The sequence below is a fragment of the Nonomuraea sp. NPDC051941 genome (assembly GCF_044593615.1).
Genome location: NZ_JBIUCF010000031.1, coordinates 1 through 55,968, shown reverse-complemented (window position 1 = coordinate 55,968; position 55,968 = coordinate 1). Strand labels below are relative to the sequence as shown.

The following is a 55,968-nucleotide window of genomic DNA, read 5'->3' as shown; positions in this document are numbered from 1 at the left end:
AGCAAGGCGCATCGCGTTCCCGCTCGCCGGCCTGATGGCCGTCGGGCTGGCCGCGGGCATGGTCGGCGGCACCCCGGCCAACGCCCAAGCACCCTCCGACGTCGTGTCCCAGAACTCCGCCACCCCCGCCGAGCAGGCGGTCCAGTTCTGGACCCCCGACCGCGTCAAGCTGGCCACCGACTACGACGCCGGCCTCGACCTGACCTCCAAGGGCGTCAAGGGCAGCAACGACGCACCTGACGGCCCTCCGGGATCCGTCCCGCCGATCGGCGAGGAGAAGACGAAGGCCAAGAAGAGCAAGCACGTCAATCTGCCCAACACGGTCGGCCGCGTGTTCTTCACGCTGCCCAAGGCCGACCCGCGCGACCCGAGAAGCTGGCGGTACTGCTCGGCCAGCTCGGTCCAGGGCAAGTACCGCAACCTCGTGGCGACCTCGGCCCACTGCGTCTACGACACCAGCAAGAACACCTTCTACGACAACTGGATCTTCATTCCGTCGTACTGGGACGGCAACAATGTCTGGGAGGGCAAAGCGCCCTACGGCATTTACGCCGCCAAGACGTTCAACGCGCACGACGACTTCGTGGTGAAGGAGGACTACGACTTCGACTACGCGTTCGTCAACGTCTACAACGGCATCAAGGTCAACTGGGAGAAGGCCGGCAACCGCTGGCAGTGGACGGTCAAGAACGTCGGCCGCCTCGGTGACAACGTCGGCGGCCAGGGCTTCACCTGGAACAGGAGCACGAAGCTGGACGTGTTCTCGTTCGGGTACCCGGCGGGCGAGCACCCCGACGGCGACAAGCCGTACACCGGCCGCACGATGAAGTACTGCTTCGGCAAGACCCGGCCGATGCCCGAGGCCAGGAAGTACAACCTGCAGGAGCACATCGGCTTCAAGTGCTCCTTCACCGCAGGCGCGAGCGGCGGGCCGTTCATCTACAACTACAAGAGCGCGTCGCGCAGCGGCTACCTGGTCGGCGTCAACAGCGTCGCGTGGGACACCGACGCCAACGACCGCTACGACTACATCTCGTCCCCGTACTTCAACACCGACACGTACAAGGTCTACAAGGCCGCGGCCAACCGCTGGACCGGCAACTTCCGCTGATCGAGGTGGCTTCCGAGGCCCCGGTTCCCCTGGGAACCGGGGTCTTCCACTGAGGCGTACATCACTGGAACGGGCACGGAATGAGTGGAATTCAACAAGTGCCTACACCCACTCTGACCTGCGGAAACACGCCTTACCAATGATCATTTAGAGATCTGTCTGACGGTGTCCTTATAGTGCACAGAGCACTCTTGATCAGGTAACGAATCTCTATCCTGGCTGCAATACCACCAGTACATCTGGAAAAATCCACCCTTACGACCCCAAGAAAGGTTAATTCATGATCCCCCGGGCCAGGCACTTGGTGGCGGCTGCGCTCAGCAGCGCGCTGCTGATGGCGCCTGCCTTCACGGGGATCGCGAACGCCGCGCTCGACAGCAGGGTCTTCGCCGTCTCGCTGGCCAAGACCGCGGTGGACGTCAAGCGGGTCGCCGACTACTGGACACCCGACCAGCTCAAGCAGGCCGACAGCTACAGCCCCGCGACACCCGGCACCCAGGCCGCCACCCCGGCGCCGTCGGTCTCCGCGCAGGCCTCCAACCCCGCCACGCAGGCCGCGACCACCGTCACGCGGGCCGTCGCCGCGCAGGCCGTGTCGCCCGTGCTGCCGCGCAAGGGCTCGGTCGCCAGGACCATGGGCAAGGTCTTCTTCCGGTTCGGGGAGAAGGAGTACTGGTGCTCCGCCAGTGCGGTCGCCGCCAGGAACCGCAGCGTCGTCGCGACGGCCGGGCACTGCGCGTACGACTCGCGGCAGGCCAAGGCGGCCGACTACTGGATCTTCGTCCCCAACCCCGGGCCCAACGGCGAGACGCCCGACGGCATCTACGTGGGCTCCTCGATCAGCATGCACGAGGACTGGTCGGGCAAGGGCGACTACGACTTCGACTACGCGTTCGTGACCGTGCACCGCGGCTTCAAGTGGGAGGCCAAGGACGGCCGCTACGTCATGAGGGACGTGGGCCGGCTCCAGGACAACGTGGGCGGCCAGGGCATCGAGCTGAACAAGAAGCCGACCACGTACACGGTGGCCGCGTTCGGCTACCCGGCGGGCGCGCAACCCGACGGCACCCGCCCGTTCGACGGCAAGCGCCTGGAGATGTGCAAGGAAGGCCCCACTCGCTGGACCTCCGCCGTCAGCCTCGACCTGCAGAAGGGCGTGCAGCTGCTCAACTGCGACTTCAGCCCGGGCGCGAGCGGCGGCCCATGGCTGATCGGCTTCAACAAGGACCGCTGGACCGGCTACCTCAACGGCGTCAACAGCCTGACCTGGAACAGGGATGCGAAGGGCTGGTACGACGCGGTGTCATCCCCGTACTTCGACACCACCGCCGGAGCGGTCTACCGACGCGCCGCCGCGCAGACCACTCCGGCAAATGTGACCTAAATCACTGCAACCGTCCGGTCACTGGTGGTGATCAGCGCATCCTTTGTCTCAGCAAGGTCACGACGCCCTGTTGGAGCGCTGACATGATCTACCCGAAATTCACATAGGCATAGTCAAACCGGTAAGTTCCGGGCTGTCCGTTTGCTGAGTTATGGAGGTGCACGAGGCGCCTCATGTCAGCGCAACCTGGAGTTACCTTGAAGCGAATCCTTCTGCCCGTCGGCGGTGCCGTCCTCGCGACCGGCCTGCTCGCCGTAGGTCTGACCGGTACGGCCCAGGCCGACGGCGACGTCTCCAACGACCCGATGGCCAACAACACCGCCGAGGCCGCCTCCGTCGCCTCCTTCTGGCTCGCCTCGAACGGGGCCGCGCTTCGCCAGGCGACCCAGTACACCTGGGACGCGAACGATGTCCGGAAGGTCGTCTCCAAGGGCGGCTACAGCCCCGACGGCAAGCCCGGCACCACGGCGCCGACCGGCGAGACGAAGTCGAGCGGCGCCAAGGCCCAGAACGTGAACATCCCCAAGACCATCGGCAAGGTCTTCTTCGTCGACGGCTCCGGCAAGTTCCGCTGGTGCTCGGCCACCTCCATCCAGTCGAACTACCGCAACCTGGTCTCCACGGCCGGCCACTGCGTCTACGACACGGACAGCAACAAGGCGCTCCTCGACAACTGGGTCTTCGTCCCCGGCTACTACCAGGGCAAGACCCCGTGGGGCATCTACGTGGGCAAGCAGGCCTTCACCCACTACGACTTCGACACGTACGAGGACTGGGACCGCGACTACGCGTTCGTCACCGTCTACAACGGCATCCAGTTCAACGGCGTGAAGCAGGTGGACCGCAAGGACTACCAGAGCTTCACCGGCCCGAAGCGCGCGTGGGGCGGCCACTACTACATCCTGCTGTCCAAGGACGCCGGTCGCCTCGGCGACAACGTCGGCGGCCAGGGCTTCTCCTGGAACCAGCCCACCGGCAAGCCGGTCCGCGCCTTCGGCTACCCGGCCGCTCCGCACCCGGACGGCAACAAGCCGTACAGCGGCGTCACGCCGAAGAACTGCTACGGCACGACCACCGCCAAGGCGGTCGGCGCCTCCTGGCTCAAGATCGAGGAGCACATCGGCCTCAAGTGCGCCGTGACCCCCGGTTACGACGGCGGCCCCTGGCTCCAGAACTACAGCAACGGCAAGCGCCTCGGTTACGTGAACGGTGTGACGAGCACCTTCGCCGACCAGGACGGTAACGACCGCGTCGACTACATCACCTCGCCCTACTTCGACGGCGAGACGGCCGCGGTGTACAACGCGGCCAAGAACGTGTGGTCCGGCAAGATCGTCGGCCCGAACGGCGAGCTGTACAAGTAAGCCCTTCCAGGGGATAGGCGAGGGTCTCGGTATTCCGAGGCCCTCGCCTCATCTTTTGTCGGGGTACTTCCGAAGACGAAGATCTTTTTTGGATCTGCTGACACAGAGTGTTTACCTTGTCACGATGAGCACATGCATCGTGGCGATCTGACGAACGCCGAATGGGAACGGCTGGCATCGCTGCTACCCCCCGGCGACACGCTTGGAGACCGGTGGGACGAGCACCGGATGATGATCAATGGGGTGCTCTTCCAAGCCAGGACCGGTCTGCGATGGCGTCATCTGCCCGGGCGGTTCGGCTGCTGGGTGACCATCTACCGGCACCACCGCCACTGGACGGCCGACGGCACCTGGCGACGACTGCTGAGAGCGATCGAGACCGCCCAGGACGACACGACCGCCGATGACGGCGCCGCACCGCCACCACGCCCCGTGCCGGCCCACCACCCGCGACACGAAGCCCTCGTCCGCGATCCGGTGCTGCTGAGCCTGCGCACCCACCTGGCGGCAGTCGTCCGGCAGAGGGACATCTAAGCCACACCTGGCGAACCGACCCGTTCGCCCTTCCTCCGACGGCCGAGGAGCACCCCGCCAGCTCCTCGCCCGCCATCACGCACACTGAGGCGCCCAAGGGCGCCCAGTCCAAATAGGCCAGGCGCGGGGGTGTCTCCCCTACGACCCCACGCCTGGCGCTCCACAGCCGTCCTCGCCGCCCCTCCTTCCGGCGAGGACGGCTTCTCTTTGGGCCCCAAAACCCGAACCTGAAGATCACCTGTGAGGATCGGAGCGACTTAGACGGATTAGGCACCAATCCGGTTCCTGTGATCTGGGTCACGTTTTGCTGGCTACGTTATGTGGTGGACCGCTAACGGCACTCGGGTCCCATCAGCCACAACCCGTCCATACCCAGCGAAAACGTAACTATCCAATCACCGCGCGCGAAGATCTCTGACAGATAACAGCACGGTAACGGCGGTAGGAGCGCCTACCGGATCGTCCAAACCGGGTTCCACCTGCGGAGATCACCACGCTATGTTCCTTGCTATCCCTTTACTGACGCATGGGACGCATGTTGCGACCCACGACAGAGCAAGGAGCAGTTCCCTTGAAGCGCATCCTCATCCCCGCCGGTGGCGCCATCCTGGCTACCGGCCTTCTGGCCGCCGGCCTGGCCGGCACCGCCCAGGCCGACAGCGACGTCGCATCTGACCCGATGGCGACGAGTGCGGCGAACGCCAAGGCCATTGCCCAGTTCTGGGCCGACAACAACGGCGCCGCCCTCCGGGCCGCCAAGGAGTCCAACGTCTGGGACAAGGGCGACATCTCCAAGCTGCAGAGCAAGGGTGGCTACAGCGCCGACACCAAGCCCGGCTCGACGGCTCCGATCGGCCAGGAAAAGAAGACGACCGTCAAGGTCCAGAACGTCAACATGCCGAAGACCATCGGCAAGGTGTTCTTCGTCAACAGCAAGGGCGAGAAGAAGTGGTGCTCCGCCACTTCGATCCAGTCCCAGTACCGCAACCTGGTCGCCACGGCCGGTCACTGCGTGTACGACACGGCCACCAACTCGGACGTCATGTCCAAGTGGGTCTTCGTCCCCGGTTACTACCAGGGCAAGTCCCCTTGGGGCATCTACGTGGGTAAGCAGGCCTTCACCCACTACGACTTCGACGTGTACGAGGACTGGGACCGCGACTACGCGTTCGTGACCGTGTACAACGGTGTGTCGCTCAGCGGCAAGACCAGCAAGGTCCTTCCGAGCGAGTACAAGGCGGCCGTCGCCAAGGGCGCCGTCGGGTACGTCAAGGAAACGACCATCACCAAGGAGGAGTTCGACGCCGGATTCGACAAGTACGGTGAGTCTGGTCCGTACAAGTCGAAGGTCGTCGACCCCAAGATCGAGACCGTCGCCAAGCCGAGCGACGTGACGAACTCCAACGTCGACGACTACATCAAGGGCGAGGGCCCCACCAAGGGCATCCAGCTCACGGGTGCTGAGGTCTCCAAGAGCGCCTACGACGCCGCCCCCAGCGGCTTCGACAACGGCGCCAAGTTCGAGCGCCTGAGCACCGAGGTGCCCATCAGCAAGGAGGCCTACGACTCCCTGGTGGCGGCCAAGGGTGACGGCAAGTTCCTCGGCACCCTGCGTGTCGAGAAGAACTCGGCCGGCACCGAGACCGCGTGGTTCAAGACGCAGTACTACATCAAGAAGTGGATCAAGTCCACCGCTCAGGTGAAGTACTGGGTCGAGGACTACTACCTCGTCGACATCGCCGCCAAGGACGCCGGTCGTCTCGGCGACAACGTCGGTGGCCAGGGCTTCGCGTGGAACCAGCCCACCGGCAAGTACGTCCGCGTGTTCGGCTACCCGGCCGCTCCGCACCCCGACGGCAACAAGAACTACACCGGCGTGACTCCGAAGTGGTGCTACGGCAAGACCACGAAGAAGCTGGTCGGTTCGGCCGCCAAGAAGATCGAGGAGCACGTGGCCCTCAAGTGCGCCTTCACCGAGGGTGCCGACGGTGGCCCGTGGCTGTACAAGTACAGCAACTCCAAGCGTCTCGGTTACCTGAACGGTGTCGTGAGCACCTTCAACGACCAGGACGGCAACGGTCGCGTGGACTACATCTCCTCGCCGTACTTCGACGGTGAGACCAACGTGGTCTACAAGTCCGCTGCGGCCTCGTGGTCCGGCAAGATTGTCTAAGGTGACGGATAGCGACCGGTCTTAGACCGTTCGTATACCTGTTACCTGAGAAGGGCCCGGCATCCTGCCGGGCCCTTCTGCGTTCCCGCCAAAAGTGAAGGGCCGTTGGACGCATGAGGCGCCCAGACGGTGCCATCAATCCAATGTGATCTGCATCACATAGCCTCTTCGACCGCGATCGAAGGGACACTCGGACCCCGCGAACCGCGCTGACAACTTCCTTATGTTGATCAGGGCAAATGGTCTCGAAGCGAGCTTTCCTCGACTCCTGCGCATCAGCCGTTTAAACATCACAGAACGGTCACGCCCGTCTTGTCGCCTCTTTTCCTGTCAAAGCGGCTACCCGCGAGCAAGATCCACACTGTATGTTCCTGGCTATCCCTTTACTGACGCATGGGACGCAAGAGGCGTTCCACGACAGCGCAAGGAGTTTCCATGAAGCGCATCCTCCTCCCGGCCGGTGGCGCCATTCTGGCCACTGGTCTGCTGGCTGCTGGTCTGGCTGGCACCGCCCAGGCTCAGGCCGACAACACCGTCGCTAGCGACCCGCTCGCCAAGACGGCGGCCCAGGCAGCCGAGACCCTGGACTTCTGGACCAAGTCCAACAACGCGGCCCTGAGGGGCGCCGTGGCGTTCACGCCCGACGCTCTCGAGGTCTCGAAGATCTCCTCCAAGGGTGGGTATACGAACGACACCAAGCCTGGGTCGACCGCCCCCATCGGCGAGGAGAAGAAGACCACCGTCAAGGTTCAGAACGTGAACCTGCCGAAGACCATCGGTAAGGTTTTCTTCGAGGGCCGCGACGGCAAGCTGTACTGGTGCTCCGGTACCTCGATCCAGTCGCAGTACCGCAACCTGGTCGCCACGGCCGGTCACTGCGTGTACGACCTGGCTGCGAACGACGAGGTCGTGTCCCGCTGGGTCTTCGTCCCCGGTTACTACCAGGGCAAGGCTCCTTGGGGCGTGTACGTGGGTAAGCAGGCCTTCACCCACTACGACTTCGACGTGTACGAGGACCTTGACCGGGACTACGCCTTCGTCACCGTCTACGACGGCATCGGCGGCGTGCTCAACAAGGAGACCAAGGTCACCGCGAGCGAGTACAAGGCTCACGTCGCCAAGGGTGGCAAGGGTTACGTCAAGGAGACCCCCATCACCGCGAAGGAGTTCGCGGAGGGGTACGACAAGTACGGCGAGGCTGGCCCGTACAAGTCCAAGCTCGCTGACCCCCAGGTCGAGACGGTTGCCAAGCCGGCCGACGCTGCGGCGAAGATCGAGGACTACATCGCCACCGGTCTCAACGGCATCAAGCTGACCGGCGTTGAGGTCACCGAGGCCGCCTACAAGGCTGCCCCGACGGGTCTCGACAACGGCGCGCAGTTCGAGCGCCTGAGCACCGAGGTTCCGATCAGCAAGGAAGCCTACGACGCGCTGGTTGCGGCCAAGGGCGACGGCAAGTTCCTCGGCACCCTGCGTGTCGAGAAGAACGCGGCCGGCACCGAGACCGCGTGGTTCAAGAAGCAGTTCTTCGTCAAGAAGTGGGTCAAGGCGACCGCTTCCGTGAAGTACTGGGTCGAGGACTACTACGTCGTCGAGCACGTGGTCAAGAGCGTTGGTCGCCTCGGCGACAACGTTGGCGGCCAGGGCTTCGCGTGGAACCAGCCGCGTGGCAAGTACGTCCGGACCTTCGGTTACCCGCAGGGCGCTCACCCCGACGGCAACAAGCCCTTCACCGGTGTCACGCCGAAGTGGTGCTACGGCAAGACCGCCACCAACTACGTCGTGGTGCCGAAGTACAAGGTCGAGGAGCAGGTCGGTCTGAAGTGCACCGTGACCGGTGGCTACGACGGCGGCCCGTGGCTGTACAAGTACAGCAACGCCAAGCGTCTCGGCTACGTCAACGGTGTCACCAGCCTCATCGCTGACACCGACGGCAACAACCGGTACGACACGATCACGTCGCCGTACTTCGACGGTGAGACCAACGTCGTCTACAAGGCCGCTGCGGCTGCGTGGAGCGGCAAGCTCATCCCGTAGTTCGCTGCGGATCGGAACGAAGACTTGTTCGTCGTTCTCTAGCAATACCGAAGGGCTCGGCATCCTGCCGGGCCCTTCGGCCTTTTTGCTGAGAAATCTGGCAACCACCCTTACCAGAGTGACTAAAGGGTCGATAGTGTCTTTACACCCTTTTTGACAACTGTGGAGCCTCCCGTGAAGCGCCTGCTCGTCCCCCTAGCCGCCGCCTGCCTGAGCGCCGCTGCCCTCGCCGTCCCAGCCACCGCCGCACCGAGCTGGGCCACCGACAATCTCCTGCCGAAGCCCGCCGACGCGTATGGTGCGGCCGACTTCTGGCTCGACTCCAACGGAGCCGCCCTGCGCAAGGCCACCCAGTACAACCTGGACGCCAAGAACGTCTCCAAGCTGGTGTCGAAGGGCAGTAACGGCGCCCCTGACGGCAAGCCGGGCATGACCGGCCCGACCACCACCCCCAAGGCGACGTTGTCCAAGAACATCAACCTGCCCAAGACCATCGGCAAGGTGTTCTTCCTCGACAAGTCCGGCAACTACCGCTGGTGCTCGGCGACGTCCATCCAGTCCAGGAACCGCAACCTGGTCGCCACCGCGGGCCACTGCGTCTTCGCGAACGGCAAGGACGACGTCTACGACAAGTGGATCTTCGTGCCCGGCTACTACCAGGGCAAGGCCCCCTGGGGTGTTTACGTGGGCGCCTACGCCTTCACGGCGTATGACCTCGACACGTACGACGACTACGACGGCGACTTCGCCTTCGTCGCGGTGCACAACGGCTTCACCCTGGCCGCCCGCAAGGAGGTCACCAGGAGCGAGTTCATCAAGTGGGGCGGTGACAAGTGGGTCGAGCACGAGGAGATCAAGAAGGACGAGTTCGACCTCAACTTCGCCAAGTACGGGCCCCTCGGGCCGTACTGGTCCAAGGACTTCGATCTCACGCCTGAGAAGGTCGGCCACGACTATCCCGGGGCGAAGACCCTCACGAAGGTTGAGGTCTCCAAGGCCACCTACGAAGCCGCTCCCAAGGACACCGCCTCCCGCGTGAACGGCGAGCAGTACGAGAAGGTCGAGCGGACTCCCATCTCCCTGGAAACCTACAAGAAGCTCGCGGCCGAGAAGTCCGACGGCAAGTTCCTCGGCTGGCTCGAGGTCGACAAGGACAAGAACGGCAACGAGATCGCCTGGTACGAGAGCCACTACTACCTCAAGCAGTGGGTCAAGACCGGCAAGACGATCCGCTACTTCCGTGACCACTACATCCTCGGGATCGCCAAGGACATGGGCCGGCTCGGTGACGTCGTCGGCGGGCAGGGTGTGGCCTGGAACCAGCCCCTCGGCCAGCCGGTGACCGTCTTCGGCTACCCCTCAGCCCCGCACCCCGACGGCGACCGCCCGTTCACCGGTGTGACGCCGAAGTGGTGCTCCGGCAAGACCGCCACCAAGAGCTACCAGGTCAACACGTTCAAGGTCGAGACGCACCAGCTGCTCAAGTGCTCCATGACCCCCGGCGCCGACGGCGGCCCCTGGCTCATGAAGTACGACAACAACAAGCGCACCGGCTACGTCAACGGCGTGACCAGCCTGTTCCACGACAACGACGGCAACGGCCGGGTCGACTACATCAGCTCGGCGATCTTCGACGGTGAGGTGGCCGACGTGTACAACAAGGCCAACTACGCGGAGACCAAGAAGATCGTCGGCCCGAACGGCGAGCTTCTCCAGTAGACGACAGCACGTAGACGGCGACACGAAGGACGGCCCGGGTGACAAGCACCCGGGCCGTTTTCGCGTCATACCGGCGTGAGCTCCCGCGTCCGTTCGCGCAGCGCCAGCACGGCCCGCTCGTTCTTGTACGGCTCCAGCCGCCGCCGCAGGTCGGCCGCGTACGACCGCGACCGGGTCGACTGCAGCTCCCCCGCCAGCGCGAAAGCGGTGCCCGCGACCGAGCACGCCTCCTCCAGCTCCCCGCACTGCAGCAGCCCGGCGGCCAGCAGCGACAGGTTGAACATCCGTCCGCGGACGTAGCGGGAGTCCATGTCGAGCGAGCGCCGGGCCTGTCGCACGGCCCGCTCCCCCTCCCCCAGGTCACGGAAGCAGTGGGCGAACTTCGCCGACAGGTAGGCCTCGTCGAAGTAGCTGAGCCAGACCGGCTCGTCGTCGGGCTTACGGGCGTCGAAGGCGGACTCCGCCTCGTGCAGGGAGACCCCGCAGGAGCGGGCGTCGCCCAGGCCGGCGTGGGCGTGGGCCTCCAGGACGTGCGCGGAGGCGAGGAGCGTGTGCACACCGGCGCGGCGGGCCGCCATCTGGGCGGAGCGGGCCAGGTCGAGGGCGTGGGAGGGCTGGCCCATGTAGATGGCCTGGTGGGCCATGCCGGCCAGGATCTCGCCGCCCAGGGTGTGGTCGTCGGCGCTCCTGGCCAGGCGGAGCGCCTGGATGAGGTAGCGCTGGGCGAGACCGTGCTGCTCCATGTCGTACGCCATCCAGCCGGCCAGGCGGGTCAGCTCGGCGGCCGCGGCGGCCAGGCGGCGGCCGGTGGACTCGCCGTACAGGCCGTCCTTGAGCAGTGGCGAGACGGCGGTGTCCAGATATTTGACCACGGACGAGCGGACCCGGCCGCTGCCGAAACGGTTGTCGAGCTCACCGAACGATCGGGTGACCTCATGGATGGCGGCGATGTCGGCGCGGCCCACCCGACGCCCGCCCGTGCCGCTCAGCTGTCCCCCGGGAGGGGACGTCAGCCAGCGGATGGCTCCCACGGAGCCCGCTCCTATCGCGAAGGTCGAGTCGATCAGGAACCTCCGCCTCTCCACGTCGGCCCGCCATAGCGCAGTCACGGTCGCGACCCCCTCCTGCCACGTGTGCGTGAACTCCTGACCGAGATCGAGGGGTGTGAGGATCGCCGGCATGCCCAGGTCCTCCGAGGTAACCGGTCGGCCCAGCCGCATCGCGAAGATCTCCGCGAGCAGGTAGGGCACCGGGTCACGTGGCCTCTGACCACCGATCCAGCGCAACACGGAGCTGTGGTCGTATTTGAGGCCCGGAGTGCCACGGGCGGCTCCCCAATCGTTCAGGCACCTGGCCAGTCCTTTGTGGGAGAAGCCCGCTTCCGCGATGAGCTGCTGAAGCAGTCGGTTCGGCTCGCGTTCCATCGCTCTCCTCGTCACAGGAGTTGGGCGCCCACACCTTACAGAGAGCTACTGTTATAGCACCTTGAGTAAAGGTTTCAGGGCGGTTCTCAAAGAGACCACCAACTCCACGACGAAACGGGGGCCTCCCTGATCCAAGGAGGCCCCCGTACGAAGAGGTCAGACGCGGGCGACGCCGTCCGCGCGGGCCTGGGCCGCGACCGCGGCGGTCACAGCGGGCGCGACGCGCTCGTCGAACGGGCTCGGGATGACGTACGTCGCCGAGAGGTCGTCGCCGACGACGCCGGCCAGCGCGTTGGCGGCGGCCACCTTCATGTTCTCGGTGATGGCGGACGCGCGCACGTCGAGGGCGCCCCTGAAGACGCCGGGGAAGGCCAGCACGTTGTTGATCTGGTTGGGGAAGTCGGAGCGGCCGGTGGCCACGACCTTGGCGTGCCGGGCGGCCACCTCGGGGTGGACCTCGGGGGTGGGGTTGGACAGGGCGAAGACGATGGCGTCGGGCGCCATGGAGGCGATGGCCGCCTCGGACACGGTCGACCCGGACAGCCCGACGAACACGTCGGCGCCCGCCAGCGCGTCCTCCGTCGAGCCGGTGTGGCCGGCGCGGTTGGTGTCGCGCGCGAGGGCCTCCTTGACGGGGTTGAGCCCCTCACGGCCCGCGTAGATCATGCCCTTGGAGTCGGCGACCGCGATGTCGCCGATGCCCGCCTCCAGGAGGATGCGGGAGACCGCGACGCCGGACGCGCCCGCGCCGGCCACGACGGCGCGCAGGTCGCCGAGCGAGCGCCCGGTCAGGCGGGCGGCGTTCTGGAGCGCGGCGAGCACCACGATGGCGGTGCCGTGCTGGTCGTCGTGGAAGACGGGGATGTCGAGCAGCCCCCGGAGCCGGTCCTCGACCTCGAAGCAGCGCGGGGCGCTGATGTCCTCGAGGTTGATGCCGCCGAACGACGGCGCGAGGCGCACGACGGTCTCGACGAGCGCGTCGACGTCGGTGCAGTCGAGGCAGATGGGGACGGCGTCGACGTTCGCGAACTGCTTGAACAGCAGCGCCTTGCCCTCCATGACCGGCATGGCGGCCGAGGGGCCGATGTCGCCCAGGCCGAGCACGGCGGTGCCGTCGGAGACGACGGCCACCACGTTGGAGACCCAGGTGTAGTCGTTGACCAGCGCGGGCGTCTCGGCGATGGCGGTGCAGACCCGGGCGACGCCGGGCGTGTAGGCGAGGGAGAGATCGTCCGCGTCGCGGACGGGAACGGTGGAGCGGACCTCGAGCTTGCCTCCGCGGTGCAGCGCGAAGGCCGGATCGAGATCGAGTTGCTCGACGGGAACGGAAGCAGAAGCGGGCGTGACAGCCACAGCGACCCCTGTAGTCATCGGGAGCGGAAGAAACCTTCGGCGGGCGAGCGCGAGCGGGCTGGCCTCGGTAGCTGCCAGGATCCCCTCGTCGGTCGTCTCAGAGGGGTACGGGGGTCACCCGTCTCCCTATCGTGCCACATGGTGAGATGGACTCGGTGTCAGTGCCGACGCCGTTCCGTTGACGCATCGTTAAATGTCTGATGGCTGACCGGTGCAAAACCCCATTTAAACTGCACAAAACGCAAGTTTCCTGGCTTTTCACATCGAGGAGGCCGTACATGGCCCTCAGCCCCAAGGGCCGCCGTGGCTATGCCGCCGGCGTGCTCGCGTTGACCGCCGCACTGGCGCTGACCGCGTGCGGGAGCGGCGGCAACAGCTCGAGCTCCGCCACGACCGGCGCGAGCGCCTCCGCAGCCGGCGGTGTTCAGCTGGTGCAGCCTGGCAAGCTCACAGTCTGTACGAACATCCCGTACGAGCCGTTCCAGTTCAAGGACGCGAGCGGCAAGATCGTCGGTTTCGACGTCGACATCGTCGACCTTGTCGCGAAGAAGCTGGGCGTGACCCAGGAGATCGTGGACATCGACTTCGCGGTGATCAAGAGCGGCGCCGCCATGGCGGCCAAGAAGTGCGACCTGGCCGCCGCCGGCATGACGATCACGCCGGAGCGCAAGGCGAACATCGACTTCTCCGACCCGTACTTCGACGCCACCCAGGCGCTGCTCGCCAAGAAGGGCACCGGGGCGACGTCGCTGGCCGACGTCAAGGCCAAGAACCTCAAGCTGGGCGCCCAGGCCAGCACCACGGGCCTCGACTACGTCAAGAAGCAGGGTTTCGACCCGACCGAGTACGCCGACTCCGCCAAGGAGCTGCTGGCCCTGCAGGCCGGCCAGGCCGACGTGATCGTCCAGGACCTCCCCGTGGTCCTCACCTGGCTCAAGAAGCCGGAGATCGCCGCGAAGTTCGAGCTGATCGGCAGCCTTAACACCGGCGAGCAGTACGGCCTCGGCCTGAAGAAGAACGCCGACCCGGTGCTGCTCAAGACGATCAATGAAGAGATCGCCAAGGCCAAGCAAGACGGCACCTACGAGAAGATCTACGTGAAGTGGTTCGGCAAGAAGCCCGGCGAGCTGGGCTGATCCATGGCCGACCAGCCGAAGACGGCTGAGCCCGCGCGCGCCGGGCTCAGCCCTCGGAAGAGACAACGCATCGTCCGCGGCGTCCAGTACGCCGTCCTGGTCGTCGCGGTCGTCGCGCTCGTCCTCTACGCGGACTGGACGAGCCTGGCGGAGAACTTCGCCAGGCCGGACATCGCGGAGAAGGCCTTCCCCGAGCTGTTCACGATCGCGTTGAAGAACACGATCATCTACTCGGTGGGCGGTTTCTTCTTCTCCTTCGTGTTCGGCCTCGTTCTCGCGCTCATGCGGCTGTCACAGGTCCGCCCCTACCGCTGGATCGCCGGCGTCTACATCGAGATCTTCCGCGGGCTCCCCGCGCTGCTGATCTTCCTGCTGATCCTCTTCCTCCCCATCGCGCTCCCCGGATTCGAGGTGCCCGGAGGCAAGTACGGCGAGGGCATCCTCGGACTCACCCTGGTCGGCTCGGCCTACCAGGCGGAGGTCTTCCGCGCCGGTCTGCAGGCCGTGCCCAAGGGGCAGACCGAGGCGGCCAGGTCGCTCGGCATGTCCGCGGGCCGGGCCCTGTTCACCGTGGTGATCCCGCAGGCGGTCCGCATCGTGATCCCGCCGACCACCAACCAGTTCATCGCGCTGCTCAAGGACTCGTCGCTGATCCTCTTCCTGGGGGTCTCCGGCGAGTACGTGGAGCTGGCCAAGTTCGGCAACGACCTGTCCTCCGAGCAGTCCAACGCCACGCCCATCATGGTCGCCGGCGTGACGTACCTCATCGTCACGATCCCGCTGGGCTACCTGGTGCGACGGCTGGAGGCACGAGCGGGGAGGGCGCGATGACGCACGCCGTCGAGATCAGGGACCTGCACAAGCACTTCGGCACCAACGAGGTGCTCAAGGGCATCGACTTCACCATCGATCCCGGGCAGGTGGTCTGCGTCATCGGCCCGTCCGGCTCGGGCAAGTCCACCCTGCTGCGCTGCGTGAACCTGCTGGAGGTGCCCACCAAGGGCAAGGTGTTCGTGGAGGGCGTCGAGCTCACCGACCCCGATGTGGACATCGACGCCGTACGCCGCCGCATCGGCATGGTCTTCCAGCAGTTCAACCTGTTCCCGCACATGACCGCGCTGCAGAACGTGATGATCGCCCAGCAGCGGGTGCTGAAGCGGGGCAAGAAGGAAGCCGAGGTCGTCGCCAGGGAGAACCTGGACAAGGTCGGCGTCGGCGCCAAGTGCGACGCCTACCCGGCGCAGCTCTCGGGCGGCCAGCAGCAGCGGGTGGCGATCGCCCGGGCGCTGGCCATGAACCCGGACCTGATGCTGTTCGACGAGCCCACCTCGGCGCTCGACCCCGAGCTGGTGGGAGACGTGCTCACCGTCATGCGGAAGCTGGCGGAGGAGGGCATGACCATGCTGGTGGTCACCCATGAGATGGGGTTCGCGCGGCAGGTGGCCGACCGGGTGGTGTTCATGGACGGCGGCGTGATCGTCGAGGACGGCGAGCCGGCGCAGGTGATCGGCGACCCGCAGCAGGAACGCACGCGCGCCTTCCTCCACCGGGTCCTGCACCCCGAGGAGTAGGCCCGGCAGGCACGGCGGGGCGCATCCGCCCGTACCACCGTACGGAGCGCCCCGCCCACCGGACCCAGCGCCCCATGTACGCCTCGAAGCTCCGCCCAGGGCCCTCTTTACCCGGCGGCGCGCACGGCCCCTGAAACGCCTTCTCAGCCGCGCCTGACCGCACTCCCCGCCGGAAGACCCGGCCCCGTTCGGCGTGGCCCGTGATGTAATACACCCGCATGGACCTCACCTCTTACGCCGAGTGGGCCGTCCGGCTGGTCAACGATCCCGACCCGCCGCCGGAGCTGAGGCCGCTGCGCGACGAGCTGGCCGCCGCCTTCGACGAGGCCGACGACGAACGGGCCGTGGCCGCGCGGCTCAACGCCCTGCTCGTGCGCTATCCCGTACGCCCCCAGCTCACCGACCACGACGGCGGGGGCTGGCACCTCCACCTGGCCGAGGACTCCGCCGCCTGCGCCGTGATGGGCCTGGCCGCGGTCGTGGCGGAGCTGGGCGCGGACCGGCTCGGCCGGTGCCAGGAGCCGCGCTGCGGCAAGGCGTTCCTCGACACCTCGTCCAACCGTTCGCGCCGCTACTGCTCCTCCCGCTGCGCCAGCCGCGCGAACGTCGCCGCCTTCCGCGCCCGCCGGCGCAACGGCTCCTAACGCCGCCGCAGGAGGGGCCAGTAACGCAGCACGACCCGTCCGACGATGTCGTGGACCGGCCCGAAGTCCCAGCTGTCACGCCGCCCGCTGGCCCGCTGGTTGTCGCTCTCCAGCCACCATCCGTCCTGTCCGTGCCACTGCGCCCGTTTCACGATGAGCTGCTCGGGATCACCGGGAAGTCTCGCCACCACGAGATCTCCCGGGTGCACGGTGGCGCCCCTGCGTACGAGGAGCCAGTCGCCGGGAACCAGCGCGGGGCGCATCGAATCGCCCTCGACACGCACTCTCATGGGCTGTGACCCCCTACTCCGCAGGCGTTGGGACCCGAGTAAGGTCGGTTGTGGACCAAGCTGATTCAGCATCAAGGAAGGACTTTCTGATGCTCGCACGACTGCTACGACCCAAGCATGTCGCTTCCGCACACTGCGACCTGCCCTGCGGGGTCTACGACCCCGCTCAGGCCCGCATCGAGGCCGAGTCGGTCAAGGCGATCATGGAAAAGTACGCGGCCAACGAGGACGCGGTCTTCCGCGCCCGCGCGCTGTCCATCAAGGAGGAGCGGGCCGAGCTGGTCAAGCACCACCTGTGGGTGCTCTGGACCGACTACTTCAAGCCGCCGCACCTGGAGCAGTACCCTCAGCTTCACCAGCTCTTCTGGGACGCCACCAAGCTCGCGGGCGCCGCCGGCGCCAAGGGCACGGTCGACGTCGCCAAGGCCGAGGACCTGCTGGGCAAGATCGACGAGATCTCCAAGATCTTCTGGGAGACCAAGGCCGCCTAAAACGGCACATAAGGCTCTGTACGGCAGCAGCCGTACAGAGCCTTTTCCGTTGATGGCGAGTCTGAATCGTCCAAGCACCTCCCAGGGGCGGTAAGTTGCAGTTGGCGTCGGAAACGCGAGGAGGAACGTGACCGAGGAAACCGAGACGCGCGCGGAGGGCGTGGCCGGCATCCGCGACGTGGTGAGCATCAGGCTCCCCGCCGCCAGTGCCTACCTGTCTGTGCTGCGTACGGCTACCGCCGGGCTGGCGGCGCGGCTGGACTTCACGCTCGACGAGATCGAGGATCTACGGATCGCGGTCGACGAGGCGTGCGCCATGCTGCTGAGCGAGGCGGTGCCCGGCACCGACCTCACCGCCGAGTTCGAGCTGACCGGGCATGAGATGCAGGTCAGGGTCGAAGTGGCCACGGTCGGAAGCTCCGCGCCCAAACGCGATGACTTCGCCTGGATGGTGCTGACCGCCTTGGCCGACGACGTCGACGCGGTGACCGACTCCCCAGATCGCATGGCTATCGTCCTGCGTAAGCGCCGAGGCGCAGCGAGGCCGGCGTGACGGAAAGGACTGGAGCCATGGCCACCAGCGAACACGCCGTGCCCGACCGGGTGCGTGCCCGCATGCTCTTCGCCGAGCTGGCCGAGCTGGGCCCCGAGGAGCCGCGCCGCCAGCGCATCAGAGACGAGCTGGTCGAGCTTCACCTTCCCCTGGTCGAATACCTGGCCCGCCGCTTTCGGAACAGGGGCGAGTGGCTCGACGACCTGACCCAGGTCGCCACCATCGGCCTGATCAAGTCCATCGACCGGTTCGACCTCAACCGCGGCGTGGAGTTCTCCACGTACGCCACGCCCACGATCGTCGGTGAGATCAAGCGCCATTTCCGCGACAAGGGCTGGGCTGTCCGCGTCCCGCGCCGGCTGCAGGAGCTGAAGCTCTCGCTGACCAAGGCGATAAGCGATCTCTCGCAGCGCGAGGGCCGCGCGCCGACGGTCGCCGAGCTGGCGTCCTACCTCAAGATGACCGAGGAGGAGGTGCTCGAGGGCCTCGAGTCGGCCAACGCCTACTCGACCGTGTCGCTCGACGCGCCCGACTCCGGCGACGACGACGCCCCCGCGGTGTCCGACTCGCTCGGCATCGTGGACGAGTCGCTCGAGGGCGTCGAATACCGCGAGTCGCTGAAACCGCTGCTCGAACGGCTGCCGCCGCGGGAGAAGCGCATCCTGTTGTTGCGCTTCTTCGGCAATATGACGCAGTCGCAGATCGCCACCGAGCTGGGCATCTCGCAGATGCACGTCTCGCGCCTGCTGGCCCGCACCCTCGCGCAGCTGCGCGAGGGTCTGACCGCCGAAGACTAGCCGTCTCCGTAGAGGGCGTGCGTGGTGGGCGGCGCCAGCAGCGTCGCCAACCCCGCCACCGCGATCACGATCAGCGGGATCCCGAGCTGGGGCTGGCCTGACTGGATGAGCGTGACGGAGATCGGCACCATGAAGATCTGCGTCAGGACGCCGGGCGACCGCCCCCACCGCTCCATCCTGAACAGCCCGCCCCACGCCACCCAGAGCAGCCCCGCTCCGACCAGCACGCCGAACGCCGACTCGGCGATGGCGGTGGTCAGGTTGTCCGGGGTGCTGACCAGGGTCTCCACGGCCACGTAGATGCCGAGGCCGAGCGCCACCAGGCCTTCCAGGGCGACGATGGCGGCGGCGATGACGAGGGTGACCGGACGACGATTCACGCCCGTACCCTACCCCTCGGGTCACCCGGTCCGAGAAATAGGACGTTCGGCCGATAACACCCACAAGTCCAGCGGATACGCTGGCGATATGCGCGCCATGCTCTTGGTGAATCCCAAGGCCACCACCACGAACGCCCGTACGCGTGACGTGCTGATCCGCGCGCTCGGCGCGGCCGTGGAGCTGGCGGTGGAGGAGACCCGCTACCGCGGGCACGCCGCGGCGCTGGCCGCCACCGCGCGGGCCAAGGGATACGACGTCGTGGCGGTGCTCGGCGGCGACGGGACGATCAACGAGACCGTGAACGGCCTGCTCAACCCGGTGAACGGCGGCGACGTCCCGCCCGGCAGCGAGGGCCGGCCCGCGCTCGTCGTCATCCCCGGGGGCAGCGCGAACGTGTTCGCCCGCGCTCTGGGGCTGCCGAACGACCCGGTGGAGTCCACGGGGGCGGTGCTGGAGGCGCTCAGGGACGGCCGCCGCAGGACCGTGGGTTTGGGGCAGGCCCTATGGGAAGGCCAGAGCCGCTACTTCACCTTCTGCTCGGGCATGGGATACGACGCAGAGGTTGTACGGGCCGTGGAAGGCCTCAGGGGAACGGGCCGTAAAGCCACGCCTACACGGTACGTGAACACCGCTCTACGGCACTATCTGGCCACGGACAAACGGCATCCAGCGATGACCCTGACCGGTCCGGGGATCCCGACGGCCCGCGGGCTGTTCATGGCGATCATCTCCAACACCTCTCCATGGACGTACGTCGGCACCAGGCCCGTGCACCCGACCCCGTGGGCGAGCTTCGAGACCGGGCTCGACCTTCTCGGGCTGCGCCGGATGGGACCGATGTCCATGGCGTCAGTGATCCGACAGATTCTCACGGAGAGTGACGCCCTTCCGGGCGGCCGGCACCTCGTACAGCTCCACGACGAGGCCGAGTTCACACTCACCGCGGAACGCCCCGTGGCCTTCCAGCTGGACGGGGACTACCTGGGCGAATACGAAACCGTAACATTCCGGTCTACACCGAACGCGTTACAAGTTTTGGTCTAGGTGGTTACATTCGGTCATTGTGTGACGCATCCGACAGCCATAACACCCAAAACTTCCCGTCAACCCTCTTGCGTGCACTCAGCGTGGCTGACAGTCTCAAGACTGACGTCGGAACGTAGGACCTTTAACAACCCCAAGGTTCTCCGAGTGTCAGCGAGCGATCCCGGTCCTCACAGGTCCGGGTCTTGTTCGCGCGAGTTAGTGAAACTCTTCACAAAGTAGTAGCCGCACGGAGCCGACCAGAGGCTCCATCTACTAAGGAGTGGACGCATGGACTGGCGCCACCGAGCTGCCTGCCGTGACGTGGACCCCGAGCTGTTCTTCCCGATCGGCAACACCGGCCCGGCACTCATGCAGATCGAAGAAGCCAAGCAGGTCTGCCGTTCCTGCTCGGCCGTCGAAGCCTGCCTGAAGTGGGCGCTGGAGTCCGGACAGGACGCCGGCGTCTGGGGCGGCCTCAGCGAGGACGAGCGTCGCGCTCTCAAGCGCCGCACCGCTCGCCACCGCGCCCGCCTCACCGCCTGACCCGCCACCGTCATCTGATTTCCACCACCATCTGACCCCGCGTCGCCCGAGCCCCGATCGGCTCGCGCGCCGCCGCACCCTCCTCGCCCCGATGCGTCGCCGCCGGCCGCCGCGCCACCCGCCGGACGCGCCAGCGCCCAAGCCGTCACCCCGGCCGACGCACCGCCGCCGTTCGACATGCCCGCACCCGACGCGCCGAGCCCTCGTACTCCCGTCGAACCCCGACGGACGCGTACGAACCGGGATCAGGCCGCCGGGAGCGGGATCGACAGCGTGACCTCCGTACCCCCTTCGAGCCGCGGCTCGATGGACAGCCGGCCGGAAAGCTCCCCTTCGACCAGCGTGCGGACGATCTGCAGCCCCAGGCTGGTGGAAGTGTCGAGGTCGAAGCCGGCCGGAAGCCCGCGGCCGTCGTCCCACACCGTGACGTTGAGCCGGTCGGGCTCGGGCTCGACCACGACTTCGAGCCGCTTGGGCCGCCCGTGCTGCATCGCGTTCTGCAACAGCTCGGTCAGCGCCATGGCCAGCGGCGTGGCGATGAGCGAAGGCAGCACGCCGAAGCCCCCGACGCGGCGCGGCGTGACGGCCACCTCCGCGGCCGACACCTCCCCCGCCATCGCGAACACCCGGTCGGCGATCTCGTCGAAGTCCACGAACTCCTCGGGCGCGTGGGACAGCGTCTCGTGCACGATCGCGATCGACCCGACCCGGCGCACCGCCTCCTCCAGCGCCTCCCGGCCCTCCGGCACCTGCAGCCGCCTGGCCTGCAGGCGGAGCAGCGCGGCCACGGTCTGCAGGTTGTTCTTCACCCGGTGGTGGATCTCGCGGATCGTGGCGTCCTTGGTCATCAGCTCGCGCTCGCGGCGCCGCAGCTCGGTCACGTCCCTGATGAGCACGAGCGCGCCGATGCGGCCGCCGCCGACGATCAGCGGAATGGCTCTGAGCTGCACGATCGTGCCGCCCGACTCGACCTCGGTCTCCTTGGCCGCGCGCCCGCTGGCCACGATCATGAGATCTTCGTTGATCGGCTCGTCGGAGTAGCAGAGCGTCGCGGTGACCCGGCCCAGCTCGGCCCCGACCAGGTCGGCGTGCAGGCCGAGCCGCCGGTAGGCGGACAGGGCGTTCGGCGAGGCGTACGTGACGCGCCCGGCCCGGTCGAGCCGCAGCAGGCCGTCGCCGACGCGCGGCGAGCGCACCAGGATCGGCTCCTCGCCCGAGAACGGGAAGCGGCCCTCGGCCACCATCTGCGCCAGGTCGGAGGCGCTCTGGAGGTAGGTCAGCTCCAGGCGCGACGGGGTGCGGGCGGAGGAGAGGTTCGTGGAGCGCTGGATCACCGCCAGGAACCGGCCCTCGCCTCCCTCGACGGTCCGCCGCACGGGGATGGTCTCCTCGCGCACCGGGACCCCCGTGGACCAGTCGGGATCGCCCTCGCGGCAGATGCGCCGCTCGTTCCAGGCGGTGTCGATGAGGTGGCGCTCTCCCTTGGCGGCGACGCTGCCGACGATGTCGTCGTGGTAGACGGTGGGGCCGGTGGTCGGTCGCATCTGCGCGATCGCGATCCAGCCGCTCTCCCCCAGCAGCGGCGCCCACAGGATGAGATCGGCGAACGACAGGTCGGCCAGCAGCTGCCAGTCGGAGACCAGCGAGTGCAGCCAGTCGAGATCCGCCTCGTCGAGGGCGGTGTGGCGGGCTACGAGGTCGCTGAGAGTCGGCACAGGTGCATCATGCGTGCTTTTCCCTGCAACAACCAAACCGGCTCCCTGGCTGAATGCGCGCCCGGATACGCGGGCAGGACTCCGCATGGCACGGCCGCACACCCGCTTGTTCGCACAGTGACGGCATATACGGCATCGTGCACCCAACTCGACATATCGGGAATCTCATATTGTGAGAACCGTCACACCATGAGAGCTGCTCGAACCGCAGACGGGACGAGTCGGAGGTGATCGGCACGGGCAGGTGGCTCCACCCCGACACGGATCACGGACCGGCCTCGGTTGCGATCGCGCTCGCCGCTGTGGATATCCTTCACAATCAGCCTGAGCTGCCCGGATCCGTGCGAGCCGGCTACCGTGCCCGCCCGGTGCCGGTCGGCCGCCACAGCCCGCGGTTGACCGCTCGGGCTGATGTGAGTTCCGATGATCTCGCGGTGATCAGACACGCCCTCACCGCCGTGGCAGAAGTGAAGGTGAGAGCGTGACAGACGACAGCCCCCGCGTGCCCAAGTACTACGACGTCAAACGCAGCCTGCTCGAGCTCACGAAGACCCTGCCCGCCGGCGCGGCACTGCCGCCGGAGCGCACGCTCGCCGTACGGTTCGAGACCTCCCGCACCACGGTCAGGCAGGCGCTGACCGAGCTCGTGGTCGAGGGCCGGCTGCTGCGGATCCAGGGCAAGGGCACCTTCGTGGCCCAGCCGAAGGTGGCGCAGGTGCTGCAGCTCACCTCGTACATCGGCGACCTGCGCACGGCGGGCCTGGAGCCGGACACCAAAATACTCGAGATCGGCTACATCACCGCCGACGAGGCCCTGGCCAGGCGCCTGGCCATCAACCCGGGCGGCCGCGTGCTGCGCATCCACCGCCTCCGGCTGGCCAACGGCGAGCCCGTCTCCATCGACACCACCCACCTGTCCGCGCGCCGCTTCCCCCGGCTGCGACGGGAGCTCGAGGTGCACGCGTCCCTGTACGAGACGCTGCACAACGCCTACAACGTCCGGCTCACGGACGCCGAGGAGATCATCGAGACCGTCCTGGCCACCCCGTACGACGCCAAGGCCCTCGGCGTCGACGTCGGACTCCCCATGCTCCTCCTCACCCGCCACGCCTTCGACGCCGACGGCAACCCCGTCGAGTGGGCCCAATCCCTCTACCGCGGCGACCGGTACAAGTTCGTCACCCGCCTGCGGCGCCCCTGACCACGCCGGTCCGGCCGTGATCAGCCGTGATCTCTTACGGTGATGCTCATAGGCTGGTGACATGAGCGTCATCGTCATCACCGGCACCGATACCGGCGTGGGCAAGACCGTCGTGACGGCGGCGCTGGCGGTGTTGGCCAGGCGGCGGGGGGCCTCCGTAGCCGTGGTGAAGGTCGCGCAGACCGGGGTCACATCCGGAGAGGCCGGGGACGTGGATCAGGTGATCCGGATGTCCGGGGTCGGCACGACCTTCGAGGTGCGGCGGTTCGCCGAGCCGCTGCCGCCCGCCGCCGCCGCCCGCGTCGCCGGGGTGCCCCCCGTGTCGCTGGCCGATGTGGGGCAGCTCGTACGGGAGCTCGCTGAGAGCAACCGAATGGTGGTCGTGGAGGGCACCGGGGGGTTGCTGGAGCGCTTCGACGAGGACGGCGGAACCATCGGGGACCTCGCCCGGGCCCTGAGCGCGCAGGTGCTCGTCGTGGTCCGGCCCGGACGGGGGGCGGTGAACCACACCGCGCTCACCCTGGAGGCGATGGCGAACCGAGGGCTCGAGCCGACGGGGATCGTCATCGGGCGCTGGCCCGGTGAGCCCGGGATCGTCGAGCGGAGCTGCGTGTGCGACCTGGAGATGCTGGCCGCGCGGCCGCTGGCCGGGGTGCTGCCCGAAGGGGCCGGGGGGAAGGGCGGGGAGGAGTTCGCCGAGGTGGCGCGGAGAGGGTTGGGTGCGATGTTGGGAGGATCGTTCGATCCTGCCGGATTCAAGGCGACGCTCTGAGGGTGGGGAAAACCCCACCATTCATCAGCACACCAGGGCTATTTCGCGTCTCACCCGCTGCTCAATACCGTTGAGCCATGAAAGTCCCCCGTCCGTGGTCGGCGCGGGCGTGGCTCGACACGGCCCACGTGATGATCGGTCTCCCGGTCGCAGTGCTGCTCGGCGGGCTGACGCTCGTCCTGGCCGTGTGGCCGCCCCTGCTGATGCGGAGCGTGCCGCGGTTCACGAGGGTGCAGCGGTCCAGGTTCGAGGCGTTCCTGGGCGCGCACATCCCGCCCGTACGCTCCCCGAGCAGCTGGCGCAGCCCGGCCACGTGGCGGCAGATCAGTTATCACCTGCTGTCGCCGTTCGTGGGGTTCGCGGCCGCGGTGCTGGTGGCGGTGGCGTGGGGAGGGGCGATCGTGGGGTTGCTGTCGTTCCTGCCGCAGAGGTTGCAGCCGCCGCCGATGGAGTTCGAGGAGTTCGACCTCAGGGACAACAGGGTCGTGGCGATCTACATAGTGATCGGGCTCGTGCTCCTGCTGCTCGCGCCGGTGCTGGCGCGCGGCATGGCGGCGCTGGACCTGTCGGTGGCGCGTACGCTGCTCGGGCCCAGCCGTTCGGAGCTCGGCCAGCGGATCGAGACGCTGACGGAGAGCCGGGCCGGGGTGATCGACGCGGCCGACGCCGAGCGCCGCCGGATCGAGCGCGACCTGCACGACGGCGCCCAGCAGCGGCTCGTCTCCCTCGCCATGAACCTCGGCCTGGCCAGGGCCACCCTGACCGACCTGCCCGAACCGGCCCGCGAGGCCATCGCGCAGGCGCACGAGGAGGCCAAGCAGGCGCTCAAGGAGCTGCGCGACTTCGTACGGGGCCTGCATCCGGCCGTCCTGAACGACCAGGGCCTGGACGCGGCGCTGTCCGGCGTGGCCGCCCGCGCGCCGTTCCCCGTGAAACTCCACGTCGACATCGAACGGCGTGCCACTCCGACCATCGAGGCGGTGGCGTTCTTCATCGTGTCCGAAGCACTGACCAACATCGCCAAGCACGCGGCGGCCACCAAGGCCGAGGTGAGCGTGCGGCGCGAGCGCGAGCGCCTGTACGTGCTCGTGTACGACGACGGCTGCGGCGGAGCCCGGCTGGACGGCGGTACGGGGCTGCGCGGCCTGGCCCAGCGGATCGACGCGGTGGACGGGTCGCTCCGGCTGTCCAGCCCGCTGGGCGGCCCTACGACGATCGAGGTGGACCTGCCGTGCGAGTAGTGCTCGCGGAGGATTCCGTGCTGCTGCGCGAGGGCCTGATCAGGCTCCTGGACGCCTCCGGCATGGAGGTGGTGGCGGCCGTGGACGAGGCCGAGGGGCTACTGCGGGCCGCCGCGGAGCACAAGCCCGAGCTGGTCATCACGGACGTCAGGATGCCGCCCACGCACACCGACGAGGGTCTGCGGGCCGCGCTCGTGCTGCGCCGCCAGCAGCCGGGCCTGGCCGTCCTGGTGCTCTCGCAGTACGTCGAGGAGCGCTACGCCGCCCAGCTCCTCGCCTCGGCCGCGACGGGCGGGGTCGGCTACCTGCTCAAGGACCGGGTGGCGGACGTGGCGGAGTTCATCGACGCGCTGCGCAGGGTGGCCGCCGGCGGCACCGCACTCGACCCCGAGGTGGTGGCCCAGCTCCTGCTGCGCGGCAACAGCGACCCGCTCGAACGGCTCACTCCCAGGGAGCACGAGGTGCTCCAGCTGATGGCCGAGGGCCGTTCCAACGCCGGCATCGGCCAGTCCCTGGTGCTCAGCGAAGGAGCGGTCGGCAAGCACATCGGCAACATCTTCAGCAAGCTCGACCTGTCGCCGGCCGAGGGCGACCACCGGCGCGTGCTCGCCGTCCTGCAGTTCCTCAAGATCAGGAGCCTGCCGTGAGAGCCGCGTGGCTGGCGGCGGGCGCGGTGGCGACCGCGTTCGCCCTGCTGCTCTCCATCGGAGGGCTCTGGCGCGGGGTCGCGCGGGCCAGGATGCCGGAGGAGAACACGCAGCGGTCCATCGCCTTCGAGCACAAGAACGTACGCATCAAGGCGGGCAAGGGCACCCAGGTCGACCTGACCATCCAGCCGGGCAGGGCGGGCGAGCTGCTCATCGCGAGGTCGCTGCGCTGGTCGAGGGACCGGCCGACCATCAACGAGGACTGGGACGTCCGTTCCAGCACCCTGCGGCTCGACGCCGTCTGCCCCGGTGAGGAGCAGCCGAACGGCCCCGTCTGCTGGGCCGATTACGTGATCTACGTGCCGCCGGAGACCGACGTCGAGGCCGGTACGGGCAACGGGCGGCTCAGCGTCACCGATCTGTTCGGCAAGGTGCGCCTGTCCTCCGTCGCCGGCGACGTCCTGGTCAACAACCTCTCCGGCACCATCTGGGCCAGGAGCGGCACCGGTAACGTCGATGCCACGGAGCTCGACGTCGAGGCGGCCGACGTGGAGATCGGCTCGGGGGACGTCAACCTGTCCTTCGTCAGCGCCCCCACGACCGTCAACGCGGTGGTGCGGACGGCGGGCAACGTCAGCCTGGACCTGCCGAAGACGGCTTACGACGTGACGGTGGAGGGGAACGACACCAATGTCGACGTCGCTCGGAACCCCACCTCACCGCGGAAGATCGTCGTGCGGGCGCCGAAGGGCAGGGTGTCCGTCTGCTGCGACTGAAGATCCTTAAGATCTGTTTACTCTGGTGACTGGTTGGTAAGTTCCCGGCATGGAGTCTGCGAAGCACGCCGGTGACGCCGCTGTCGCCGTTTCCAAGGCCTACGGCGTCGAGACCATGTTCACGCTGTCGGGAGGGCACGTCTTCCCCCTCTACGACGGCGCCGTGCACGAGGAGATGCGCATCCTCGACGTACGCCACGAGCAGAGCGCGGTCTTCGCCGCCGAGGCGACCGCCCGGCTGACCAGAAGACCGGGCCTGGCCGTGCTGACCGCGGGCCCCGGCATCACCAACGGCGTCAGCGGCGTCGCGACCGCCCACTTCAACGGCTCCCCCGTCGTCGTCATGGGCGGCCGGGCGCCCCAGTCGCGCTGGGGCAGCGGCGCCCTCCAGGAGCTGGACCACCCGCCGCTGCTCAAGCCGATCACGAAGCTGTCGTTCACCGCGACCGACGCCGAGTCCATCGGCCAGGACGTCGAGATGGCCTTCCGCACCGCGGTCGCACCCCACCGCGGCCCGGTCTTCCTCGACTTCTACATGGACCACCTGTTCTCCCCCTCGCCCACGCACGAGGTGCGAACGCAGACGCCGTCGCCGCTCGAACCCGACCCCGACGACCTGGCCGCCATCGCGCGGCTGCTGGCCGAGGCCGAGCGGCCCGTGCTGGTCTACGGGTCCGACGTGTGGATGGACCGGGCCGAGGAGGCCGCCCGCGACTTCGCCGAGACGTGGCGGCTGCCGGTCATCCCCAACGGCCAGGGCCGCGGCGTCCTGCCCTCGGGCCACGAGCTGCTGGTCACGCGGGCCCGCGGCCTGGCCCTCAAGCAGGCCGACCTGGTCATCGTGATCGGCACGCCGCTCGACTTCCGCCTGGGTTACGGCTGGTTCGGCAGCAAGGACGCGCTGGCCCGGGTCGTCCACATCGCCGACGCGCCCTCGCAGCTGGCCACGCACATGCAGCCGGCCGCGTCCGCCGCGGGCGATCTGTCCGTGGTGCTCTGGAGCCTCGGCACCGCCTGCGGCGACGCCGGGGTCAAACCCGACGCGTACGCCTCCTGGGTGTCGAAGCTGGCCGACACGGCCGCTGCGGCCATCGCGGGCGACGCCGAGCTGCTGGCCTCCGACTCCGACCCGATCCACCCCATGCGCGTGTACGGCGAGCTGGGCAAGGTCCTGGCCGACGACGCCGTGGTGATCGGCGACGGCGGCGACTTCGTCTCCTACGCGGGCAAGTACGTCGAGCCGAAGCAGCCGGGCAACTGGCTCGACCCCGGCCCGTACGGCTGCCTCGGCACCGGCCTGGGCTACTCCGTCGCCGCCCGCCTGGCCAGGCCGTCCTCGCAGGTGGTGCTGCTGCTGGGCGACGGCGCCGCCGGGTTCTCGCTCATGGACGTCGACACCCTCGTCCGCCACAAGCTGCCCGTCGTCATGATCTGCGGCAACAACGGCATCTGGGGCCTGGAGAAGCACCCCATGCAGCTCCTGTACGGCTACGACGTGGCCGCCGAGCTCCAGCCGCAGTGCCGCTACGACCAGGTCGTGACCGCGCTGGGCGGAGGCGGCGAGCTGGTCACCAAGCCGTCGGAGATCGGGCCGGCGCTGCGCAGGGCGTTCGACTCCGGCATCCCGTACATGGTGAACATCGCCACCGACCCGCAGGTCGCCTACCCCCGCAGCACCACGGGGGTGTGAGACCTACGACTTCGGCGTGGCGCTGGGCGAGGGGCTGCCGGTGCTGTCCTCCGGGCAGACGCCGTCGACGATGACCAGCGTGACCGGTTTGGTCACCTCCTGCACCGTCCCGGCCCCCGGCGCGGTCCGGACAACCTTGCCACAGCGCATGCCGTTGGAGGTGGAGGTCCGGTCATCGGGGATGATCTCCTCGAAGCCCGCCGCCTCGACCATCTCCTGCGCCTGCAGGAACGGCATCCCGACCACCTTGGGCACGCGTGCCTTCTTGACGTCCGACGTCGGGGTGCTCGTGGGCGTCTTGGTCGGCGTCTTGGTGACGCTCGGCGTGCTGGAGGGTGTCTTGGTCGGCGTCTTCGTCGGCGGCTTGGCGTCCTCGGTCTCCGCGGGCCTCGGCCTCTGGGTCGTCGGCTCGGGGTCCGGAGTCGGCTCCTCCACGTGGGTCTTCGGGGGCTTGGTCTTGGGGGGCTTGGGACTGCTCAGGTTGGCCACCGACGAGGCGGTGCTCGTCGGGGCGGGCCCGCTGGGGGTCATGCCCGTCAGCGCGACCGCGGTGGCGCCCGCGCCGAGCACTGCCGCGACGGCGATGCCCGCGATGAGCCCGGTCCTGCGCGGCGCCTTGGCCGCGCGGCGGCTGCCCGGGCGCCGGTCGGCCATGGTCGTCGTCTCTTCGGCGGGACGCGCCTGATGGGCGCCCGTCTGGTACGCCTCCACCGGCGGCGCCATGGTGGCCCCGGTGGCCGGCGCCGGCTGTTCGGGGATCTGGGCGGGCGCCTGCCCGCTCGCGATGGCCTTGGCCGCCTCGCTCATGGCCCTGGCGGTCGGGAAGCGCCTGGCCGGGTCCTTCGACAGCGCGACCTCGACCAGCGTGCGCACGGCCTGGGGGATGTCGGCGGGCAGCGGCGGCGGGGCCTCGCGGATGTGCTTGAGCGCGATCGTGACCGCGCTGTCGCCGTCGAACGGCCGCTGCCCCACCAGGCACTCGTACGCGACCACGCCGAGCGCGTAAATGTCGACCGCGGGCGTGACAGGAGCGCCCTCGGCCTGCTCGGGGGCGCAGTAGGCGGCCGTGCCGAGCACCATGCCGGCGTCGGTCAGCCGGTTGGCCAGGTCGGAGCGGGCGATGCCGAAGTCGGTCAGCACCAGCGTGCCGTCGCGCTGCACGAGCAGGTTGCCCGGCTTGACGTCGCGGTGCACGATCCCCTGATCATGCACGGCCTGCAGCGCCGACGCGGCCTGCGCGATCAGCTCCATGGCCGCCTGCGGCGGGATCCTGCCCAGCCTGGCCAGCAGCCGGTCGAGCGGCTCGCCGTCGACGAACTTCATGACCAGGTAGACGGTGTCGCCGCTGATGCCGTAGTCGTAGACGTCGACGACGCCGCTGTGGTTGATCGTGGCCATCGCCCGTGCTTCCCCCTGAAAGCGAGCGACGAACCCGGGGTCCTGCGTACGACCGGGAAGCAGCACCTTGACGGCGACGGTGCGGGCCAGGACGATGTCCTCTCCGCGCCACACCTCGCCCATGCCGCCGGCGCCGATGCGGGTGTCCAGCCGATACCGCCCCGCCAGCGTCGTTCCTTGGGCCACCATGACTCCCCCGTTACCCCCCTACACCAGTAACCTCTTGCACCCCGCGGCTCTCCAACAAAGCGAACTTTCGTCGCGGACAGGTCACACAGTGGTCACGGAACTCAGAGAGTGTACGACCCACCTGTTTCACATGCCACTCAAATGTCTTAAGCCGTACCACACCCTATCCTGGGGCCTTATGCCCGCACTTGTCCGCGTTTCCGGGAAGTCAGCTGACCCGTTGGACAGGTGCGACCGCCGTAGGCTGACCCCATGACGCTCGCTCCGGGTCTGCGCGCCCAGTTGCTCATCATGGTCGAGGTGGAGGACACCGCGAAGAAGGTCGGCAGCGGGGACGTGCCGGTGCTCGCCACGCCGCGGCTGCTCGCGCTGGCCGAAGCGGCGACCGTACAGGCCCTGGACAAGCACCTCGCGCCGGGCGAGACGTCGGTCGGCACCAGGGTCGAGCTCGAACACCTGGCCGCCAGCCCGCTGGGCACGCACGTGCAGATCGGCGTCGAGCTCACCGAGGTCGACGGGCGGCGGCTGGTCTTCGCCTTCGAGGCCCACGACAAACACGCCGTCGTGGGCCGCGGCACCATCGAACGCATCGTCGTCGACCGCGCCAAGTTCCTGGCTAGAACACGGCGACCTACTATTGGATGACGGCGATCAGGTCGCCTTCCTGGATCACGTCGCCCTCGGCCACCTTGAGCTGCGCCACGACGCCCTCTTCCTCGGCGAGCACCGGGATCTCCATCTTCATGGACTCGAGGATGACCAGCGTGTCGCCGTCGGAGACGGTGTCGCCCTCCTTGACGACGACCTTCCAGACGTTCGCGACCATCTCAGCGCGTACCTCAGCCACCGGAACTCCCCTCTGTCATCAATGTACTCACCTTAGGCCCGCATCCGCCCAACCAGACCAGTGTCGTAGACACCAGTGACAAACTCCGCGTTGTCCAGCAGCTCCGCGCAGAACGGCAGATTGTTCTTGGGCCCTTCGACCACGAACGCGTCCACCGCCTTGCGCCCCTTCTCCAGCGCGTCGGCGCGGGTCTCGCCGTGGACGCAGAGCTTGGCCAGCAGCGGGTCGTAGAACGGGGTGACCGTGTTGCCCGCCGCGTAACCGGAGTCGACGCGTACGCCCGCTCCGTCCGGCTCCACCCATGCGGTGATCGTGCCAGGTCCGGGGAAGAACCGCTGGGGATCCTCCGCGTAGACCCTGAACTCGATCGCGTGCCCGGTGGTCGCGGGCCGCACCTCGGGGCTCTCGCCCGCCGCGACGCGCAGCTGCAGCTCGACCAGGTCGAGCCCGGTGACCAGCTCCGTGACCGGGTGCTCCACCTGCAGCCGGGTGTTCATCTCCAGGAACACGAAGTCCTGCTGGTCGGCGTCGACCAGGCACTCGACGGTGCCCGCGCCTAGGTAGCCGACGGCCTCGCCGGCGCGCACGGCTGCGGCCAGCATGCGCTCGCGCAGCTCGGGGGTGATGCCCGGGGACGGCGACTCCTCGACGACCTTCTGGTGGCGGCGCTGCACTGAGCAGTCGCGCTCGCCCAGCGCCACGACCCGGCCGTCGGGCAGGCCGAGGATCTGCACCTCGACGTGGCGGGCCCGCTCGATGTAGCGCTCGAGCAGCACGGCCGGCCCGTCGAGCGCGTCGCCCGAGAACCTGGCGGCCGCCCTGGCCGCCTGCTCGAACGCCTTGGCCAGGCCCTCGTCGTCGTGGGCCACGCTCATGCCGATGCCACCGCCGCCGCCCGCGGTCTTGACCATGACCGGGTAGCCGATGGCGTCGGCGGCCCTGAGCGCCAGCGACAGGTCGGTGACCGGCTCGCGGGTGCCCGCGGCGACCGGCACGCCGGCCTTCTCCATGAGGTTCCGGGCGTTGATCTTGTCGCCCATCTTGTCGATGGCCTCGGGCGCGGGACCGATCCACACCAGCCCGGCGTCGATCACGGCCCTGGCGAACGCGACGTTCTCCGCGAGGAACCCGTAACCCGGGTGAATCGCCTTGGCGCCGGTCGCGCGGGCCGCCGCCAGCACCTTGTCGGCGTCGAGGTAGCTCTGCGCGGGGTCGGCCGGACCGATCAGCACGGCCTCGTCGGCCTCCCGTACGAACGGCAGGTCGCCGTCGGCCTCCGAGTGGACGGCGATGGCACGCAGCCCCAGCCGCTGGACCGTGCGGATGACCCGCCGCGCGATCTCCCCTCGGTTGGCGACCAGAACGGGTCCGAGCGTCTCAATTAACACGCCGACCACACTAAAGCCGCGACCGCCGCGGCTCCTTCCCGCTAAACCACCGATCCGGCGATCATGATCTGTAGGAACCCCACAATTCCGTACGGGCTAGACCCGCCCGCGGTCGATCACCCGGGTGAGCGCCTCGATCGCGTGGGGATCGTACGCGCTGCCCGACGACAGCCGGATGCGCTCCAGCGCCGCCCCCGCGCGGTCGCGGTCGGTCGAGGGCCCCACCAGGTCGTCGTAGGCGTTGGCGACCTTGATGATGCGGCTCGACAGGGGCGGGTCGTCGGTGATCGGATCGCACTGGCGCCGCACCACGTCGGCGACCCGGTCGAGCACGCCGGTCTGCCTGATCACCTCGGCGCCCAGCTCGGCGATGCGCCGCGCCTGGTCGGGCTCGGTGAGGACGGTGGCGCCGCCGGGGATCGGGTCGCGCAGCGAGAGCTGGCCGATGTCGTGCATCAGCGAGGCGTACTCCAGCTCCAGCAGCTCGGGCTCGGACATGCCCAGCTCCCTGCCGATCGCCACGGCCAGGCGGCTCACCCGGCGCGAATGGCCGGGCTCGACGTAGCCGCCGACCTCCGTGACCCGCGACAGCGCGCGTACGGTCTGCAGGTAGGTGGCGCGGATCCCGGCGTACTTCCTGAAAGCCACCTGCGTGACCAGCAACGGCGCCGCGAACACCAGCAGCGCCACCAGGTCCATGCTGTGCGTGGCCAGCGCGAGCAGCACGCCCGACGAGGCCACGGCCGCGCCCAGCGGGAAGGCCATGTTGACCTCGTCGCGCACGGCCACCCGGAACGAGGTGCGCAGCCGCTCGGCCCGCAGCAGCGCGGCGATCAGCACGTCGATCAGCAAGGTGATCGCGATGAGCGTGACCATCACCGCGAGGGCCGGCCACCAGGTGCTGGTCGGCGGTTTGGTCAGCAGGTAGAGCGGGTCGGCCAGCGGCCGGAACGCGAAGGCCAGCAGCGCGCCGGTGAGCAGCCGCCGCGCCATCGCGTCCAGCCGCGGCGGGCGGCCGACCGCCAGGTGCGGGAGCGCACCGGCCGCCATGCCGACCGCGATCACGGCGACCACCTGCAGGGCCGAGTGGCGCAGCGGGTTTTGGCTGAGGTCGAGCAGCAGCGTGTAGCCCAGCGCGGCGGCGGCGCCGATGGGCGCGACCTCCCTGTTGCCCGGCATGGTGAGCCTGGCCAGCTCGCCGACCGCTATCAGCGCCCCGAACCCGACCGCGATCTCCGTGCGATCGAGCCCGACGGCCGCGGTGTGGGCGACGCCGGCGATCGCGACCAGCCCCGCCGCGCAGATGAGCAGCAGCTGGCCGGAGTCGAGCCGGCGGAAGACCGTGTTCGCAGAGCGTTCTGCGCGCCTCGGGCGCTCCGTGGTGATCATTGCCCGGTCACGACCTCGATGGGCATGGTCGGGTCGTCGTGGTCCTTGATCGGGGTCTCGTCGGGCGGCGGCGCCTCGACCTTGCGCGGCGGCTGCCACGGCTCCCGGTCGAGCACCCGGATGAAGGCCGCGACCATGACGGGGTCGAAGTGGGTGCCCGCGGTCTTGCGCAGCTCCTCGAGCGCCTCCGGGACAGGCCTGGCGCCCCGGTAGGACCGGTCGGAGGTCATCGAGTCGAACGCGTCGGCCACCGCGATGACCTTGGCGAACTCGGGGATCTCGTCACCTGCCAGCCCCATCGGGTAGCCGGTGCCGTCGTGGCGCTCGTGGTGGTGCATGATCCCGGCGTAGGCCTCGTCGAGGAAGCCGATGCCGCGTACGATCTCCAGGCCCCGCATGGGGTGGAGCTGGATCGCGGCGAACTCCTCCTCGGTGAGCGGCCCGTCCTTCTGCAGCACCTTGGTGGGCACCCCGAGCTTGCCCACGTCGTGCAGCATGCCCGCGTAGCGGATGGCCCGTACGCGCTCGGGACCCATGCCGATCTCCTGAGCGATCATGGACGAGGCGAGCGAGACCCGCGTGCAGTGGCCCCGCGTGTAGTAGTCCTTGGTCTCGACGGCCTGGCAGAGCGCGGCGATCGTGGCGTCGTACGAGCGCTGCTGCGCGTGATACTGGCCGAACGCCCACCGCGCCACGAACAGCGGCAGCAGCACCAGCACCGCCGAGATCGACTGCACGGTCGCCCAGAGCCCGGCCACCAGCAACCCGAACGTGCCGTACCCGAGATAGGACAGCAGGAACTGGGCCATGCCGCGCAGCGGCACCTCCGTGGCCCGCACCCGCGTGGCCAGGCCGATCATGGTCAGCGTGAGCACGATGTTGAGCGGCACGAAGACCGCCATGGCGGCGGCGTAGGGGCCGATGAGATCGTCGAAGGCGTTGACCTGGGGCACGCCGACCTGACCGTGGAGCGCCTCATAGACCCACCCGGACACGTAGCCGCAGATGGCGAACTGCGCCCCGTTGAACAGCCGCTTGATCAGCGGCAGCCCGGGCCGCACGCTCACCATCGCGGTCAGCCCCACCAGCGCCGCGCCGTCGGGCCCGATCAGCACCACCGCCGCCAGCGAGGCGGAGAAGCTGACCGACACCGCGAACTGCTCCACGTTGAGCAGCGTCGGCATCGACTCGCACACCAGGAACAGCAGAGCGAGCACGAGAAGGACGTCGAGGTCCTCCGGGGCCACGGGAGCCCCGGAGACCATGACGCTGCGCACCATGAGAGCGACCGCCGCGCCGATCACGGCGACCAGATAGACCCTTGCAGGCCACGGCAGATCACGCATTGCGGCCCCCTACGGACATCAGGTCCAGGACACCCCTGGGGGAAGCACTCCCCCAGCGATCAGCATGACCACAGGAGTGAGCATGACGACGGCCGTGAGCAGTCGGGCGACCATAGACTTGAACATCCACATGCCTCCACGTCGAGTTCTGGGGTTCAACGCTACAGAAGACGACGTCGCCGCATGGGCGGAGTCGGAAATCGCAAGCAAAGCGTAATCAAGCCACTACTTCACGCGACGATTTCGGGCCCATTCGACTGTTTTCTTCACGCCTGTCGGCAGGTCCGTACGCGGCTGCCAGCCGAGCCCTTCGTGGGCCGGCACCGGATCGACCGCCATCGCGGGCAGGTCGCCCGCGCGCGGCGGCGCGAACCCGGGCTTGTCCTGGGCGCCCGCCGCGTCGGCGATGAGCGAGTGGAGGCGGCGGTCGGTGGTCTGGATGCCGGTGCCGAGGTTGAACCTTTGGCCGTCGCCACGCTGCCCGAGCGCCTGGACGAAGCCGTCGACCACGTCCTCGACGTAGACGTAGTCGCGGGTCTGGGTGCCGTCGCCGTAGACGACCGTGGGCGTGCCGCTGAGCAGCGCGTCGGTGAAGATCGACACCACGCCCGCCTCGCCCTCGGGCGACTGGCGCGGGCCGTAGACGTTGGAGAGCACCAGAGTGGTGTATTCGATGCCGTGGAGCGCGCGGAACGCGGCGAGGTACGTCTCGCCGCTCAGCTTCGACGCGGCGTACGGCGAGCGCGGGTCGGTGGGCGCGTCGCCGGGCACGGGGATCGTGCCGGGCCTGCCGTAGACGGCCACGGACGAGGCGAACAGCACCTTGCGGGCCCGCCCTTCGTGGGCCGCGGCGAGCACGGACGCGGTGCCCTCGACGTTGATCCGGGCGTCGCGCCTGGGCTCGGCCACGCTCTTGCGCACGCTGATCTGCGCGGCCAGATGGCAGACGACCTCCGGCTGCAGCTCCGCGACCAGGCCGGTCAGCGCGGGGTCGAGCACGTCCAGCACGTGCAGCCGGAAGTGGTCGCTGGAGGCGGCCTCTGCCAGGTTTTCCCTGGACCCCGATGACAGGTCGTCGACCACGTCGACCTCATGCCCCTCGGCGAGGAGACGATCGACGAGATTGGACCCGATGAACCCGGCACCCCCGGTGACCAACACGCGCATGGGAGAATCCTAGTCGGCCAGCTCCGCTCTCACCTGTGCGATGCGGGCGAGCACCTTGGAGCGCAGATCGCCGGGGACCGGGTCGCAGCCGCAGTGCTTGTGCACGAGCGCCTTGATCGCCTTGTCCAGGTCGTATTCCTGGAGGCACGGGCCGCATTCGTCGAGATGCACGCGGATCTCGACGATGTCGGTCTCGGTCAGCTCGCCGTCGAGATAGGCGTAGACCTTGTCGAGCACTTCGCGACAGTCGGTGTCATGCGGGTTGCCACAGCTCATTTCGATCCCTCCGCCGGGACCAGACCCCGCTCACGAGCATAGTCCTCAAGGAGGCCCCGGAGCTGCCTGCGTCCTCTGTGCAGCCTCGACATCACGGTGCCGATCGGAGTGCCCATGATGTCGGCGATCTCTTTATAGGGGAAGCCCTCGACGTCGGCCAGGTAGACCGCGATCCTGAACTCCTCCGGCAGGGCCGCCAGCGCCTGCTTGATGTCGCCGTCGGGCAGATGCTCGAGCGCCTCGACCTCGGCCGACTTCAGCCCGCTCGAGGTGTGCGACTCCGCCCGCGCGAGCTGCCAGTCCTCGATCTCCTCCGTGCCGGACTGCTTCGGCTCGCGCTGCTTCTTGCGGTAGCTGTTGATGAACGTGTTCGTCAGGATCCGGTAGAGCCACGCCTTGAGGTTGGTGCCCTCCTGGAACTGGTGGAACGACGCGAACGCCTTGGCGAAGGTCTCCTGCAGCAGGTCCTCCGCGTCCGCGGGATTCCGGGTCATCCGGAGCGCGGCGGAGTAGAGCTGCTCGAGATACGGCATGACGTCGCGCTCGAATCGCTCGCTTCGCTGCTCCAGCGTCTCCGCGCCTGTCGCGGGCACCGGACCCACCCCCCTAAGATCACCGGTGGCCGGCTGTTGCGGAACACCGTACTCAGGGGAGGATACCCGCTGGCCGGTGCCTTGCCGGTCAGTGGGGAGGGGTCTTGCCATAGTGAGCATGCTCGTCGCAACACGCCCGCGCACTTGTCTGTTCCCGCAAGATAGAAGGTACGAAGGACCCGGTGCGGGGAACGTCCATACGTACCGGCTGGTAGCCCTTTACCCGGAACTCAGGAGTCGCGTGTGCTGCCCATTCCGGCCGAGGAACTGAACGGCTCAGGGACGCTTGGGCCGTACTGGACCTTCTACCGCGCCGTCGCCGCCGAACAACTCAACCGCTGGCTCCCCGGTCAACCCTCCGTCGTCCTCGATCTCTCCGGCGGTCGCGGGCGTTGGTCCGGCCAGGTGGCCAGGGCAGGGCACAAGGTGATCGAGGTGCTCGACTTCCGCCGCACCGTCGACGGGCGGTCCGGCCTGCGGGACGCCGACCGGGTCCGGCACGTACGCGCCGACGATCTGGCGTTCCTGCCGGACGCGAGCGTGGACGCCGTGCTCGCCGAGGAACGCGTGATGTCGATCGAGCTGATGGCCGAGTCGGCGATGAGCGACGTGGCCAGGGTCCTGCGGCCCGGCGGGCGGGCGCTGGTGTGCGTCGACTCGCTGGTGCTGGGCATGGCGATCCTGGCCGAGCAGGAGCAGTGGCAGCACCTGCGGCAGACCGGCGAGGTCATGCTCGTGCCGTGGCCGGACGGCAGCATCACGCGGTGCTTCAGCAGCGGGCAGCTGCGCGAGCTGCTGATGGGCGCCGGGCTCGAGGTGGAGTGGATGCGGCCGCGCACGGTGCTGTCCCCGTCCACGGTCGACCACGTGCTCGGGGCCGACGCCCGCGCGCTCAACTACCTGGTGCGTACGGAGCTGGAGGCCCATCCGGACGACGACGACACGGTCGGCATCCATCTGGTCGCCAGCTGCCGCAAAAGCTGACTCCGCCTGGCTGTAGAGAGGTGTGCCGCCGTTCTTCGTGTCCGGCGGCATCCCGGCTCGCTCAGCGGCGCCGCTCCCGCTTGCCCTGGCACTGCACGCACCGCGCGGCCTCCGGACGGGCCTCCAGCCGCCCTTCCGGCACCGGCTTGGCGCAGTCGAGGCACCGGCCGTACACGCCTTGTTCCAGGCGCTTGATGGCCTCGACGACGGCGCGCCGCTGTGATGTGGCCACGGTCAGCATGGCCTGGGCCCGATCGGCGTCGGTCAGGTCAGAACCTGCGTCGGCCGCCGAGTGCTCGCGCACGGCGACGGGGTCGCCCTGGAGGACCCCGATCGATCGGTCCAGTTCCGCGAGCATGTCTTCCAGCCGCTCACGAGCGGTCGTGACGTCCACGAATCCGCACCTCCGGGTGAATCACGGCAACCCGCGGCTGGGACTCCCCGGTTGTCCCGCCCGGTGCAATTAGGGGCATTTATGGCGGTGACACCGAGTAAACGGATGCATCGCTTTCCTCACCGGATGCCCACTTACCGTGCTTCTTACACCTTTAGAAAAGTGCGGTTTCCTCCTCTTCCGGTAGAGGTTTGATGAGGTCCGGGCCATTGTTTCTGACGTTGTTGACGTCCGTGGAGACCGGATACGCCGTGAGCCGCCCCTGCTCGGCGGGCACCAGCAGCCGCGTGGCCTGCCCGACGTCGGTGACCTTGGGGTCAAGCCATTCGGCCCAGCGTTCGCGCTCGATCATCATGGGCATCCTGTCGTGGATGCGGCCGAGCTCGTCCTCGGCGTCCGTGGTGATGACGGTGCAGGTCACCAGCCATTTGAGAGGATCGTCATCGGCCCGGGACGGGTCTTTCCAGAACTCGTACAGGCCCGCCATCGCCAGCACCCCGCCATCCTCGGGATGGATGAAGTACGGCTGTTTCTTTTTCTTCTCGCCTTCGACCGGCATCCACTCGAAATAGCCGTCGGCCGGGAGCAGGCACCTGCGCTTGGCGAACGCCTGCCGGAACGACGGCTTCTCGGCCACCGTCTCGATCCTGGCGTTGATCAGCCGTGATCCGATCGACGGGTCCTTCGCCCAGGCGGGCACCAGGCCCCACTTCACGACCCTGAGCTGCCGCACCGCCCGCTGGGCCTCCTTGGGCACGCGGCTCAGCACGGCGTAGACGTTCTTGGTCGGCGCGACGTTGTAGTCGGCCCCGAGCTCCGTGTCGGGGTCGCCGTCCTGCTCGACCTCGAACTCCTCGAGCAACTCGTGCTTCTTGCGCGCCGACGCGTATCTACCGCACATAACCCCACACTGCCACGTACGGTACGGCTTTCGCTCGCCTGCCCACCTCGGGGCGTCCACAAAAGCAGGAGGCCCACCCCCGCCTACCTCGGAACCTGCACGAAAACCGGAGGCCCATCCCCCGCCTACCTCGGGACGTCCGCGGAAACCGGAGGCCCACCCGCGCCTGCCTCGGGGCGTCCGCGGAAACAGGAGGCCCACTCCCGCCGGCACACCTGATGACCGGAGTTGTCCACAGGCGCGACGGCACGCGAGACGCCGTCCACAGGCTGTGACCCTCGCCCTACCACTCCCAGTACTCTTTGACCATGCCCGCTCCGACCACGCCCACGCCGACCACGCCGCACTGGCCCGCGCCCACGGCGACCTCTCCGGTCACCGCCACCGTCCCGCTGCCCGGCTCCAAGTCGGTGACCAACCGCGCGCTCGTCCTGGCCGCGCTCGCCGACGGCCCCGGCGTCGTGCGCCGGGCGCTGCGCAGCCGCGACGCGGACCTGATGGCGTCGGCCCTGCGGGCCCTGGGCGCCACCCTGGAGCCCGCCGACGAGAGCGCCGCGGGGGTCGACTGGCACGTGACGCCGGGCCCGATCCGGGGCGGCGCGAGCATCGACGCGGGCCTGGCCGGCACGGTCATGCGGTTCGTCCCGCCGGTGGCCGCCCTGGCCGACGGCCCGGTCGCCTTCGACGGCGACCCGCACGCGCGCAAGCGCCCGATGGGTCCCATCCTCGACGCCCTGCGCTCGCTGGGCGCCCGGATCGACAACGACGCGCTGCCGTTCACGATCAGCGGGCCGCTGGCGGGCGGCGAGGTCACGCTGGACGCGTCGGGCTCGTCGCAGTTCGTGTCGGGGCTGCTGCTGACGGCGGCGCGGTTCGAGAAGGGCATCACGATCCGCCACGTCGGCCCGCCGGTGCCCTCGCAGCCGCACATCGAGATGACCGTGGAGATGCTCAGGGCGGCGGGCGTCACGGTCGACGACAGCGAGTCCGACGTGTGGCGCGTCGAGCCCGGCCCGATCGCGGCCAGAGACATGACGGTGGAGCCCGACCTGTCCAACGCGGCCCCGTTCCTGGCCGCCGCCCTGGTCACGGGCGGCACCGTGACGATCCCCACGTGGCCCGAGCGCACCACGCAGCCCGGCGACGCCCTGCGCGGCCTCCTCACCGCGATGGGCGCCACCGTGACCCGCTCCCCCGACGGAGCCGACCTGGTGATCACGGGGCGGGCCACGGGCGAGATCACCGGCATCGACGCCGACCTCCACGAGGTGGGCGAGCTGACCCCCACCATCGCCGCCCTCGCCGCGCTCGCGACCACCCCGAGCCGCATCCGGGGCATCGCCCACCTGCGCGGCCACGAGACCGACCGGCTGGCCGCGCTCGCCACCGAGATCAACCGGCTGGGCGGCGATGCGGAGGAGACCGCCGACGGCCTGATCATCCGCCCCCGCCCGCTGCACGGCGGCACCTTCCACAGCTACGACGACCACCGCATGGCCACGGCCGGAGCCGTGATCGGCCTCAGGGTGCCCGGCGTGGAGGTGGAGAACATCGCGACGACCGCCAAGACCCTGCCGGAGTTCGTCCGGATGTGGGACGGCATGTTGGAGGCCCGGTGACCCGGCGGCGCCTGCCCTCGGGCGCGGGTTTCGCACCGGAAACGCCGGGCACGTCGGAAAAGGGCGGTCCGTGAGGGTCCGCCGCCTGTACGGCGAGGAAAAGATCCAGCAGCACGGCGCCACCCCGGCCTGCCCGCGGCGGCGTCCGATCCCCCATCAGCACCGGCCGGCCGACGACGCGTCTCCGGCCTGACCGGGGGCGACCGCGCAGGTCATCGAGCGAAAGCGAGCGAGGACATGGGAGCAGACCGCTGAAGAAGCGGGAGTACGACGAGGACGACGTACGGGTCAGGCCGGGCAAGGGCTCCAGGCCGCGGACCCGGATCCGTCCTGCGCACGAGGACGCCGTGCAGGGCTTCGTGGTGGCCGTGGACCGCGGCCGCTACACGACGCTGGTCGAGCCCGAACGCCCGAAGGGGTCCGCGCAGAAACGCAAGCAGCAGCCGCAGCGGCGCCTGGTGGTGGCCATGAAGGCCCGCGAGCTGGGCCGCAAGGGCATCGTGGTGGGCGACCGGGTGGCCCTCGTCGGCGACGTCTCGGGCCGCCCCGACACGCTGGCCAGGGTCGTCCGCGTGGAGCCCCGCACGTCGATGCTGCGCCGCTCGGCCGACGACACCGAAGACACCGACGGCATCGAGCGCCCGGTCGTGGCCAATGCCGACCAGCTCGTCATCGTCACCGCCCTGGCCGACCCGCCGCCCCGGCCCCGCATGATCGACCGCATCCTGGTGGCCGCGTTCGATGCCGAGATCGACACCCTGCTCTGCCTCACCAAGTCCGACCTCGCCCCGCCCGACGAGCTGGTGGCCCTCTACGAGCCGCTGGGCGTCCCGCACGTCGTCGTGCACAAGGGCGGCTCCCTGGAGGAGCTCCGCGACCACCTGAAGGGCCGCGTCAGCGTCCTGGTCGGCCACTCGGGCGTCGGCAAGTCCACCCTGGTCAACGCCCTGGTCCCGGACGCCAACCGCGCCGTCTCCCAGGTCAACGCCGTAACGGGCCGCGGCCGCCACACCTCCACCTCGGCCGTGGCGCTGGAGCTGCCGGAGAGCGGCTGGATCATCGACACTCCGGGCGTACGCAGCTTCGGCCTGGCCCACGTGTCCATGGAAACGGTCCTGGCCGCGTTCCCGGACCTGGTGGAGGGCACGGTCGACTGCCCGAAGGGCTGCACGCACCTGGGCCCGGAGTGCGCCCTGGACGCCTGGGTCGCCGCCGGCAACGCCGATCCCGCCCGCCTCAAATCCCTCCGCCGCCTCCTCTCCAGCCGCGAAGGCACCCTCGACGACACCCCCTGACCCCCAGCCAGAGCCCCCGGCCCACCCGCCGACGCCGCGCACCGACCAGGACACGCCCGCCGACGCCGCAGACGCCCCCTGCACACCAGCCACGGCGCTCCCGAAGGCGCCGCCGCCGGTCCTGCCACCCCGCACCCCACCACCGAGCACCCCGGCCCGTGTGACGCCGTGCAGCGGCGCACAACGCAACGCGCTCGCCGAAGGCCTTGCACGCCCGCAGCCAAGCGCCCTGTCGGGAGCCCTCGCACGCCCGCTATCAAGCGCCCCGCCGTCACGGGCCCCAACGCCATGCCGCCGCACGGGTCCCGCCAGCGAGCGTCCTGCCGTCGAGCGCACCCGGCCACGCCACGCGGACCCCACGCACCGACCAGGACGCGCCCGCCGAGACCGCCGACGTCCCCTTGCGCACTGGCCACGGCGCTCCCGGAGGCGCTGCCTGCCCGCCACTCGCGCGGCCCGTGCCCGACCGCCAAGCGAAGCGTCCTTAGGGTGATGCAGTGCAGCGCGGTCGGCGGTCGAAGGCCTGCGTTGCCATCGTCACCGGCCACGCCGCCCGCCGAGACCCCCGCACCGCCGCGCCGTTGCCACACCGCACCCCCGCACCGCGCCGTCGCCACACTGCACTGTCGCCCCGCCACGCACCGCCGGCCAGCCCAGCACCACCTCACCCCAGTCCCGCGTCGTCGCCGTTCCGTCGTATGGGGTGGTGGCGACACGCGCGAGATGGACACCGTTACCAGAAAAGGGGCGTTGGTGACTGATGTTCTGTATGGCGGACACGGTAGCGTGGGCGACCGTGCAGGGTTACAACGATGATCTCCGGCTGGCCCACGTCATGGCGGACGCCGCCGATGACCTGACCATGCGGCGGTTCAAGGCGGTCGATCTCAAGGTCGACACCAAGCCCGATCTGACGCCGGTCAGCGATGCCGACCGCACCGTGGAGGAGGCCATCCGGGGTACGCTGCGCCGCGCCAGGCCGCGCGACGCCGTGGTGGGCGAGGAGTTCGGGAAGACCGGCTGGGGCGCCCGTTCGTGGATCATCGACCCCATCGACGGCACGAAGAACTACGTGCGCGGCGTCCCCGTCTGGGCGACCCTGATCGCGCTCATGGAGTACGGCAGGGTCGTCGTCGGCCTGGTGTCGGCCCCCGCGCTGGGCCGCCGGTGGTGGGCGGCGACCGAGGGCGGCGCGTGGACCGGCAAGAGCCTGACGAAGGCGTCCCGGATGCGGGTGTCCTCCGTGTCGAGCCTGGAGGACGCGTCGTTCTCGTACTCCAGCTTCGGCGGATGGGAGAAGACGGGCAAGCTCGACAACTTCCTCGACCTCAGCCGAGCCTGCTGGCGCACCCGGGCCTACGGGGACTTCTGGTCGCACATGATGGTCGCCGAGGGATCGGTGGATCTGTCGGCCGAGCCCGAGCTGTCGCCGTGGGACATGGCGGCGCTCACCGTGATCGTCGAGGAGGCCGGCGGCAAGTGGACCGACGTCTCCGGCGTGAAGGGCCTGGAGGGCGGCAGCCTGGTCTGCACGAACGGCATCCTGCACACCGAGGTGATCGACCGCCTCAACGGCACCTCGATCATCTCCTGAGTCCCGCCCGGGACTGGATGGCGGCGGTGGCGGCGTCCAGCGCGGCGCCGTCCTTGATCGTCACGTTGTCCTCGTAACGGACCCCGCTCGGCGGGTTGTCGTGACCGATGGGGTCGGCGTCCCAGAAGTTGCCCCGGTAGATCACGTTCTCCAGCGGCGGCCCGACCTCCAGGACGGAGGTGCTGTCGGCCCGCATGACGACGTTCCCCTCGACCGTCACCCACGAGGCGCCGTAGTCGGTGTAGAGCCCGAAGTTGTACGGCGTCCGCGTGTCCTTGATGACGTTCCCCTGGATCAGGGCCTGGTTGTCAGCCGAGTCACCCTGCACCCCGGACAGGTAGATGCCGCCCCCGTCGGCCAGCGTTCCCATGGTGTCCACGGTGAGGTTGCGCAGGACCTGGGTCCCCTCCCCGGGGCCGACGGTGATGCCGCAGTGCGGGACGTCCCTGACCTCGTTGTTGGCGACGACGCATCCGTACGTGCCCGTCACGCCGATCCCCGGTGAGCCGCTGTATTCGAGCCCGATGTGGTGAACCTTGTTGTCCTCGACAGAGGCGTTCCGCGTCCCGGACATCACGATGCCGCCGCCCGACAGGGTGTCGAAGTCGCAGGTCCGCACCACGACCTCGATGCCGCCGGAAACCCCCAGCCCCGTCGCCCCGAGCCGGGTGAACCGGCAGCCCTCGATCTCCGCCCCGACCGCGTCCTCGAACGTCACGCACGCGGGAATCATCACGGACGCGGTCGGATACGTCACGGATGCGCCCTCGCCGAGCACCGCCGTCTCGACACCGCCGCCCTCGTAGTAGCCGTTCCCGTGATAGTGCAAGAACCCCTCCGGGCGGCTCGGCCGCAGCCACGTCGCGTCCGCGAACACCAGCCCCCTGAACGCCACGTCCCGCGCCCCCGCCACGCTCACCAGCGTCTCCAGGACCGGCGCCACCACCCGCGTACGAGCGGGATCCTCCCCGTGGAGGGGCAGGTAGAGCAGCACGTGGCGCCCGGGCCGCGAGCGGTCGAGCACGAAGGTCCCGGGCTCGCGCAGGAAGCTCGGGTCGTTCTCGATCCTGGTCGGCAGCCCCGGACCGCTCGACGTCTGCCCCGCCCAGACCGAGTTGTACAGCTCGGCGGCCCACCCGAACGCCGGCTGAGCCATCGTGACCACCGTGTCCCCGGACACCGACGCCACCCCGCAGCGCGCCTCGGTCCACGGGTAGACCCCCCGGTGGACGAACTCGACGTCCCCCGGGCTCCGCCACCCGAGCGGCTCGTCCGTGACGTAACCGGTGGCGGTCGCCCGAGCGTCGCCGGGCAGGCCGGCGATCCAGGCGCGCTCGGCTCGACGGCCGTCCACGTAGAGCTGGCGGGTGTCGAGATCGCCGACCTCCGCCGTCCAGACGCCGTCCCGCACCTGCCACGCCGTGATCGGCCGGCCGCCGCTCACCACCGCCTCCTCCTGCTCGGGAGTGCCGTACCCGCACGCCTGGTACACCGTCCCGGAGTCGGCCTCGCCGAGCGAGAACGGCTCCGTCAGCGCGTGGGTCCCGCCCCGGAGGTGTACGACGGCGCCGCCGGCCGCCTCGCGGGCCGCGGAGCGCGCGCGTTCGAGGGTGGCGAACGGGTGGTCGGCCGAGCCGGGACCCGAGTCGTCGCCGGAGGGTGCGACGTGGAAGTGGAACATCACAGACCGCCTTTGCTGTTTATGCCGTACACGTAGTAGACACCATAAACAGAAGGAGGCGACATGACAACCGACCCCGAAGTCGAACTGCTCTGGCGGGAGCAGGATCGCGAGCCGCGGCCCGGCCTGAGCCTGGGCAGGATCGTGCGGGCCGCCATCGAGATCGCCGACGCGGAGGGCCTGGAGGGCCTGTCGATGCGCAAGGTCGCCGACCGGCTCGGGTTCACGACCATGTCCCTCTACCGCCATGTCCCCGGCCGCGACCAGCTCGTGGACCTGATGGTCGACGAGGCCTACACCGAACGGGCAAGCACCCCCGAGGAGCCCGAGACAGGGCAGGGGTGGCGGATGCGGCTGGAGGCCGCGGCCAGGCAGGGCTGGCAACTGCGCCGGCGGCACCCCTGGCTGGCCGAGGTACGCGGCACCCGCCACCTTCCCGGCCCCAACGCCATCGCCTACTACGAGCACACGCTGAGCACCCTCACCGGCACCGGCCTGCGCCCTTCCGAGGTGATCGCCGTCGTGGGCATGCTGGGCCGGTTCGTGGACGCCGAGGCGCTGACTTTGGTCGAGACCCGGCGCGAGGAGCGCCGCAGCGGCGTGTCCGAGCAGGACTGGTGGGGCAGCCGCGACGCCCTCTACGAGCGCCTCAACAGTTTCCCCACCCTTTCCCGCCTCTGGACGGAGGGCGGCTGGGACCACCCCGAGGACTCGTTCGAGTTCGGCCTGCGCCGCCAGCTCGACGGCGTCGAGGCTCTCATCCGAGAGCGTGACGAAAGTCGTGATGAAAGCTCAGGATGCCTCGAGTGCGGCACCCCGCTGGAGCCGGCGCCGTCCGGCCGCCCCCGCGTCTACTGCTCCCGCGCCTGCCAGCAACGCGCCTACCGCAAGCGCAAGAACGGCTAGAGCGCGAGCACGGCCCGGACCGCGTTCATCAGCCCGTCACGATAGGACCCGCCGAACAACACCACATGAACGAGCAGCGGATGCAGCTGGTGCAGCGGCACCCGCCCCCGCCACCCCTCCGCCGGCGGAAACTCCTCCTGGTACGCCCCCAGCACCCGATCGAGGTACGGCAGCCCGAACAGCGCCAGCATGGCCAGATCGGTCTCCCGATGCCCGCCATGGGCCGCCGGATCGATCAGCACGCCCGACCCGCCCGACCACAGCACGTTCCCGTTCCACAGGTCCCCATGGATCCGCGCCGGCGGCTCCGCAGGCCCCGCCACCTCGGCGAACCTCTCCACGGCCCGCTCGACCAGCGCCGCGTCCGAAGCAGGCAGCCGCGCCTGCCGCAGGAAGGGCAGCACCCGCCGGGAGGCGTAGAAGCCGGGCCAGTCCGAGCAGGGCGAGTTGTCCATCGGCAGGTCGGCGATGAACCCCGGCCACGGCGCCCCGAAGCCGGCCGCCCCCGCCCGGTGCAGCCGGGCCAGCGAACGCCCGAACCGCTCGGCCGCCGCCGCGCTGGGCGCCTCCTCCCGTACCCACGACAACACCAGCCGGTCGGGCCCCACCTCCACCACCTCGGGCACCACGGCGGCCTCCCCCAGCCACCGCAGCCCGGCCGCCTCCGAGGCGAACACCTCGGAGGCGGCCCCGGTCTTGGCGAACACCTCACGCCCGTCGTCCAGCACGCCCTTCAGCAGCCGCCGGCCGTGCGACGAGCCGAGTTCCGCCGTCCAATTCATCAGCCGATCTCATCGGCGATGTGCTTGGCCAGCCCCTCGGAGGCCGACTCGACCAGCGCGAGCACCTCCTCGAAGCCCTCGGGGCCCCCGTAGTACGGATCGGGCACCTCGGCCCCCTCCTCCGCCGCGGGATCGAACGACCGGAACAGCCGCACCTCCGACCCCACCGGCGCAATCCGCCGCAGATTGGCGAGGTTGTCCTGGTCCATGGCCAGCACCAGGTCGTACCGGTCGAACCAGTCCTTGGTGAACTGCCGGGCCCGGTGTGCCGAGCCGTCGTAGCCGTGCTGTCCGAGGATGGCCAGTGCCCGCTCGTCCATGGGGTCCCCGGCATGCCAACCGCCGGTTCCGGCGCTCTCCACGGTGACGCGGTCGCCCAGCCCGCACTCGGCGAGCGTCTGGCGGAGCACCACCTCCGCCATGGGGGATCGGCAGATGTTGCCCATGCACACCAGGCATACGCGATAAGTCATAACTCCCATCATGGGGGCGACCGGGCCCGTTCACCGAACGTTCACCCTTGTCAGGGGGCTGCGGTCACCTTCGGTGCATAGCTTTCATGGCGACTAAGGACCAAGTGGGAGGAAACCCAACCGTGAAGTATGCAGGCCGGCTCGCCGCCGTAGCCGTTGTCGGCGCGCTCTCCCTCGCTGCGTGCGGCACAGACAACAATGCCCCCGCTGGCAGCACGACTTCCGCCAGTGCACCCGCCGCGGGCAATGACAATGGTCTGAGCGGTACGATCAACGCCGCGGGCTCCTCGGCCCAGGCCAACGCGATCACCGAGTGGACGAAGAACTTCACGGCCACGAACCCCGGTGTCACCCTCAACTACCAGCCCAGCGGCTCCGGCGCGGGTGTGCAGGCGTTCATCCAGGGCACGGTGGCCTTCGCCGGCTCCGACTCGGCGCTGAAGGATGACCAGCCCGCGCAGGCCGACGCCCGCTGCAAGACCGGCAAGGCCATCAACATCCCGATGGTGACCGGCCCCATCGCGGTGGTCTACAACCTGCCCGGCGTCGAGGGCCTGCAGCTGTCGCCGAAGACCCTCGGCGGCATCTTCGACAGCAAGATCACCAAGTGGGACGACGCCGCGATCAAGGCGGACAACCCCAGCGCCAAGCTGCCCTCCACCCCGATCCAGGCGTTCCACCGCTCGGACGAGTCGGGCACCAGCGACAACTTCACCAAGTTCCTCAAGGCCACCGCCGGCTGGGCCTACGAGCCCGCCAAGGCGTGGCCCGCCGAGGCCAAGGGCCAGGGCGCCAAGGGCTCCGACGGCATCGCCTCCTCCGTGAAGGACACCGAGGGCGCGATCAGCTACGTCGAGCTCTCCTACGCCGAGAACTCGTCGCTGCAGAAGGCCAAGGTCTCCAACGGCGCCAACGAGTTCGTCGAGCTCACCCCCGAGAGCGCGGCGAAGACGATCGAGACCGCCACGATCAAGGGCACCGGCAACGACCTCGCCCTGTCGATCGACTACGCCACCAAGACCCCGGGTGCCTACCCGATCGTCCTGGTGACCTACGAGATCACCTGTGAGAAGGGCCTGTCGGCGGAGGAGTCGAAGCTGGTCAAGGGCTTCCTCACCTACACCGCCAGTGACGAGGGTCAGGCGGCCCTGAAGGAGCTGGGTTACGCCCCGCTGGCCGGCGACCTGCTCACCAAGGTCCGCACCGCTGTCGAGGCGATCTCCTAGCCACCGATGGCCAACGATCTGAAGACCCGTGACGGCGGACCGGCCATGAGCCGGTCCGCCTCGCGGCGCAGCCATGGTGAAGGCCCCTTCCGCTTCCTCTCCACGGCGGCGGGCGTCCTCCTGCTGGCGATCATGGCGGCCATCGCCGTGTTCCTCATCAGCGAGGCGATCCCCGCCCTGCAGGCGAACAAGGCGTCCTTCTTCACCGAGCTGACCTGGGACCCCAACGGCCAGAAGGTGTTCGGCATCGCCGCCCTGGCGTTCGGGACCGTCCTCAGCTCGACACTCGCGCTCGTCATCGCCACCCCGATCGCGGTCGGCGTCGCGCTGTTCATCTCCCACTACGCGCCCCGCCGCCTGGCCTCGGGGCTCGGCTACCTGGTCGACCTGCTCGCCGCCGTGCCCAGTGTGGTCTACGGCCTGTGGGGCCTGGCGTTCCTGGTGCCGCTGATCCGAGAGCCGTCCCAGTGGCTCAACGAGACCTTCGGCTGGTTCCCGCTGTTCGCCGGAGAGGGCGCCATCGGCGGCAAGACCATGCTCGCGGGCTCGATCGTGCTGGCGATCATGATCCTGCCGATCATCGCGGCGATCTCGCGTGAGGTGTTCCTCCAGGCGCCGAAGATGAACGAAGAGGCGGCCCTGGCGCTCGGCGCCACCCGCTGGGAGATGATCAGGATGGCCGTGCTGCCGTTCGGCCGCCCGGGCGTCATCAGCGCCGCCATGCTCGGCCTCGGCCGCGCCATGGGCGAGACCATCGCGGTCGCGCTGATCTTCCCCGCGACCTTCGACATCACCTTCGAGATCCTGACGCCCCACGCCAACAGCATCGCGGCGAACATCGCCAACGGCTTCGGCGAGGCGACCCAGATCGGCCGCGGGGCGCTGATCGCCTCCGGTCTGGTGCTGTTCGTCATCACCCTGCTGGTGAACATGGGAGCGCGCCTGATCATCAACCGCCGCAAAGAGTACTCGAGGGCCGGCGCATGACAGCAATCCAGCACATCTCGACCAGCCGCCGGGTCAAGGACAAGATCGTCCAGGGGCTGGTCTACCTGGCGTTCGGGCTGGCCGTCGTGCCGCTCATCTCGGTGCTCTGGCTGGTCATCTCCAACGGCCTGGCCCGCTTCGACCTCGAGTTCCTGACCCACTCGATGCGCGGCATCGGCGCCCGTGACGCGGGCGGCGGCGCGTACCACGCGATCATCGGGACGCTGGAGCAGGTCCTGCTCGCCTCGGCCGTCTCGGTCCCCATCGGCCTGCTCACCGCGATCTACCTGGTCGAGTACGGCAACGGCGGTCGGCTGAGCCGATCGATCAGCTTCTTCGTGGACGTCATGACCGGCATCCCCTCGGTCGTCTCCGGTCTGTTCGTCTTCGCGTTCTGGATCCTCGTCCTGGGCTTCCAGTTCTCCGGCTGGGCCGGCGCGCTCGCGCTGTCGATCCTGATGATGCCGACCGTGGTCAGATCGGCCGAGGAAATGCTCCGGCTGGTGCCCAACGACCTGCGAGAGGCCTCGTACGCGCTGGGTGTCGCCAAGTGGCGCACGATCATGAAAGTCGTGCTGCCGACGGCGCTCACCGGCATCGTCACCGGCGTCATGCTGGCCGTGGCCCGCGTCGCCGGCGAGACCGCGCCGCTGCTGATGACGGTGTTCTTCACCAACTCCATCAACAACGATCCGTTCACCGGACCGCAGATGGGCCTGCCGCTCTTCGTGTTCGACCAGGCGGCCCGCCCGAACGACACCGCCATCGACCGGGCGTGGACCGGCGCCCTCACGCTCATCCTGATCGTCATGCTGCTCAACCTGGTGGCGCGCCTGATCGCCTGGTGGCGTGCGCCCGCCAGGGGCCGATAGGGGGTAACCGCCGCAATGTCCAAGCAGATCCAGGTCTCGGGTCTCGACGCGTACTACGGGTCGCACAAGGCGATCGAGGACGTGTCGATGACCATCGAACCCCGTTCGATCACCGCGTTCATCGGCCCGTCCGGGTGCGGCAAGTCGACGTTCCTGCGCACGCTCAACCGCATGCACGAAGTGATCCCGGGCGCCCGGGTGGATGGCAAGGTCCTGCTCGACGGCGAGGACCTGTACGCCCCCACCGTCGCGCCCGTCTCGGTGCGCCGGATGATCGGCATGGTCTTCCAGCGCCCCAACCCGTTCCCCACGATGTCGATCTACGAGAACGTGGCCGCCGGCCTCAAGCTCAACGGCCGGGTCGGCAAGTCGCAGCTCGACGGGGTCGTGGAGGAGTCGCTCAAGGGCGCCAACCTCTGGAACGAGGTCAAGGACCGCCTGAACAAGCCGGGCGCCGGCCTGTCGGGCGGTCAGCAGCAGCGTCTCTGCATCGCCCGGGCCATCGCGGTCAAGCCGCAGGTCCTGCTGATGGACGAGCCGTGCTCGGCGCTCGACCCGATCTCCACGCTGGCCATCGAGGACCTGATGGCCAAGCTCAAGGACGAGTACACGATCGTCATCGTCACCCACAACATGCAGCAGGCCGCCCGGGTGAGCGACAGGACCGCGTTCTTCAACCTCGCCGAGCAGGGCAAGCCCGGCAAGGTGATCGAGATGGACGAGACGTCCCGCATGTTCACCAACCCGTCCCAGAAGGCAACAGAGGATTACATCACGGGGCGCTTCGGCTGATGACCCAACAGCAGGCGGCATCCACGGTGATCGGGGACGCGCGGACGAAGCCCGTACTGCTCATCGCCGACCCCGACGGCGCGGTCGTGGAAGACCTCGCCACGGCGCTCGAACGGGAGGGCGTGTCCGTCACAGGCACGCCCGACGGGGCTCAGGGTCTTCTCCAGGCGGGAGCCCTGCAGCCTGACGTGGTGCTCGTCTCGGCCACGCTGCCGGTCATAGACGCGGTGGAGTTCGTCCGCGCGGTACGGCTGGCGCGCGCCGTACCCGTCCTGCTCGGCGTCGGCGAGGGCCACGCCGAGCAGGCGGTACGCGCGCTCGCCGCCGGCGCGGCCGCCTGCGTGGCCCGGCCCTACCGGGTGGCGGAGCTGCTGCCGTTCATCCAGGCGGCCTCGCCCGGCGCGCGCCAGGTGCTCGCCGTGGGCGGGGTCGAGCTGGACGTGCAGGCCTATCAGGTACGGGTGGGCGGGCGAGCGGTCCACCTGCCCCTGCGGGAGTTCGAATTACTGCAGTACCTGATGCGCAACGCCGATCGCACGGTGACCCGCGAGCAGATCATGCGCCACGTGTGGCACGCCGCGGCCAACACCTCGACGAACACGATCGCGGTGCACGTCAAACGCCTGCGCGCCCGGCTGGGCGACGAGGACGACCAGCTCATCCAGACCGTACGGGGTGTCGGCTACCGCCTGGTCACGCCTGGCACTTCCGGAAGTCCTGCATAATCCGCTTCGTCACGCCTTCGACCGTCGCTATGCCGTACCCCACCTCGGGACTTCCCTCGGTGAGTACGGCAACGGCGTAGGCGTGGCCGTCGCCCCTGATCAGGCCCACGCTGACCGTGGCCCAGAGCTTGTTCGAGACGTGCTTGAGCCAGCCGTTCTTCAGCGCCACGCGGTCGCCCGCGCACGCGGCGGCGCTGATGCCCCAGTTCTGGCCCGCCACGACGTGACCCATGAGCTTCAGCACCTGATCGCGGTCCTTGGCCTTCAGCGGGCTCTTGCCGGACACCAGGGCCCGCATGAGGCGGATCTGGTCGTCCACCGACGTTCGGGTGATTCCCCAGCAATACAGGTCAACGCACTCGCCTGCGACGCCCTGGGTGTGTTTGAGGCCCAGCTTCCTGCCTGCCTTGGTGAAGCCGGGCGCGCCACCGATGCGTGACCAGAGGCGGTCGGCGGCGTGGTTGTCGCTGTAGCGGATCATGATGTCGGCGTCGTGCCGGACGCCCGCTGGCAGCTTCTTCCACGAGGCCCGCAGCAGCAGCGCCATGAGGATCTGCACCTTGGCCGTGCTGGCGGTGATCAGGCGCTCGCCGGGGTGGTAGCGGTAGAGCCGGCCGGTCGTCAGGTCCTTGACCATGGCGGTGACCTGACCGGACCGGCCCGCGAGGTAGCGATCGAGCCGCTTGCCGATCCGCTCGGCCGGGATCGGCGCCAGATTCTCCTCGGCCGCGACCTGCTCCAGCCGCGCCCCGAAGGCCGCCTCGCGTACGCCCAGGACCGCTTCCCGCCGGGCGGGAGCGGGCGGCTGTGCCCGGACCCGGGCAGGCGTCGGTAAGAGAGCTGTGAGCAGGGCGAGGGCGATGACCGCTCGGGGTATCGCCTGGCCGCGGCCCGCGATCATTGACGCATTATCACGAAAAATCGTGACAGGCCGCTAGATGTCGGCGGCGATCAATTTCGCGATCGAATCGTCGTCACACGTGGCCCAGAAGTCCCCCACGACATCCTCCAGGTGCTGGAGGGAGTCGGCCCGGAACAGCACATCCTGATATTTCGTGATGTCGTAGTGCGTGGTCCCCATGGCAGACAGGTCCAGCGGCCTGATGTCCATGCCGCGGAACTCCTCGATCTCCCCGTACGACGAGAGGATCCCCGCCCCGTACGCCCTGAGCTCGCCTCCTTCCGCCATGACCCCGAACTCCATCGTGAACCAGAAGACCTTCGACACGAACTCCAGCGCCTCCTCGGACTCCACCCGCCGCGCGGCCTGACCCGCCAGGTGGTACAGGGCGGCGTACCGGGGAGCGGCCAGCGCGTTGGCATGGCCGATCACCTCGTGGACGACGTCGGGCTCCGGCGTGTAGAAGGGCACGGAGTGGTGCCGGATGTACTGCGTCGAGTGGAAGAACCCGTCGGCCAGCACCCCGTAGAAGTCGCGCAGCGGCACCAGCCCCGCGGCGGGCAGATACCGGAACCCGGTCAGCGGCTCCAGCAGCCGCGAGACCTCTTCGAGTTGCGGGATCCGCTCCTTCGGCAGCCCCAACTGCGCGGCGCCGTCCAGGTACTCGGCTGTGGCGTACTTGGCGTGCTTGACCGCCAGCTCCCTGGTGACCAGGGCCCAGACCTCGTGCTCCTCCTCGGTGTACTCGGCCGCCGGAATGGGCGTCCCCCGCCGGTGGTTGACGGCCAGCCCCGCGATCGCGTTCCGCCGCGCCCGGTAGACCGCGTCCGCGAACCCCGGATGGGACGCGGCCAGCTCCACCACCACCGACCCGTCCTCCTGGGCTGCGACAGGGGCGAAGTATTGTGCTTCCTCGAACATGCTCCAAATGACAGCAATTCCGCGTTCTCTTGACAACAGCGACCAGTTTTGCTGCGCGATACGCTTGATTTCGCCTCCCCAAACTCACATCTTCTGCTCGAATCGCACAGTTCAGGGAGGGTCCGCCATGGACGATCTCGACGCCAGGTTGCTGGTGACCATGCGCGCCCATCCCCGCGTCGGCCTGACGGAGCTGGCCCGGCTGCTGGGGGTGGCGCGCGGCACCGTACAGGCCCGGGTGGAGAAGCTGACGGCGAGAGGCGTGATCGAGGACTTCGGCCCGACCGTGTCACCGGCCGGCGCCGGCTACCCCATCCTGGCGTTCGTGTGGCTGCAGATCGCCCAGGGGCGGCTGTCGGAGGCGGTGGAGGCGCTGCGTGCCGTACCTCAGATCCTGGAGGTGCACGGTACGAGCGGCCAGCACGATCTGCTGTGCCGAGTGGTCGCGCACACCACCGAACACCTCCAGGAGATCATCGCCGGCATCCTGGCGTCCTCGGCGGTGCAGCGCACGGACACGACCATCGCCCTGTCCACCCAGATCCCCTACCGGATCGAGCCCCTCCTCGAAAACCGCTAGGACCTCGGCGGCATCCAACCTGATGGAGGGGTGCCATGAAGAAGCTCATAGCGATCGCCGCCGTGGTGGCGGCCAGCGCGGCCCTGGTCCCGCTGTGGACCACCGTCCGCGCTCCGGACCAGCGGCCCAGCCCGGCTCCTGGCGAGCCCGCTGCCTACGCGTACCTGTGCAACAACGCCAAGGACGAGGGGCCGCACGATGAGTGCGGCCACTGGTTCGTGGTGACGTCCGGCGGGAGGACGTGGCAGCTCACGGACGCGGTGGAGCGGGGCTACGTGGACCTGACCGCGGACGGCCGCTACCTGGCCTACCAGCGGGCCGGCGACGGCCGCCTCGTGGTCCGGGACCTGGTGGGGGGAACCGTCCGTGCGGTCCAGGAGGCCGCGCCCGGGGTGGACGGGGACCGGCTCGCGTACCGGCCCGCGCTGCTGGGCAAGGGGCGCTGGCTGTACGTGGACTACGTGGCGGGCTGGCAAGGCGTGGACGAGCCTCCGAGCTTCGTCGTGGACGTCGCCACTGGCCGCACGGTGTGGCGGCTGCCTGAGGGCTCCTGGCTGGACCGGCTGGACGACGACGGATCGAAGCTCATGGTGGAGGATGACAAGTCGTTCTCGGTCATAGACGCCTCGGGAACCTCCACGAAGCCGCTGCCGGCCCGCCTCCGCGCCGTCGAGGCGACCGGCGCCCTGACCCCGGACGGGACGGGCCAGGCCGCGCAGGTCGTCTCCAGGAACTTCCCGGCGGGCGGCGCCGACATCCGCCCGGCCCGGCTGGTCACCATCGACACCGGGACCGGAAAGGCGCTCCATGACGTACGCCTCTCGCTCCCGTTGAAGGACAGGGCGAGCATCTGCGACGTCAGCCGGTGGGCCGACTCTCGGGTGGTTCTGCTGAGATGCGGGACGGGCGAGCTGTTCCACGACATCACCTTCCGCGTGGACACCCGGACGGGGCAGCACACCAAGGTGAGAGAGACGCGGCCGCCCAGGTCACACCTGTTCGAGCTGGTGCGGGCAACGGATTAGCCCGTAAAACAAGAAATGGCCCCACGCACCGGCGTGGGGCCATTTCTATAAAGATTGTCCGGCGGCGACCTACTCTCCCACACCCTCCCGAGTGCAGTACCATCGGCGCAGAGAAGCTTAACTTCCGGGTTCGGAATGTAACCG

Annotated in this window: 56 protein-coding genes and 1 rRNA gene (1 of these 57 only partly in view); 36 read left to right on the top strand and 21 right to left on the bottom strand. The window is 68.9% G+C overall.

All coding sequences use genetic code 11. The features are described 5' to 3' along the window. From ACIHFD_RS40750 to ACIHFD_RS40720, 7 genes are all read left to right on the top strand, one after another. Positions 1–1,111: the 3' portion of a trypsin-like serine peptidase gene (locus tag ACIHFD_RS40750; RefSeq protein ID WP_397371476.1), read on the top strand. The gene continues 11 nt to the left of window position 1, outside the view; 1,111 of the gene's 1,122 nt are visible here — the last part of the coding sequence; its start codon lies off the left edge, out of view; its stop codon occupies positions 1,109–1,111. Between the two features lie 280 nt (positions 1,112–1,391). Further along, on the top strand, positions 1,392–2,495 hold the full coding sequence (locus tag ACIHFD_RS40745; protein WP_397371475.1) for a hypothetical protein: 1,104 nt from the start codon (positions 1,392–1,394) through the stop codon (positions 2,493–2,495). 197 nt (positions 2,496–2,692) lie between these two features. Then, entirely contained in the window at positions 2,693–3,859 is a 1,167-nt protein-coding gene (locus ACIHFD_RS40740) for a trypsin-like serine peptidase (RefSeq protein ID WP_397371474.1), read from the top strand. Positions 3,860–3,991: 132 nt separating this feature from the next. Beyond that, on the top strand, positions 3,992–4,393 hold the full coding sequence (locus tag ACIHFD_RS40735) for a transposase (RefSeq protein ID WP_397371473.1): 402 nt from the start codon (positions 3,992–3,994) through the stop codon (positions 4,391–4,393). 571 nt (positions 4,394–4,964) lie between these two features. Further along, the gene (locus ACIHFD_RS40730) at positions 4,965–6,566 is read left to right on the top strand and encodes a trypsin-like serine peptidase (RefSeq protein WP_397371472.1); all 1,602 of its coding nucleotides are present in this window, start codon (positions 4,965–4,967) and stop codon (positions 6,564–6,566) included. Between the two features lie 435 nt (positions 6,567–7,001). Continuing rightward, positions 7,002–8,603, top strand: coding sequence for a hypothetical protein (locus ACIHFD_RS40725; RefSeq protein WP_397371471.1), 1,602 nt, complete (start codon positions 7,002–7,004; stop codon positions 8,601–8,603). Between the two features lie 174 nt (positions 8,604–8,777). Continuing rightward, positions 8,778–10,322, top strand: coding sequence for a trypsin-like serine peptidase (locus ACIHFD_RS40720; RefSeq protein WP_397371470.1), 1,545 nt, complete (start codon positions 8,778–8,780; stop codon positions 10,320–10,322). Positions 10,323–10,387: 65 nt separating this feature from the next. Here ACIHFD_RS40720 and ACIHFD_RS40715 read toward each other — a convergent pair whose 3' ends face one another. Beyond that, positions 10,388–11,746: a hypothetical protein gene (locus tag ACIHFD_RS40715; RefSeq protein ID WP_350729309.1), complete on the bottom strand. Its 1,359-nt coding sequence runs from the start codon at positions 11,744–11,746 to the stop codon at positions 10,388–10,390. 156 nt (positions 11,747–11,902) lie between these two features. After that, positions 11,903–13,099 (bottom strand): NADP-dependent malic enzyme, encoded by a 1,197-nt coding sequence (locus tag ACIHFD_RS40710; protein WP_397371469.1) that lies wholly within the window; start codon positions 13,097–13,099, stop codon positions 11,903–11,905. 278 nt (positions 13,100–13,377) lie between these two features. On the opposite strand from ACIHFD_RS40710, the gene ACIHFD_RS40705 reads away from it, so the two are divergent. The 4 genes from ACIHFD_RS40705 to ACIHFD_RS40690 all read left to right on the top strand — a co-directional run bounded on the left by ACIHFD_RS40705 (position 13,378) and on the right by ACIHFD_RS40690 (position 16,450). Next, positions 13,378–14,235, top strand: coding sequence for an ABC transporter substrate-binding protein (locus tag ACIHFD_RS40705; protein ID WP_397371468.1), 858 nt, complete (start codon positions 13,378–13,380; stop codon positions 14,233–14,235). A gap of 3 nt (positions 14,236–14,238) precedes the next feature. After that, a complete protein-coding gene (locus ACIHFD_RS40700; RefSeq protein WP_397371467.1) occupies positions 14,239–15,066 on the top strand; it encodes an amino acid ABC transporter permease in 828 nt (275 codons plus the stop codon). Then, the gene (locus ACIHFD_RS40695) at positions 15,063–15,806 is read left to right on the top strand and encodes an amino acid ABC transporter ATP-binding protein (RefSeq protein WP_397371466.1); all 744 of its coding nucleotides are present in this window, start codon (positions 15,063–15,065) and stop codon (positions 15,804–15,806) included. Before ACIHFD_RS40700 ends, ACIHFD_RS40695 begins: the two co-directional genes overlap by 4 nt. A 218-nt stretch (positions 15,807–16,024) precedes the next feature. Next, entirely contained in the window at positions 16,025–16,450 is a 426-nt protein-coding gene (locus ACIHFD_RS40690) for a CGNR zinc finger domain-containing protein (RefSeq protein WP_355205127.1), read from the top strand. On the opposite strand, the gene ACIHFD_RS40685 is transcribed toward ACIHFD_RS40690, so the two are convergent. Next, positions 16,447–16,812: a S24 family peptidase gene (locus ACIHFD_RS40685; protein WP_363976621.1), complete on the bottom strand. Its 366-nt coding sequence runs from the start codon at positions 16,810–16,812 to the stop codon at positions 16,447–16,449. The two genes, ACIHFD_RS40690 and ACIHFD_RS40685, sit on opposite strands and share 4 nt — an antisense overlap. Before the next feature lie 17 nt (positions 16,813–16,829). On the opposite strand from ACIHFD_RS40685, the gene sodN reads away from it, so the two are divergent. The 3 genes from sodN (at position 16,830) to ACIHFD_RS40670 (ending at position 18,581) form a co-directional block, all read left to right on the top strand. Further along, the gene (gene sodN, locus ACIHFD_RS40680; protein WP_350729297.1) at positions 16,830–17,231 is read left to right on the top strand and encodes a superoxide dismutase, Ni; all 402 of its coding nucleotides are present in this window, start codon (positions 16,830–16,832) and stop codon (positions 17,229–17,231) included. A gap of 127 nt (positions 17,232–17,358) precedes the next feature. After that, complete coding sequence (locus tag ACIHFD_RS40675; protein ID WP_127936220.1) at positions 17,359–17,784, top strand: anti-sigma factor; 426 nt, start codon at positions 17,359–17,361, stop codon at positions 17,782–17,784. 17 nt (positions 17,785–17,801) lie between these two features. Beyond that, on the top strand, positions 17,802–18,581 hold the full coding sequence (locus ACIHFD_RS40670) for an RNA polymerase sigma factor SigF (RefSeq protein ID WP_176573444.1): 780 nt from the start codon (positions 17,802–17,804) through the stop codon (positions 18,579–18,581). Here the strand turns inward: ACIHFD_RS40670 and ACIHFD_RS40665 are convergent. Then, a complete protein-coding gene (locus ACIHFD_RS40665; RefSeq protein ID WP_350729295.1) occupies positions 18,578–18,961 on the bottom strand; it encodes a hypothetical protein in 384 nt (127 codons plus the stop codon). The two genes, ACIHFD_RS40670 and ACIHFD_RS40665, sit on opposite strands and share 4 nt — an antisense overlap. An 88-nt stretch (positions 18,962–19,049) precedes the next feature. Here ACIHFD_RS40665 and ACIHFD_RS40660 point away from each other — a divergent pair, with 88 nt between their 5' ends. Together ACIHFD_RS40660 and ACIHFD_RS40655 are read left to right on the top strand one after the other, a co-directional pair. Beyond that, positions 19,050–20,006: a diacylglycerol kinase family protein gene (locus tag ACIHFD_RS40660; RefSeq protein WP_350729293.1), complete on the top strand. Its 957-nt coding sequence runs from the start codon at positions 19,050–19,052 to the stop codon at positions 20,004–20,006. 270 nt (positions 20,007–20,276) lie between these two features. Continuing rightward, the gene (locus tag ACIHFD_RS40655) at positions 20,277–20,531 is read left to right on the top strand and encodes a WhiB family transcriptional regulator (RefSeq protein ID WP_185068358.1); all 255 of its coding nucleotides are present in this window, start codon (positions 20,277–20,279) and stop codon (positions 20,529–20,531) included. Between the two features lie 245 nt (positions 20,532–20,776). Here ACIHFD_RS40655 and ACIHFD_RS40650 read toward each other — a convergent pair whose 3' ends face one another. Then, positions 20,777–22,246: a histidine kinase N-terminal domain-containing protein gene (locus tag ACIHFD_RS40650; protein WP_350729291.1), complete on the bottom strand. Its 1,470-nt coding sequence runs from the start codon at positions 22,244–22,246 to the stop codon at positions 20,777–20,779. Positions 22,247–22,727: 481 nt separating this feature from the next. Here ACIHFD_RS40650 and ACIHFD_RS40645 point away from each other — a divergent pair, with 481 nt between their 5' ends. From ACIHFD_RS40645 to ACIHFD_RS40620, 6 genes are all read left to right on the top strand, one after another. Beyond that, on the top strand, positions 22,728–23,447 hold the full coding sequence (locus ACIHFD_RS40645) for a GntR family transcriptional regulator (RefSeq protein WP_350729287.1): 720 nt from the start codon (positions 22,728–22,730) through the stop codon (positions 23,445–23,447). 61 nt (positions 23,448–23,508) lie between these two features. Further along, positions 23,509–24,219, top strand: coding sequence for a dethiobiotin synthase (bioD, locus tag ACIHFD_RS40640; RefSeq protein WP_397371465.1), 711 nt, complete (start codon positions 23,509–23,511; stop codon positions 24,217–24,219). Positions 24,220–24,296: 77 nt separating this feature from the next. Beyond that, a complete protein-coding gene (locus ACIHFD_RS40635; protein WP_397371464.1) occupies positions 24,297–25,460 on the top strand; it encodes a histidine kinase in 1,164 nt (387 codons plus the stop codon). Beyond that, a complete protein-coding gene (locus ACIHFD_RS40630) occupies positions 25,451–26,107 on the top strand; it encodes a response regulator transcription factor (RefSeq protein ID WP_350729282.1) in 657 nt (218 codons plus the stop codon). Before ACIHFD_RS40635 ends, ACIHFD_RS40630 begins: the two co-directional genes overlap by 10 nt. Further along, on the top strand, positions 26,104–26,883 hold the full coding sequence (locus ACIHFD_RS40625) for a DUF4097 family beta strand repeat-containing protein (RefSeq protein ID WP_397371463.1): 780 nt from the start codon (positions 26,104–26,106) through the stop codon (positions 26,881–26,883). Before ACIHFD_RS40630 ends, ACIHFD_RS40625 begins: the two co-directional genes overlap by 4 nt. 49 nt (positions 26,884–26,932) lie before the next feature. Further along, the gene (locus ACIHFD_RS40620; protein WP_397371462.1) at positions 26,933–28,573 is read left to right on the top strand and encodes an acetolactate synthase; all 1,641 of its coding nucleotides are present in this window, start codon (positions 26,933–26,935) and stop codon (positions 28,571–28,573) included. Between the two features lie 3 nt (positions 28,574–28,576). Here ACIHFD_RS40620 and ACIHFD_RS40615 read toward each other — a convergent pair whose 3' ends face one another. After that, complete coding sequence (locus ACIHFD_RS40615; RefSeq protein ID WP_397371461.1) at positions 28,577–30,160, bottom strand: serine/threonine protein kinase; 1,584 nt, start codon at positions 30,158–30,160, stop codon at positions 28,577–28,579. Between the two features lie 252 nt (positions 30,161–30,412). Here ACIHFD_RS40615 and ACIHFD_RS40610 point away from each other — a divergent pair, with 252 nt between their 5' ends. Beyond that, a complete protein-coding gene (locus ACIHFD_RS40610; protein WP_350729275.1) occupies positions 30,413–30,805 on the top strand; it encodes a thioesterase family protein in 393 nt (130 codons plus the stop codon). Here ACIHFD_RS40610 and ACIHFD_RS40605 read toward each other — a convergent pair. The 7 genes from ACIHFD_RS40605 to ACIHFD_RS40575 form a co-directional block, all read right to left on the bottom strand. Then, the gene (locus tag ACIHFD_RS40605) at positions 30,795–31,007 is read right to left on the bottom strand and encodes a biotin/lipoyl-binding carrier protein (protein ID WP_192787829.1); all 213 of its coding nucleotides are present in this window, start codon (positions 31,005–31,007) and stop codon (positions 30,795–30,797) included. The two genes, ACIHFD_RS40610 and ACIHFD_RS40605, sit on opposite strands and share 11 nt — an antisense overlap. Before the next feature lie 32 nt (positions 31,008–31,039). Next, positions 31,040–32,395 carry an acetyl/propionyl/methylcrotonyl-CoA carboxylase subunit alpha gene (locus tag ACIHFD_RS40600; RefSeq protein ID WP_397371460.1) on the bottom strand — a complete coding sequence of 452 codons (1,356 nt, stop codon included), beginning with the start codon at positions 32,393–32,395 and terminating at the stop codon, positions 31,040–31,042. 96 nt (positions 32,396–32,491) lie between these two features. Further along, a complete protein-coding gene (locus tag ACIHFD_RS40595) occupies positions 32,492–33,784 on the bottom strand; it encodes an HD domain-containing phosphohydrolase (protein ID WP_350729270.1) in 1,293 nt (430 codons plus the stop codon). Further along, a complete protein-coding gene (locus ACIHFD_RS40590; RefSeq protein WP_363976654.1) occupies positions 33,781–35,130 on the bottom strand; it encodes an HD-GYP domain-containing protein in 1,350 nt (449 codons plus the stop codon). Before ACIHFD_RS40590 ends, ACIHFD_RS40595 begins: the two co-directional genes overlap by 4 nt. Before the next feature lie 225 nt (positions 35,131–35,355). After that, entirely contained in the window at positions 35,356–36,297 is a 942-nt protein-coding gene (locus ACIHFD_RS40585; protein ID WP_397371459.1) for an NAD-dependent epimerase/dehydratase family protein, read from the bottom strand. 9 nt (positions 36,298–36,306) lie between these two features. Continuing rightward, on the bottom strand, positions 36,307–36,534 hold the full coding sequence (gene rsrA / locus ACIHFD_RS40580; RefSeq protein WP_397371458.1) for a mycothiol system anti-sigma-R factor: 228 nt from the start codon (positions 36,532–36,534) through the stop codon (positions 36,307–36,309). Between the two features lie 35 nt (positions 36,535–36,569). Beyond that, the gene (locus ACIHFD_RS40575; protein ID WP_173526616.1) at positions 36,570–37,175 is read right to left on the bottom strand and encodes a sigma-70 family RNA polymerase sigma factor; all 606 of its coding nucleotides are present in this window, start codon (positions 37,173–37,175) and stop codon (positions 36,570–36,572) included. Between the two features lie 234 nt (positions 37,176–37,409). Here ACIHFD_RS40575 and ACIHFD_RS40570 point away from each other — a divergent pair, with 234 nt between their 5' ends. Next, positions 37,410–38,150, top strand: coding sequence for a methyltransferase domain-containing protein (locus tag ACIHFD_RS40570; protein ID WP_357750681.1), 741 nt, complete (start codon positions 37,410–37,412; stop codon positions 38,148–38,150). A 61-nt stretch (positions 38,151–38,211) separates the two neighbouring features. Here ACIHFD_RS40570 and ACIHFD_RS40565 read toward each other — a convergent pair whose 3' ends face one another. After that, positions 38,212–38,544: a TraR/DksA C4-type zinc finger protein gene (locus ACIHFD_RS40565; protein ID WP_350729262.1), complete on the bottom strand. Its 333-nt coding sequence runs from the start codon at positions 38,542–38,544 to the stop codon at positions 38,212–38,214. Positions 38,545–38,698: 154 nt separating this feature from the next. Next, positions 38,699–39,445, bottom strand: a complete 747-nt coding sequence (locus ACIHFD_RS40560; protein WP_350729260.1) for an SOS response-associated peptidase — start codon at positions 39,443–39,445, stop codon at positions 38,699–38,701. A gap of 308 nt (positions 39,446–39,753) precedes the next feature. On the opposite strand from ACIHFD_RS40560, the gene aroA reads away from it, so the two are divergent. The 4 genes from aroA to hisN all read left to right on the top strand — a co-directional run bounded on the left by aroA (position 39,754) and on the right by hisN (position 43,953). Then, positions 39,754–41,064, top strand: coding sequence for a 3-phosphoshikimate 1-carboxyvinyltransferase (gene aroA, locus ACIHFD_RS40555; protein ID WP_397371457.1), 1,311 nt, complete (start codon positions 39,754–39,756; stop codon positions 41,062–41,064). A gap of 70 nt (positions 41,065–41,134) precedes the next feature. Continuing rightward, positions 41,135–41,257, top strand: a complete 123-nt coding sequence (locus ACIHFD_RS40550) for a hypothetical protein (protein WP_397371456.1) — start codon at positions 41,135–41,137, stop codon at positions 41,255–41,257. A 58-nt stretch (positions 41,258–41,315) separates the two neighbouring features. Beyond that, positions 41,316–42,359, top strand: a complete 1,044-nt coding sequence (rsgA, locus tag ACIHFD_RS40545) for a ribosome small subunit-dependent GTPase A (RefSeq protein ID WP_355205517.1) — start codon at positions 41,316–41,318, stop codon at positions 42,357–42,359. A gap of 760 nt (positions 42,360–43,119) precedes the next feature. Next, the gene (gene hisN, locus ACIHFD_RS40540) at positions 43,120–43,953 is read left to right on the top strand and encodes a histidinol-phosphatase (protein WP_397371455.1); all 834 of its coding nucleotides are present in this window, start codon (positions 43,120–43,122) and stop codon (positions 43,951–43,953) included. Here the strand turns inward: hisN and ACIHFD_RS40535 are convergent. Then, positions 43,943–45,634 (bottom strand): right-handed parallel beta-helix repeat-containing protein, encoded by a 1,692-nt coding sequence (locus tag ACIHFD_RS40535; protein WP_397371454.1) that lies wholly within the window; start codon positions 45,632–45,634, stop codon positions 43,943–43,945. The genes hisN and ACIHFD_RS40535 overlap by 11 nt on opposite strands. Before the next feature lie 63 nt (positions 45,635–45,697). Between ACIHFD_RS40535 and ACIHFD_RS40530 the strand changes: the two genes are divergently transcribed. Further along, complete coding sequence (locus tag ACIHFD_RS40530; protein ID WP_397371453.1) at positions 45,698–46,540, top strand: TetR/AcrR family transcriptional regulator; 843 nt, start codon at positions 45,698–45,700, stop codon at positions 46,538–46,540. On the opposite strand, the gene ACIHFD_RS40525 is transcribed toward ACIHFD_RS40530, so the two are convergent. Next, entirely contained in the window at positions 46,537–47,322 is a 786-nt protein-coding gene (locus ACIHFD_RS40525) for a fructosamine kinase family protein (RefSeq protein ID WP_355205076.1), read from the bottom strand. The two genes, ACIHFD_RS40530 and ACIHFD_RS40525, sit on opposite strands and share 4 nt — an antisense overlap. Continuing rightward, complete coding sequence (locus tag ACIHFD_RS40520; protein ID WP_397371452.1) at positions 47,322–47,795, bottom strand: low molecular weight protein-tyrosine-phosphatase; 474 nt, start codon at positions 47,793–47,795, stop codon at positions 47,322–47,324. Before ACIHFD_RS40520 ends, ACIHFD_RS40525 begins: the two co-directional genes overlap by 1 nt. Before the next feature lie 122 nt (positions 47,796–47,917). Here ACIHFD_RS40520 and pstS point away from each other — a divergent pair, with 122 nt between their 5' ends. Genes pstS through ACIHFD_RS40495 form a run of 5 tightly spaced genes read left to right on the top strand, consistent with a single transcriptional unit; the run spans position 47,918 to position 52,397 of the window. Then, positions 47,918–49,021 (top strand): phosphate ABC transporter substrate-binding protein PstS, encoded by a 1,104-nt coding sequence (gene pstS, locus ACIHFD_RS40515; RefSeq protein WP_397371451.1) that lies wholly within the window; start codon positions 47,918–47,920, stop codon positions 49,019–49,021. A 6-nt stretch (positions 49,022–49,027) separates the two neighbouring features. Continuing rightward, complete coding sequence (gene pstC, locus ACIHFD_RS40510; RefSeq protein ID WP_350729249.1) at positions 49,028–50,008, top strand: phosphate ABC transporter permease subunit PstC; 981 nt, start codon at positions 49,028–49,030, stop codon at positions 50,006–50,008. Further along, positions 50,005–50,880 carry a phosphate ABC transporter permease PstA gene (pstA, locus tag ACIHFD_RS40505; protein WP_350729247.1) on the top strand — a complete coding sequence of 292 codons (876 nt, stop codon included), beginning with the start codon at positions 50,005–50,007 and terminating at the stop codon, positions 50,878–50,880. The genes pstC and pstA overlap by 4 nt, the downstream gene beginning before the upstream one ends. Before the next feature lie 15 nt (positions 50,881–50,895). Beyond that, positions 50,896–51,672 (top strand): phosphate ABC transporter ATP-binding protein PstB, encoded by a 777-nt coding sequence (gene pstB, locus ACIHFD_RS40500; RefSeq protein ID WP_350729245.1) that lies wholly within the window; start codon positions 50,896–50,898, stop codon positions 51,670–51,672. After that, positions 51,672–52,397: a response regulator transcription factor gene (locus ACIHFD_RS40495; protein ID WP_397371450.1), complete on the top strand. Its 726-nt coding sequence runs from the start codon at positions 51,672–51,674 to the stop codon at positions 52,395–52,397. Before pstB ends, ACIHFD_RS40495 begins: the two co-directional genes overlap by 1 nt. Here the strand turns inward: ACIHFD_RS40495 and ACIHFD_RS40490 are convergent. Both ACIHFD_RS40490 and ACIHFD_RS40485 read right to left on the bottom strand, forming a co-directional pair. Next, positions 52,366–53,298 (bottom strand): serine hydrolase, encoded by a 933-nt coding sequence (locus tag ACIHFD_RS40490; protein ID WP_397371449.1) that lies wholly within the window; start codon positions 53,296–53,298, stop codon positions 52,366–52,368. The two genes, ACIHFD_RS40495 and ACIHFD_RS40490, sit on opposite strands and share 32 nt — an antisense overlap. A 33-nt stretch (positions 53,299–53,331) precedes the next feature. Beyond that, positions 53,332–54,219 carry a phenylalanine 4-monooxygenase gene (locus ACIHFD_RS40485; protein WP_397371448.1) on the bottom strand — a complete coding sequence of 296 codons (888 nt, stop codon included), beginning with the start codon at positions 54,217–54,219 and terminating at the stop codon, positions 53,332–53,334. 127 nt (positions 54,220–54,346) lie between these two features. Here ACIHFD_RS40485 and ACIHFD_RS40480 point away from each other — a divergent pair, with 127 nt between their 5' ends. After that, on the top strand, positions 54,347–54,799 hold the full coding sequence (locus ACIHFD_RS40480) for an Lrp/AsnC family transcriptional regulator (RefSeq protein ID WP_397371447.1): 453 nt from the start codon (positions 54,347–54,349) through the stop codon (positions 54,797–54,799). A 35-nt stretch (positions 54,800–54,834) separates the two neighbouring features. Continuing rightward, on the top strand, positions 54,835–55,824 hold the full coding sequence (locus tag ACIHFD_RS40475) for a hypothetical protein (protein WP_397371446.1): 990 nt from the start codon (positions 54,835–54,837) through the stop codon (positions 55,822–55,824). 56 nt (positions 55,825–55,880) lie between these two features. Here the strand turns inward: ACIHFD_RS40475 and rrf are convergent. Continuing rightward, positions 55,881–55,968: ribosomal RNA gene (rrf, locus tag ACIHFD_RS40470) — 5S ribosomal RNA — on the bottom strand; the annotation flags it as partial.

Coding starts and splice junctions, on each gene's coding strand:
- ACIHFD_RS40745 (WP_397371475.1), top strand. CDS start 1,392: ATGATCCCCCGGGCCAGGCACTTGGTGGCGGCTGCGCTCAGCAGCGCG.
- ACIHFD_RS40735 (WP_397371473.1), top strand. CDS start 3,992: ATGCATCGTGGCGATCTGACGAACGCCGAATGGGAACGGCTGGCATCG.
- ACIHFD_RS40725 (WP_397371471.1), top strand. CDS start 7,002: ATGAAGCGCATCCTCCTCCCGGCCGGTGGCGCCATTCTGGCCACTGGT.
- ACIHFD_RS40715 (WP_350729309.1), bottom strand. CDS start 11,746: ATGGAACGCGAGCCGAACCGACTGCTTCAGCAGCTCATCGCGGAAGCG.
- ACIHFD_RS40705 (WP_397371468.1), top strand. CDS start 13,378: ATGGCCCTCAGCCCCAAGGGCCGCCGTGGCTATGCCGCCGGCGTGCTC.
- ACIHFD_RS40700 (WP_397371467.1), top strand. CDS start 14,239: ATGGCCGACCAGCCGAAGACGGCTGAGCCCGCGCGCGCCGGGCTCAGC.
- ACIHFD_RS40695 (WP_397371466.1), top strand. CDS start 15,063: ATGACGCACGCCGTCGAGATCAGGGACCTGCACAAGCACTTCGGCACC.
- ACIHFD_RS40690 (WP_355205127.1), top strand. CDS start 16,025: ATGGACCTCACCTCTTACGCCGAGTGGGCCGTCCGGCTGGTCAACGAT.
- ACIHFD_RS40685 (WP_363976621.1), bottom strand. CDS start 16,812: ATGCTGAATCAGCTTGGTCCACAACCGACCTTACTCGGGTCCCAACGC.
- sodN (WP_350729297.1), top strand. CDS start 16,830: ATGCTCGCACGACTGCTACGACCCAAGCATGTCGCTTCCGCACACTGC.
- ACIHFD_RS40670 (WP_176573444.1), top strand. CDS start 17,802: ATGGCCACCAGCGAACACGCCGTGCCCGACCGGGTGCGTGCCCGCATG.
- ACIHFD_RS40660 (WP_350729293.1), top strand. CDS start 19,050: ATGCGCGCCATGCTCTTGGTGAATCCCAAGGCCACCACCACGAACGCC.
- ACIHFD_RS40655 (WP_185068358.1), top strand. CDS start 20,277: ATGGACTGGCGCCACCGAGCTGCCTGCCGTGACGTGGACCCCGAGCTG.
- bioD (WP_397371465.1), top strand. CDS start 23,509: ATGAGCGTCATCGTCATCACCGGCACCGATACCGGCGTGGGCAAGACC.
- ACIHFD_RS40635 (WP_397371464.1), top strand. CDS start 24,297: ATGAAAGTCCCCCGTCCGTGGTCGGCGCGGGCGTGGCTCGACACGGCC.
- ACIHFD_RS40620 (WP_397371462.1), top strand. CDS start 26,933: ATGGAGTCTGCGAAGCACGCCGGTGACGCCGCTGTCGCCGTTTCCAAG.
- ACIHFD_RS40615 (WP_397371461.1), bottom strand. CDS start 30,160: ATGGTGGCCCAAGGAACGACGCTGGCGGGGCGGTATCGGCTGGACACC.
- ACIHFD_RS40610 (WP_350729275.1), top strand. CDS start 30,413: ATGACGCTCGCTCCGGGTCTGCGCGCCCAGTTGCTCATCATGGTCGAG.
- ACIHFD_RS40595 (WP_350729270.1), bottom strand. CDS start 33,784: ATGATCACCACGGAGCGCCCGAGGCGCGCAGAACGCTCTGCGAACACG.
- ACIHFD_RS40590 (WP_363976654.1), bottom strand. CDS start 35,130: ATGCGTGATCTGCCGTGGCCTGCAAGGGTCTATCTGGTCGCCGTGATC.
- ACIHFD_RS40585 (WP_397371459.1), bottom strand. CDS start 36,297: ATGCGCGTGTTGGTCACCGGGGGTGCCGGGTTCATCGGGTCCAATCTC.
- ACIHFD_RS40560 (WP_350729260.1), bottom strand. CDS start 39,445: ATGTGCGGTAGATACGCGTCGGCGCGCAAGAAGCACGAGTTGCTCGAG.
- aroA (WP_397371457.1), top strand. CDS start 39,754: ATGCCCGCTCCGACCACGCCCACGCCGACCACGCCGCACTGGCCCGCG.
- hisN (WP_397371455.1), top strand. CDS start 43,120: ATGTTCTGTATGGCGGACACGGTAGCGTGGGCGACCGTGCAGGGTTAC.
- ACIHFD_RS40535 (WP_397371454.1), bottom strand. CDS start 45,634: ATGTTCCACTTCCACGTCGCACCCTCCGGCGACGACTCGGGTCCCGGC.
- ACIHFD_RS40530 (WP_397371453.1), top strand. CDS start 45,698: ATGACAACCGACCCCGAAGTCGAACTGCTCTGGCGGGAGCAGGATCGC.
- ACIHFD_RS40525 (WP_355205076.1), bottom strand. CDS start 47,322: ATGAATTGGACGGCGGAACTCGGCTCGTCGCACGGCCGGCGGCTGCTG.
- ACIHFD_RS40520 (WP_397371452.1), bottom strand. CDS start 47,795: ATGACTTATCGCGTATGCCTGGTGTGCATGGGCAACATCTGCCGATCC.
- pstC (WP_350729249.1), top strand. CDS start 49,028: ATGGCCAACGATCTGAAGACCCGTGACGGCGGACCGGCCATGAGCCGG.
- pstA (WP_350729247.1), top strand. CDS start 50,005: ATGACAGCAATCCAGCACATCTCGACCAGCCGCCGGGTCAAGGACAAG.
- pstB (WP_350729245.1), top strand. CDS start 50,896: ATGTCCAAGCAGATCCAGGTCTCGGGTCTCGACGCGTACTACGGGTCG.
- ACIHFD_RS40495 (WP_397371450.1), top strand. CDS start 51,672: ATGACCCAACAGCAGGCGGCATCCACGGTGATCGGGGACGCGCGGACG.
- ACIHFD_RS40490 (WP_397371449.1), bottom strand. CDS start 53,298: ATGATCGCGGGCCGCGGCCAGGCGATACCCCGAGCGGTCATCGCCCTC.
- ACIHFD_RS40485 (WP_397371448.1), bottom strand. CDS start 54,219: ATGTTCGAGGAAGCACAATACTTCGCCCCTGTCGCAGCCCAGGAGGAC.
- ACIHFD_RS40480 (WP_397371447.1), top strand. CDS start 54,347: ATGGACGATCTCGACGCCAGGTTGCTGGTGACCATGCGCGCCCATCCC.
- ACIHFD_RS40475 (WP_397371446.1), top strand. CDS start 54,835: ATGAAGAAGCTCATAGCGATCGCCGCCGTGGTGGCGGCCAGCGCGGCC.